This is a genomic window from Luteimonas viscosa (assembly GCF_008244685.1).
In the GTDB taxonomy this organism is placed as follows: Bacteria; Pseudomonadota; Gammaproteobacteria; order Xanthomonadales; family Xanthomonadaceae; genus Luteimonas; species Luteimonas viscosa.
Window position 1 is genome coordinate 1 of the sequence record NZ_VTFT01000003.1, and the last position, 56,797, is coordinate 56,797.

The 56,797-nt window shown below is 70.7% G+C and carries 50 protein-coding genes, 1 other RNA gene, 1 pseudogene and 1 riboswitch (1 of these 53 cut by a window edge); of the genes and pseudogenes, 44 read left to right on the top strand and 8 right to left on the bottom strand.

Features of this window, described 5'->3' with window-relative positions; translation table 11 throughout:
- The 15 genes from FZO89_RS17095 to FZO89_RS17165 form a co-directional block, all read left to right on the top strand.
- Positions 1-2,224, top strand: a 2,224-nt coding sequence (locus FZO89_RS17095) for a YadA family autotransporter adhesin (RefSeq protein ID WP_187471241.1), incomplete at its 5' end; no start/stop codon positions are given.
- A 201-nt stretch (positions 2,225-2,425) separates the two neighbouring features.
- Positions 2,426-4,366 (top strand): S8 family serine peptidase, encoded by a 1,941-nt coding sequence (locus FZO89_RS17100; RefSeq protein WP_149104674.1) that lies wholly within the window; start codon positions 2,426-2,428, stop codon positions 4,364-4,366.
- Between the two features lie 164 nt (positions 4,367-4,530).
- The gene (gene gspE / locus FZO89_RS17105; RefSeq protein WP_425480492.1) at positions 4,531-6,261 is read left to right on the top strand and encodes a type II secretion system ATPase GspE; all 1,731 of its coding nucleotides are present in this window, start codon (positions 4,531-4,533) and stop codon (positions 6,259-6,261) included.
- A gap of 68 nt (positions 6,262-6,329) precedes the next feature.
- Entirely contained in the window at positions 6,330-7,547 is a 1,218-nt protein-coding gene (gene xpsF / locus FZO89_RS17110) for a type II secretion system protein XpsF (RefSeq protein ID WP_149104676.1), read from the top strand.
- A 326-nt stretch (positions 7,548-7,873) separates the two neighbouring features.
- Positions 7,874-8,284, top strand: coding sequence for a type II secretion system major pseudopilin GspG (gene gspG, locus FZO89_RS17115; protein ID WP_149104677.1), 411 nt, complete (start codon positions 7,874-7,876; stop codon positions 8,282-8,284).
- A gap of 29 nt (positions 8,285-8,313) precedes the next feature.
- Complete coding sequence (gene xpsH, locus FZO89_RS17120) at positions 8,314-8,838, top strand: type II secretion system protein XpsH (protein WP_149104678.1); 525 nt, start codon at positions 8,314-8,316, stop codon at positions 8,836-8,838.
- Positions 8,839-9,068: 230 nt separating this feature from the next.
- A complete protein-coding gene (xpsI, locus tag FZO89_RS17125) occupies positions 9,069-9,485 on the top strand; it encodes a type II secretion system protein XpsI (RefSeq protein ID WP_149104886.1) in 417 nt (138 codons plus the stop codon).
- A gap of 134 nt (positions 9,486-9,619) precedes the next feature.
- Entirely contained in the window at positions 9,620-10,258 is a 639-nt protein-coding gene (locus FZO89_RS17130; protein ID WP_262378769.1) for a prepilin-type N-terminal cleavage/methylation domain-containing protein, read from the top strand.
- A 5-nt stretch (positions 10,259-10,263) separates the two neighbouring features.
- Positions 10,264-11,118: a type II secretion system minor pseudopilin gene (locus FZO89_RS17135; RefSeq protein WP_262378790.1), complete on the top strand. Its 855-nt coding sequence runs from the start codon at positions 10,264-10,266 to the stop codon at positions 11,116-11,118.
- Positions 11,115-12,317, top strand: a complete 1,203-nt coding sequence (locus tag FZO89_RS17140) for a PilN domain-containing protein (protein ID WP_149104680.1) — start codon at positions 11,115-11,117, stop codon at positions 12,315-12,317. The genes FZO89_RS17135 and FZO89_RS17140 overlap by 4 nt, the downstream gene beginning before the upstream one ends.
- Positions 12,298-12,912 (top strand): type II secretion system protein GspM, encoded by a 615-nt coding sequence (gspM, locus tag FZO89_RS17145; RefSeq protein ID WP_149104681.1) that lies wholly within the window; start codon positions 12,298-12,300, stop codon positions 12,910-12,912. The genes FZO89_RS17140 and gspM overlap by 20 nt, the downstream gene beginning before the upstream one ends.
- Positions 12,902-13,717, top strand: coding sequence for a general secretion pathway protein GspN (locus FZO89_RS17150; RefSeq protein WP_149104682.1), 816 nt, complete (start codon positions 12,902-12,904; stop codon positions 13,715-13,717). Before gspM ends, FZO89_RS17150 begins: the two co-directional genes overlap by 11 nt.
- Positions 13,718-13,726: 9 nt before the next feature.
- Positions 13,727-15,943: a type II secretion system secretin GspD gene (gene gspD, locus FZO89_RS17155; protein ID WP_149104683.1), complete on the top strand. Its 2,217-nt coding sequence runs from the start codon at positions 13,727-13,729 to the stop codon at positions 15,941-15,943.
- 31 nt (positions 15,944-15,974) lie between these two features.
- The gene (locus FZO89_RS17160; protein ID WP_262378770.1) at positions 15,975-16,892 is read left to right on the top strand and encodes a glycosyltransferase family 2 protein; all 918 of its coding nucleotides are present in this window, start codon (positions 15,975-15,977) and stop codon (positions 16,890-16,892) included.
- Positions 16,892-17,734 (top strand): glycosyltransferase family 2 protein, encoded by an 843-nt coding sequence (locus FZO89_RS17165; RefSeq protein WP_149104685.1) that lies wholly within the window; start codon positions 16,892-16,894, stop codon positions 17,732-17,734. Before FZO89_RS17160 ends, FZO89_RS17165 begins: the two co-directional genes overlap by 1 nt.
- Before the next feature lie 187 nt (positions 17,735-17,921).
- Here the strand turns inward: FZO89_RS17165 and pyrF are convergent, their stop codons facing one another.
- The 3 genes from pyrF to ettA all read right to left on the bottom strand — a co-directional run bounded on the left by pyrF (position 17,922) and on the right by ettA (position 21,376).
- Positions 17,922-18,752, bottom strand: a complete 831-nt coding sequence (pyrF, locus tag FZO89_RS17170) for an orotidine-5'-phosphate decarboxylase (RefSeq protein ID WP_149104686.1) — start codon at positions 18,750-18,752, stop codon at positions 17,922-17,924.
- Between the two features lie 21 nt (positions 18,753-18,773).
- Entirely contained in the window at positions 18,774-19,511 is a 738-nt protein-coding gene (gene map, locus FZO89_RS17175) for a type I methionyl aminopeptidase (RefSeq protein WP_149104688.1), read from the bottom strand.
- A gap of 200 nt (positions 19,512-19,711) precedes the next feature.
- Entirely contained in the window at positions 19,712-21,376 is a 1,665-nt protein-coding gene (gene ettA, locus FZO89_RS17180) for an energy-dependent translational throttle protein EttA (RefSeq protein ID WP_149104690.1), read from the bottom strand.
- 239 nt (positions 21,377-21,615) lie between these two features.
- Here ettA and FZO89_RS17185 point away from each other — a divergent pair, with 239 nt between their 5' ends.
- The 11 genes from FZO89_RS17185 (at position 21,616) to thiL (ending at position 31,118) form a co-directional block, all read left to right on the top strand.
- On the top strand, positions 21,616-22,113 hold the full coding sequence (locus FZO89_RS17185; RefSeq protein WP_149104691.1) for an RcnB family protein: 498 nt from the start codon (positions 21,616-21,618) through the stop codon (positions 22,111-22,113).
- Between the two features lie 135 nt (positions 22,114-22,248).
- Positions 22,249-23,517 carry a serine hydroxymethyltransferase gene (gene glyA / locus FZO89_RS17190; protein ID WP_149104692.1) on the top strand — a complete coding sequence of 423 codons (1,269 nt, stop codon included), beginning with the start codon at positions 22,249-22,251 and terminating at the stop codon, positions 23,515-23,517.
- 99 nt (positions 23,518-23,616) lie between these two features.
- On the top strand, positions 23,617-24,150 hold the full coding sequence (gene nrdR / locus FZO89_RS17195; RefSeq protein WP_149104693.1) for a transcriptional regulator NrdR: 534 nt from the start codon (positions 23,617-23,619) through the stop codon (positions 24,148-24,150).
- 40 nt (positions 24,151-24,190) lie between these two features.
- Entirely contained in the window at positions 24,191-25,252 is a 1,062-nt protein-coding gene (gene ribD, locus FZO89_RS17200) for a bifunctional diaminohydroxyphosphoribosylaminopyrimidine deaminase/5-amino-6-(5-phosphoribosylamino)uracil reductase RibD (RefSeq protein ID WP_149104888.1), read from the top strand.
- A 13-nt stretch (positions 25,253-25,265) separates the two neighbouring features.
- Positions 25,266-26,015 (top strand): class I SAM-dependent methyltransferase, encoded by a 750-nt coding sequence (locus FZO89_RS18925; RefSeq protein ID WP_149104695.1) that lies wholly within the window; start codon positions 25,266-25,268, stop codon positions 26,013-26,015.
- Complete coding sequence (locus FZO89_RS17210) at positions 26,012-27,031, top strand: Gfo/Idh/MocA family protein (protein WP_262378771.1); 1,020 nt, start codon at positions 26,012-26,014, stop codon at positions 27,029-27,031. The genes FZO89_RS18925 and FZO89_RS17210 overlap by 4 nt, the downstream gene beginning before the upstream one ends.
- A gap of 36 nt (positions 27,032-27,067) precedes the next feature.
- A riboswitch (FMN riboswitch) is annotated at positions 27,068-27,236 on the top strand.
- A gap of 66 nt (positions 27,237-27,302) precedes the next feature.
- The gene (locus FZO89_RS17215) at positions 27,303-27,911 is read left to right on the top strand and encodes a riboflavin synthase (protein WP_149104697.1); all 609 of its coding nucleotides are present in this window, start codon (positions 27,303-27,305) and stop codon (positions 27,909-27,911) included.
- Positions 27,908-29,011, top strand: coding sequence for a 3,4-dihydroxy-2-butanone-4-phosphate synthase (ribB, locus tag FZO89_RS17220; protein WP_149104698.1), 1,104 nt, complete (start codon positions 27,908-27,910; stop codon positions 29,009-29,011). The genes FZO89_RS17215 and ribB overlap by 4 nt, the downstream gene beginning before the upstream one ends.
- A gap of 156 nt (positions 29,012-29,167) precedes the next feature.
- Positions 29,168-29,635 carry a 6,7-dimethyl-8-ribityllumazine synthase gene (ribH, locus tag FZO89_RS17225; RefSeq protein ID WP_149104699.1) on the top strand — a complete coding sequence of 156 codons (468 nt, stop codon included), beginning with the start codon at positions 29,168-29,170 and terminating at the stop codon, positions 29,633-29,635.
- Positions 29,632-30,093: a transcription antitermination factor NusB gene (nusB, locus tag FZO89_RS17230; RefSeq protein ID WP_149104700.1), complete on the top strand. Its 462-nt coding sequence runs from the start codon at positions 29,632-29,634 to the stop codon at positions 30,091-30,093. Before ribH ends, nusB begins: the two co-directional genes overlap by 4 nt.
- An 83-nt stretch (positions 30,094-30,176) precedes the next feature.
- Positions 30,177-31,118 carry a thiamine-phosphate kinase gene (thiL, locus tag FZO89_RS17235; RefSeq protein ID WP_149104701.1) on the top strand — a complete coding sequence of 314 codons (942 nt, stop codon included), beginning with the start codon at positions 30,177-30,179 and terminating at the stop codon, positions 31,116-31,118.
- A 97-nt stretch (positions 31,119-31,215) separates the two neighbouring features.
- On the opposite strand, the gene FZO89_RS17240 is transcribed toward thiL, so the two are convergent.
- The 3 genes from FZO89_RS17240 to FZO89_RS17250 are packed head-to-tail and all read right to left on the bottom strand — an operon-like array spanning position 31,216 to position 33,947.
- A complete protein-coding gene (locus FZO89_RS17240; RefSeq protein WP_149104702.1) occupies positions 31,216-32,394 on the bottom strand; it encodes a MalY/PatB family protein in 1,179 nt (392 codons plus the stop codon).
- A 21-nt stretch (positions 32,395-32,415) separates the two neighbouring features.
- Positions 32,416-32,778, bottom strand: coding sequence for a YraN family protein (locus tag FZO89_RS17245; protein ID WP_149104703.1), 363 nt, complete (start codon positions 32,776-32,778; stop codon positions 32,416-32,418).
- Positions 32,779-32,780: 2 nt separating this feature from the next.
- Positions 32,781-33,947 carry a penicillin-binding protein activator gene (locus FZO89_RS17250; protein WP_262378772.1) on the bottom strand — a complete coding sequence of 389 codons (1,167 nt, stop codon included), beginning with the start codon at positions 33,945-33,947 and terminating at the stop codon, positions 32,781-32,783.
- 66 nt (positions 33,948-34,013) lie between these two features.
- On the opposite strand from FZO89_RS17250, the gene rsmI reads away from it, so the two are divergent.
- Together rsmI and rnpB are read left to right on the top strand one after the other, a co-directional pair.
- The gene (gene rsmI, locus FZO89_RS17255; RefSeq protein ID WP_149104705.1) at positions 34,014-34,856 is read left to right on the top strand and encodes a 16S rRNA (cytidine(1402)-2'-O)-methyltransferase; all 843 of its coding nucleotides are present in this window, start codon (positions 34,014-34,016) and stop codon (positions 34,854-34,856) included.
- Positions 34,857-34,961: 105 nt separating this feature from the next.
- Positions 34,962-35,344, top strand: an RNA gene (rnpB, locus tag FZO89_RS17260) — RNase P RNA component class A.
- Positions 35,345-35,508: 164 nt separating this feature from the next.
- Here rnpB and FZO89_RS17265 read toward each other — a convergent pair.
- Positions 35,509-35,739: pseudogene (locus FZO89_RS17265) on the bottom strand (ArsR/SmtB family transcription factor); the annotation flags it as partial.
- Positions 35,740-36,086: 347 nt separating this feature from the next.
- Here FZO89_RS17265 and mraZ point away from each other — a divergent pair.
- The 14 genes from mraZ (at position 36,087) to lpxC (ending at position 52,287) form a co-directional block, all read left to right on the top strand.
- Entirely contained in the window at positions 36,087-36,533 is a 447-nt protein-coding gene (gene mraZ / locus FZO89_RS17270) for a division/cell wall cluster transcriptional repressor MraZ (protein ID WP_149104706.1), read from the top strand.
- On the top strand, positions 36,530-37,564 hold the full coding sequence (gene rsmH / locus FZO89_RS17275) for a 16S rRNA (cytosine(1402)-N(4))-methyltransferase RsmH (protein WP_262378773.1): 1,035 nt from the start codon (positions 36,530-36,532) through the stop codon (positions 37,562-37,564). Before mraZ ends, rsmH begins: the two co-directional genes overlap by 4 nt.
- Positions 37,561-37,827, top strand: coding sequence for a cell division protein FtsL (ftsL, locus tag FZO89_RS17280; RefSeq protein WP_149104708.1), 267 nt, complete (start codon positions 37,561-37,563; stop codon positions 37,825-37,827). The genes rsmH and ftsL overlap by 4 nt, the downstream gene beginning before the upstream one ends.
- Before the next feature lie 74 nt (positions 37,828-37,901).
- On the top strand, positions 37,902-39,656 hold the full coding sequence (locus FZO89_RS17285; RefSeq protein WP_149104889.1) for a peptidoglycan D,D-transpeptidase FtsI family protein: 1,755 nt from the start codon (positions 37,902-37,904) through the stop codon (positions 39,654-39,656).
- Complete coding sequence (locus tag FZO89_RS17290) at positions 39,653-41,134, top strand: UDP-N-acetylmuramoyl-L-alanyl-D-glutamate--2,6-diaminopimelate ligase (protein WP_149104709.1); 1,482 nt, start codon at positions 39,653-39,655, stop codon at positions 41,132-41,134. The genes FZO89_RS17285 and FZO89_RS17290 overlap by 4 nt, the downstream gene beginning before the upstream one ends.
- The gene (locus FZO89_RS17295; protein WP_149104710.1) at positions 41,131-42,519 is read left to right on the top strand and encodes a UDP-N-acetylmuramoyl-tripeptide--D-alanyl-D-alanine ligase; all 1,389 of its coding nucleotides are present in this window, start codon (positions 41,131-41,133) and stop codon (positions 42,517-42,519) included. The genes FZO89_RS17290 and FZO89_RS17295 overlap by 4 nt, the downstream gene beginning before the upstream one ends.
- Positions 42,509-43,594 carry a phospho-N-acetylmuramoyl-pentapeptide-transferase gene (gene mraY / locus FZO89_RS17300; RefSeq protein ID WP_149104711.1) on the top strand — a complete coding sequence of 362 codons (1,086 nt, stop codon included), beginning with the start codon at positions 42,509-42,511 and terminating at the stop codon, positions 43,592-43,594. Before FZO89_RS17295 ends, mraY begins: the two co-directional genes overlap by 11 nt.
- Positions 43,594-44,946, top strand: coding sequence for a putative lipid II flippase FtsW (ftsW, locus tag FZO89_RS17305; RefSeq protein ID WP_149104712.1), 1,353 nt, complete (start codon positions 43,594-43,596; stop codon positions 44,944-44,946). Before mraY ends, ftsW begins: the two co-directional genes overlap by 1 nt.
- Positions 44,943-46,391 carry a UDP-N-acetylmuramate--L-alanine ligase gene (gene murC / locus FZO89_RS17310; protein ID WP_149104713.1) on the top strand — a complete coding sequence of 483 codons (1,449 nt, stop codon included), beginning with the start codon at positions 44,943-44,945 and terminating at the stop codon, positions 46,389-46,391. The genes ftsW and murC overlap by 4 nt, the downstream gene beginning before the upstream one ends.
- Positions 46,388-47,332 carry a D-alanine--D-alanine ligase gene (locus FZO89_RS17315; protein ID WP_149104714.1) on the top strand — a complete coding sequence of 315 codons (945 nt, stop codon included), beginning with the start codon at positions 46,388-46,390 and terminating at the stop codon, positions 47,330-47,332. Before murC ends, FZO89_RS17315 begins: the two co-directional genes overlap by 4 nt.
- Positions 47,333-47,462: 130 nt before the next feature.
- Positions 47,463-48,278, top strand: coding sequence for a cell division protein FtsQ/DivIB (locus FZO89_RS17320; RefSeq protein ID WP_149104890.1), 816 nt, complete (start codon positions 47,463-47,465; stop codon positions 48,276-48,278).
- Positions 48,275-49,510, top strand: coding sequence for a cell division protein FtsA (ftsA, locus tag FZO89_RS17325; RefSeq protein ID WP_149104715.1), 1,236 nt, complete (start codon positions 48,275-48,277; stop codon positions 49,508-49,510). Before FZO89_RS17320 ends, ftsA begins: the two co-directional genes overlap by 4 nt.
- Before the next feature lie 252 nt (positions 49,511-49,762).
- Entirely contained in the window at positions 49,763-51,004 is a 1,242-nt protein-coding gene (gene ftsZ, locus FZO89_RS17330; protein WP_149104716.1) for a cell division protein FtsZ, read from the top strand.
- A gap of 374 nt (positions 51,005-51,378) precedes the next feature.
- Complete coding sequence (lpxC, locus tag FZO89_RS17335) at positions 51,379-52,287, top strand: UDP-3-O-acyl-N-acetylglucosamine deacetylase (protein WP_149104717.1); 909 nt, start codon at positions 51,379-51,381, stop codon at positions 52,285-52,287.
- Between the two features lie 190 nt (positions 52,288-52,477).
- Here lpxC and FZO89_RS17340 read toward each other — a convergent pair whose 3' ends face one another.
- Positions 52,478-52,969, bottom strand: coding sequence for a DciA family protein (locus FZO89_RS17340; protein ID WP_187471242.1), 492 nt, complete (start codon positions 52,967-52,969; stop codon positions 52,478-52,480).
- Between the two features lie 36 nt (positions 52,970-53,005).
- Between FZO89_RS17340 and FZO89_RS17345 the strand changes: the two genes are divergently transcribed.
- Positions 53,006-53,881 (top strand): M23 family metallopeptidase, encoded by an 876-nt coding sequence (locus FZO89_RS17345; RefSeq protein WP_316247558.1) that lies wholly within the window; start codon positions 53,006-53,008, stop codon positions 53,879-53,881.
- A gap of 787 nt (positions 53,882-54,668) precedes the next feature.
- A protein-coding gene (secA, locus tag FZO89_RS17350) for a preprotein translocase subunit SecA (protein WP_149104720.1) crosses the window boundary here: on the top strand, positions 54,669-56,797 show its 5' portion. It continues 601 nt past the right edge of the window; 2,129 of the gene's 2,730 nt are visible here — the first part of the coding sequence; its start codon is at positions 54,669-54,671; its stop codon lies off the right edge, out of view.

A 56,797-nucleotide genomic window follows, 5' to 3' on the forward strand; every position in this document is an offset into this window, starting at 1 on the left:
CGAGGTGCTGCTGGACCAGACCACGACGGCATCGGAAGTGGGCGCGAGCGCGTATGGCGCCGGCGCGCAGGCCAACGGTGCGTTCAGTACCGCCAGCGGCGCGGCGGCCACGGCCGACGGGTTGCAGGCCACCGCGATCGGCTACAGCAGCATCTCTTCCGGACTGGCGTCGACCAGCCTGGGCGGGTTCGCCGAAGCCACCGGCGATTTCTCGACAGCGCTCGGCTACGGCGCGGCGGCGAGCAATACCCGCACCACCGCGGTCGGAATCTCCTCGACCGCGAGCGGGTTGAACGCAACCGCAGTCGGGAACACGTCGACCGCAAGCGGCGACAACAGCGCCGCCTTCGGCACCGGCGCCAACGCGACCGGCCTCAACGCAACCGCCATCGGCGGCTCGACCCGGGCGACGGCCGACAATGCCACCTCCGTGGGCCAGTTCGCCTGGGCAACGGCGGCCGGCGGCACCGCGATCGGGCGCGACTCCTACGTCTACGGTGACGGCGTCAACGCCACGGCTGTCGGCCTGAGCGCGTGGGCCAACGGTGAGAGCAGCGTGGCCCTGGGCGCGGGTTCGCGTGCGACGGAAGCGAACGTGGTCTCGGTGGGCAACGGCACGGGCGGTACGCATCCGGCGACAAGGCGGATCGTCAACGTCGGCGACGGCATCGCAGCCAGCGACGCGGCGACCGTCGGCCAGCTGGAGCAGGCGACCGAGCACACGCGCTACTTCGCCGCATCCGGTGGCGCGGACAGCGACAACGGCGCGTATGTCGAGGGCGAGTACGCGACGGCCTCGGGCGAGTCGGCCACGGCGGTGGGCGAAGGCGCTTCGGCCTACGGCAGTGGCGCATTCGCACTGGCACCGCAGTCGACCGCCATGGGCTTCAACGCCTCCGCAAGCGGTGACTATGCGGTGGCACTGGGCACTTCCGCGACTGCAGTCGGCGATGGTGCCGTCGTGGTCGGCCGCGGCGGTGCGGCCTGGGGTTCCGCGGCCGTGGCCGTGGGCTCGGGCACCGCCGCCAACGGGGTCTTCTCGACTGCGATCGGTGCATTCGCGAACGCGGCAGGGACCACCGCCGTTGCGATCGGCCGCAACTCGACCGCGCTCGCGGACTTCTCGTCCGCGTTCGGGGCCGGGGCCTACGCCGAGGCCGAAAACAGTGTCGCGCTGGGACAGGACTCGCTGGCCGACCGCGAGAATACGGTGTCGGTGGGAAGCGAAGGCAACGAACGCCAGATCACCAATGTCGCCGATGGCCAGGTCGCGCTCGGCAGCACCGACGCGGTCACCGGTGGCCAGATGTACGACGCGCTCGACAGCGCCGCGCAGATCATCGGGGGCGGATCGGAGGTGACTGCGTTCGGCACGTTGTCCGCGCCGGCTTTCATGATCCAGGGCAGCACGTACTTCAGCGTCGGCGATGCGTTCGGCGCGGTGGATGCGCAGATCAGCCTGATCGACGGTCGCCTGACCGCGCTGGAGGGCTCGTCGTCGGCGACCGCGTCCAGCGCCAATGCCACCTCGGCGGGCAGTCGCCGCCTTGGCGACAGCGGCGGTGCGGAAACGGGCGCGCAGACCGGAACCGGTGGCGGACTCGCGTCCGGCGACGGTGGCGGACAGGCGGCCGGTGCAGGATCGACCGCGGTCGCCGTCGGCCAGGGCGCAACCGCGACCCAGGCGACCGCCACCGCGATCGGCGACGGTGCCAGCGCGACGGCGGCGGGTTCGGTCGCACTGGGCCAGGGCTCGGTGGCCGATCGTGCCAACACCGTCTCCGTGGGCAGCGCCGGCAACGAACGCCAGGTCACCAACGTCGCGGCCGGTACCCAGGCCACCGATGCGGTGAACGTCGCCCAGCTCGAGTCGACCGCCACCCAGGCCGTGGCCGACGCCAATGCCTACACCGACCAGCGCTTCAACGCCTGGAGCGACAGCTTCTCCGCGTACCAGACGCAGTTGGAGCAGCGTTTCACCGACCAGGATCGTCGCATCGACCGCCAGGGCGCGATGGGCGCGGCGATGCTCAACATGGCCACCAGCGCCGCGGGCATCCGCACCCAGAACCGGGTGGGCGTCGGCGTCGGGTTCCAGGGCGGGCAGAGCGCGCTGTCGCTCGGCTACCAGCGCGCGATCAGCGACCGCGCGACGATCACCGTCGGCGGCGCGTTCAGTGGCGACGAGAACTCGGTGGGCGTCGGCGCCGGCTTCGGTTGGTGACGTGCCACGCGGACGGCAGGCGCCTGGCTGCCGTCCGCATCGGAAAAGGGTCCCCGCGGCGCGCGAAACTGCGCATCCGTCGGTCGCGGGGATCGTGTTCAAACCGCTTGTGATTGCAGCAGACGGTAATTGCGGCGCGCTCGATGTTCCGGTCGCGCCGTCCATGTGCGAGTCGACCCACGTTCCCAGAGAGGGCATTCCATGAAGAAGCGAAACATCCTCCCCTGCACCCTTGCCATCGCCGTGATCGCCGCGATCGGCGCCACCGGCGCCACCGCGGGCAAGAAGGCGAAGTTCGCCGCGGACACTTCCACCCTGTCGGCGAGCCTCGGCGACCAGCAGCTGTTCCACCGCTTCGTCGTGGAATACCGCGACGGCACGCGCGAAAAGACCGACCGCAGCGCCGCCGCGGCGAACGTGACCCGTGCGCTGTCGCGCTCCGGTCTGGCCAAGGGGCGCGCCGCGAGCGCCACCCACCTGCGCAAGCTGGCCACCGGGCAGCACCTGATCAAGGTCTCGCGCAGCCTCGACCGGGTCGAGGCCGATGCCCTGCTGCGCTCGCTCAAGGCCGATAGGAACGTGGTTTCGGTGCGCCCGGACCGCCTGCGCCAGATCGCGCGCGATGCGGTGCGTGCGCCGCGGGTGCAGCCGGCCTACATCCCGAACGATCCGGATTTCCTCGAGTACCAGTGGCACATGCTTGCGCCGGACGGCACCGAGACCTTCGACGGCGGCCCCAACCGCGGCGGCGCGAACGTCCCGGAGGCGTGGGACCTGGCCGACGGCAACGGCGTCACCATCGCCGTGCTCGACACCGGCATCACCGCGCATCCGGACGTCGACACCTCGATGGCCGATGCCGGCTACGACTTCATCACCGATGCATTCGTCTCCGGACGCGACACCGACGACCGCGTGCCCGGCGGCTGGGACCTCGGCGACTGGACGATCGGCTACCCCGGCGCGGAAACCTGCCAGCAGCGCTACAGCTCCTGGCACGGCACCCATGTGGCCGGCACCGCCGGCGCGCAGGCCACCGACAACGGCGTCGGCATGACCGGCGTCGCCTACAACGCCAATGTCCTGCCGATCCGCGTACTCGGCCATTGCGGCGGCTACGACACCGACATCTCGGACGCCATCGTCTGGGCCGCCGGTGGCGAGGTGGAAGGCATGCCGATGAACGAGAACCCGGCGCACGTGATCAACCTCAGCCTCGGCGGTGCGGGCGAATGCACCGCCTACGAGGCCGACGCCATCGCACAGGCCAATGCGCTGGGCGCGGTGGTGGTGGTGGCGGCCGGCAACCAGGGCGCGAACACCTCGGGCTACTCGCCCGGCAACTGCCCGGGTGTGGTCACGGTCGCTTCGAACGGCGTGACCAGCCGCCGTGCGTACTACTCCAACTACGGCGATGGGATCGAGATCTCCGCGCCGGGTGGCGGCGTGTATGCCAATGACGGCAGCGGTGGCACCCAGATCTACGACGGCTTCATCTGGCAGGCGGTCAACCCCAGCGACACCACCCCGATGCCGGCCGACGAGATCTCGCCGGACGGCTCCAACGGTGGCTACGGCGGCTCGGCGGGCACCTCGCAGGCCGCGCCACACGTGGCCGGCGTGGTGGCGCTGATGCAGGGCGCGCGGCTGGACGCCGGGATGCCGCTGCTGACCCCCGCCGAAGTGCTCGACATCCTGCAGGACACGGCGACGCCGTTCACCGTCGCGCCGTCGGCTTCGCAACCGATCGGCCCGGGCATCGTCAACGCCGCCGCCGCGGTGGCCAAGGCGATCGAGCCGCCGTGCGAGGTGGATTGCGAGCCCGACGCCACGCCGATCGTCAATCGCGTGCCGATGTCCGGCCTGTCGGGTACGGCCGGCAGCGAGACGCTGTACAGCCTCGAGGTGCCGGCCGGTGCATCGGGTCCGCTCAGCATCACCACCACCGGCGGCAGCGGCAACGTGACCCTGCTTGTGAGCCTGGACGAGGAACCGACCGAAGAGGACGCCCAGTACCGCTCCGCGCGTCCGGGCAACAACGAGACGGTGCGCATCAACGCCCCGCAGGCCGGCGTCTACTACATCAAGCTGGTCGGCACCCGCGCGTACAGCAACGTGAGGCTGGTCGCCCGCCACAACTGACGCGTCTTCCCGAGTGAACCTGAAGCCCCGGCCATGTCCGGGGCTTTTTTTCGGCCGGGCCCGACGCAGGCCGCGGCCCGCGCCGATGGCGCCGCGGGATGGGCGGTGCTCCCGGCCAAGCTGGTAAAGTCGGGGCCCCCGACGGATGTCCCCCCGTGAACGCGATTCCCGACCCGGTCGCCAGCGAATCCGAGGCCCTGCCGGCCGAAGACCGCATCCTGGCCGAGCTGCTCGCCCGACAGCAGCTCAAGGACGTGGACCTCGCGCGCGCGCGGCGCCTGCAGGACGAAACCGGGGGCGAGATCCTGCAGTTGCTGTCGCGGCTGGGCCTGGTGTCCGAACGCGACCATGCCGAAGCCTGTTCGCGGGCGCTCGGGCTGCGACTGGTCGGCGCCAAGGACCTGCCGCCGGAACCGCCGGAACTGCTGCCCGACGCGCAGCCCCTGAGCGTGCGCTTCCTCAAGCAGTTCCACCTGTGCCCGATCGGCGAGAGCCGCGGGCGGCTGGCGCTGCTGATGGCGGATCCGCACGACGGCTACGCGCTCGATGCGGTGCGCCTGGCGACCGGATGCGAGGTGCAGCCGGTGGTCGGGCTGCGCTCGGAAATCGGCGACCTGATCGAACGCTGGCACGGGCAGGGCCGCAGCGCGATGGGCGCGATCGTCGAGACCGCCGACGGCGAGGGCGGCGGCGACATGGACGACGTCGAGCACCTGCGCGACCTGGCTTCCGAAGCGCCGGTGATCCGGCTGGTGAACCTGGTCATCCAGCGTGCGGTCGAGCTTCGCGCCTCGGATATCCACATCGAGCCGTTCGAGAACCGGCTCAAGGTGCGCTACCGGATCGACGGCGTGCTCGAGGACGGAGAATCCCCGCCGTCGAACCTCACCGCGGCGGTGATCAGCCGGGTCAAGATCATGGCCAAGCTCAACATCGCCGAGCGCCGCCTGCCGCAGGACGGCCGCATCATGCTGCGCGTCCAGGGCAAGGAGCTCGACCTGCGCGTGAGCACGGTGCCGACCGCGCACGGCGAGAGCGTGGTCATGCGCCTGCTCGACCGCGAGACGGTGGTGTTCGATTTCGAGCGGCTGGGCTTCACCGGCGATTTCCTCCCCGCATTCCAGCGCGTGCTGGAGCAGCCGCACGGCATCCTGCTGGTTACCGGGCCCACCGGGTCGGGCAAGACCACCACCCTGTACACCGCGCTGAGCAAGCTCAACACGCCCGACGTCAAGATCATCACCGTCGAGGACCCGGTCGAATACCAGATCGAGGGCATCAACCAGATCCAGGCCAAGCCGCAGATCGGGCTCGACTTCGCCCACGCGCTGCGCAGCATCGTGCGCCAGGACCCGGACATCATCATGATCGGCGAGATGCGCGACCTGGAGACCGCGAAGATCGCGATCCAGTCCGCGCTCACCGGACACCTCGTGCTCAGCACGCTGCATACGAACAACGCCGCCGGCGGCATCACCCGCATGCTCGACATGGGCGTCGAGGACTACCTGCTGACCTCCACGGTCAACGGCATCCTCGCCCAGCGCCTGGTGCGCCGGCTGGAGCCGACCCACGCCGAGCGGTACCCGGCCTCGCCCGAGGAGATCGAGAAGTTCGGCCTGCGCCGGCTGCAGCCGCAGGGCGAGATCTTCCTGTACCGCGCGCGCGGTTCGGCGGTCGCGCCGACCGGTTACCTCGGGCGCACCACGATCATGGAATTCCTGGTCATGAACGACGAACTGCGCCGCGCGGTGATGCGACACGCCGGGATGGGCGAACTCGAACAGCTCGCGCGCAAGCACGGCATGCGCACCATGTACGAGGACGGCATCGCCAAGGCGCTGGCCGGCGTGACCACGATCGAGGAAGTGCTGCGGGTGACGGAAGATGCGTGACGAGTCCGCGCTGGGCGACCCGCGGCCGGTCGCCGACGGCAAGGTGCGCTGCGAGTAGGCCGCCGTCGATGCCCCTGTACCGCTACAAGGCACTGAACACGCGCGGCGAAATGCTCGACGGGCAGATGGAAGCGGCGAGCGACAGCGAGGTGGTGCTGCGCCTGCAGGAGCTCGGGCACCTGCCGGTGGAGGCGATGCTCGCCAGCGAAGGCGGGGGCGTGGCCTCGTGGAAAGCGATGTTCAAGCCCAAGCCGTTCGCCGGACAGCGCCTGGTGCAGTTCACCCAGCAACTGGCCACCCTGCTCGGCGCCGGGCAGCCGCTCGACCGGGCATTGACGATCCTGCTGGAGCTGCCCGAGGAGCCCGCCGCCAGGCGGACCATCCTCGAGATCCGCGATGCGGTGCGCGGAGGCACCGCGCTTTCGAGCGCGCTCGAGCGCCAGCACGGCACGTTCTCGCGGCTGTACATCAACATGGTGCGCGCCGGCGAGGCCGGCGGCAGCCTCGAGGACACCCTGCAGAGGCTGGCGGACTACCTCGAGCGCAGTCGTGCGCTGCGCGGCCGCGTGGTGAACGCGCTGATCTACCCGGCCATCCTGGTGGTGATGGTGGCGCTGTCGCTGATGTTCCTGCTCGGCTACGTCGTGCCGCAGTTCGCAGCGATGTACGAAAGCCTCGACGCGCCGCTGCCGCTGTTCACGAAGATCGTGCTCGCGCTCGGCCTGTTCGTGCGCGACTGGTGGATCCTGCTGCTGGTGGTGCCGGCGCTGGCGCTGTGGTGGCTGGACCGGCGCCTGCGCGACCCGGTGTTCCGCACCCGCTTCGACGGCTGGCTGCTGCGGCAGAAGCTGGTGGGGCCGATGGCGGCGCGGCTGGAGACGGCGCGGCTCGCACGTACCCTGGGCACCCTGCTGAAGAACGGCGTGCCGCTGATGGCGGCGCTGGGCATCGGCAAGACCGTGGTCGGGAACCGGGTCCTGTCCGCCGATGTCGAAGCCGCGGCGGAGGAGGTCAAGAACGGCGTCGGGCTGTCGGCAGCGCTGGGCAAGGGCAGGCGTTTTCCGCGGCTGGCGCTGCAGATGGTGCAGGTGGGCGAGGAATCCGGCGCGCTCGATGCGATGCTGCTCAAGACCGCCGACACGTTCGAACAGGAGACCGGCCAGGCGCTCGACCGCATGCTCGCGGCGCTGGTGCCGGCGATCACGATGCTGCTGGCACTGGTGGTGATGGTGGTGATCCTGGCGGTGCTGGTGCCGATCTACGACCTGACGAACGTGATCGGGTGAAGGATTCATGCGCTGCGCGCGATGATGCGATGCACGACACAGGACTGGAGGCGGAGACGATGCGGAATCGACGGTGGCAGGTGCGGGGCGGGAGTGGTCGGACGCCGAGGGGAGGGGCAGCTGGCGGGCATGGGTGGCGGGATCGTTTTTCGCGCGGGCGATTCGCTGGTATCAGCCGTGGCGACGGCCTCATTGATGACACGGCGGTTGGATCTGCGCGGCGCGGCGGCGGCCTTACTGGCAGGAACGCGGTGGGTGCACGGCAGCCGGAGGGCGTTAGCGGCAGGCGATTCACTTGTGTCAGCCGTGGCGACGGCATCACCGGTATGAAGGCGGTAAGCGCATGGCAGCGCGGATTCAGTCTGATCGAGATCATCCTGGTGGTGGTCCTGATCGGCGGGATCGTGGCGTTCGCGGCCACGCGCATCCTCGGCGGCGGCGATCGCGCCAGGGTTCGACTGGCCGAGGCGCAGGTGCAGACGCTGGCCGAGAAGGTCCACCAGTTCGAGATGGACACCGGCACCCTGCCGGCGACCCTGGACCAGCTGGTGGTGCAGCCCGGCGGCGCCGTCGGCTGGCTGGGTCCGTACGCCAAGGAATCCGAGCTCAGGGATCCGTGGAACACGGTCTACGAGTACCGGGCGCCGGGCGACGGCCAGCCGTTCGACATCGTCAGTTACGGCGCCGACCGCAAGCCCGGTGGCGACAGCGTCGACGCCGACATCCGCAACGATTGAGCGACGATCCTGCCGGGGCGGGCAGCAGCATGCACAGCATTCGCCGCCCGCGGGGATGGCCGTGGCTTCGCTGCACGCCGCGCGCAGCGCGCGCCCGGATCGCCGCGCGGCAAGCTGGCTTCTCGCTGCTCGAGATGCTGCTGGTGATGGCCCTGATCGCCGCCACCGGCCTGCTGGCGGCCGGTGTGCTCACCGGCGGCTTCGATCGCATGGCGCTGCGTTCCAGTGCCAAGGAACTGACCGCCCAGCTGCGCTTCGCACGCGCGCATGCGATCGCGACGGGAGTGCCCCAGCGGTTCACCGTGGATCCCGCGGCGCATGCCTGGCAGGGCGCGAACGGACGCGGCGGCGACTTCCCGGAACAGCTGATCGTGCATTTCACCGGTGCGCGCGAGGTGCAACCGGCCGAAGGCGTCGGCGCCATCGTGTTCTTCGGCGACGGTGCCTCGACCGGAGGTCGCCTGCAGCTGAGCCTGCGCGACGCCGCCTGGAACATCGATGTCGCGTGGTTGACGGGCGAGGTCACGCTGCGTCGGGGCGAGGTGGCGCGGTGAAGATTCCGCCGCTTCCATGCCGATGCCGTGTGCGTCCGCTGCCGCCCGGTGCACCGCGCGGAACGGTCGTCGCCGGACATGCGCCCGGCGTGCGCCGTGTCGACGGCCGGATACCGCCGGTGCCGGGGCTGCGATTGCGGGTGGAGCAGCTTGCGCCCGGAGGCGGCTTCGACAGGGGACGAATCGGTGTGCGTCCTGCCGCCCGTTTCGACGGCCGGCGGCCGGCGGGCATGCGCCAGCGGGGCTATACCCTGCTCGAGATCATCGTGGCGTTCGCCGTGCTCGGTCTGGCGCTGACACTGCTGCTGGGGACGCTTTCGGGCGGCGTGCGCCAGGTGCGCTGGTCCGCGGACGTTGCGCGCGCGGCGCTGCATGCGCAGTCGCTGCTCGACGAGGTGGGCGTCGGCGAGGTGCTGGTGCCGGGGAGACGCGACGGCGAGTTCGAGGGCGGCCGCTACCGCTGGGTCCTCGACGTGGCGCCATACGTCGATCGCGCGCGGCCTCCCGGGCAGCCGGTCGATCCGTTCGCGCCGCAGTTGCTGCAGTTGCAACTGGTGGTGACCTGGGGAGAGGGCGGTCCGCGCGAAACGCTGCAGCTGCAGTCGCTGCGGCTGGTGCAGCCGGATCCGTCGGGGGTGGCGGGGTGAGGCGGTGTAGATCGATGAGTGCACGGGTGCCGAAAGGTGGTGTTGGCGGGCGATTCGTTGGGATCAGCCGTGGCGACGGCATCATTGGCGTGCAGCCGGTTGGTGCACGGCAGCGCGGCGACGGCCTCACTGGCGTGAAATCGGTCAGTGCACGGCAGCGCGGATTCACTCTGATCGAGATCCTGCTGGCGACGACGCTGCTTGCGGCGGGCCTCGCGCTGGGGTTCGCCACCCTGCGCGCGGCAACGGCCACGGTCGATCGCGGAGAGGCGCTCGCCGACCGCACCGAGCGCATGCGTGCGGTCGAGGGCTTCCTGCGGCGGCGGCTGTCGTCGGCCACGCCGATCGCGTTCGCGATCGAGGAGGACAGCGGCCGCATGGTCCGTTTCATCGGAGAACCGGACCGGATCCGCTTCGTCGCCGATCTGCCCGATTACCTCGGGCGCGGCGGCCCGCACCTGCACGACGTCGCGGTGATCGACGGCGACGCAGGCCCCCTGCTCGCGGTCTCGTTCTCGATGGCCATCGCCGGCGGCACGATCGAGGACCGCAATGCGCGCCCGCCCGAACCGCTGGTGCCGGACCTGGTCGAGGCGCGCTTCCGCTATCGCGGCATCGGCGAGGATGGCCTCCTGGGCGAGTGGGACGATCGCTGGGAACAGGTCGACACCCTGCCGCTGCAGGTCTCGGTGGAGCTGTCCAGCCGCAGCGGCGGCGCCTGGCCGCCGCTGGTGGTGATGCTGCCGCAGCGCATGGGCGGGATGGTGCCTTGAGCGGCCTGCGCACCCGTACGCGCGGCGCGGCGCTGATCCTGGTGCTGTGGCTGACCGCGCTGCTGGCGGCGCTGATCGGCGCATTCGCGATGACCGCGCAGATCGAATACCTGCAGACGCGCACGCTCGGCAGCGGTCTGGCCGCCGCGCAGGCCGCGCGCGCCGGACTCGAGTACGCGACGACGCGGGTGTCGCATCCGGATCCGCTGCGGCAGTGGTTGCCCGATGGCCGCCCCTACACGTGGCGCTTCGCGGATGCCGAAGTGGAGGTGCGCATCGTCGACGAGTCGGGCAAGCTCGATCTCAATGCCGCCGACGCGGCGAGCCTCGCGTCGCTGATGCGCGCGGTCGGGATCGAGCCGGACCCGGCCGATGCGGTGGCGGCCGCGATCGTCGACTGGCGCGACTCCGACGATCTGACCCAGCCCCAGGGAGGCGCCGAGGATCCGCAGTACGCGGCCGCCGGACTGCCCTGGGGGGCCAAGGACGCGCCGTTCGAGACCGTCGCCGAAGTCGAGCAGGTGCTGGGAATGACCCCGGACATCTATGCGCGCCTGGTCGAGCACCTGACCATCCACAGTGGCCTGCCGATCCCCGATCCGCGCTTCGCGACCTCGGCGGTGCTGGCATCGATGGGGATCGACGCCGAGCCGGTGCTGGCCGATCGTGAACGTCCCCCGCAGCCGGGCGATCCCTCGTTCGTGGGCGCAGGCAGCGGCACGTATAGTATCGACAGCCGTGCACGGCTCCGGGACGGGCGCGAATCCGTCCTGCGTGCCGTGGTCCGGCTCGGGCCCAGTGGCGTGCCCGGGTCGGCGTTCACCGTCATGAGATGGGAGGAAGGCGCGTCGCCGCGATGATGGCCGTCGTCGAACAATCCGGAACGGCGTCGTCGGGCCTGCGCGGTGGTTTCCGCCGTGTCGAGGGTTCGCTGCGCCCGCGCCTGCGCGACTTCCGCGCCTGGTGGACGCGCTCGCTCGCGAGCTGGCTGCCGGCGCGCCTGCGCGACCTGTTCGGCTTGTCGCCGCAGCGGCTGCTGCTGCGCCGCTCCGGATCCGGCCTGGAACTGTCGTTGTGGCGCGGCGAGGGCGTGCGCCTGCTGGCCGACGTGCCGATGCCGGAACCCGCGTCCGGCGAGGGCGATCCCCTGGCCGCGTTGTTGTCCCCGCGCATGGCCGAGGTGCCGCGCTGGCTGGTGCTGCCGGCGTCGGCGGTGCTGCGCCGCCGGCTGACCCTGCCTGCGGCGGCTGGCGAGCGGCTGCGCGAGGTGCTCGGCTTCGAGATCGACCGGCAGACGCCCTTCACCACCGCCGAAGTGAGCTACGACGCGCGCGTGCTCGGCCACCGCGGCGACGACCAGCTCGAAGCGGAACTGGTGGTGGTGCCGAAGGCGAGGCTGGATGCGGCGCTCGAGGGGCTCGGGCCGCTGGCGCCGACGCTCGTGGGCGTGGACGCCGCCGACGCGACCGGCGAACCGCTCGGCGTCAACCTGATGGGCGGCGCGCAGCGGCGCCGGCGCGACGATCCCTGGCGTCGCCGCAATGCGGTGATGCTGCTGGTCGCGGCGGCGGCGCTGTCCGCCGGGATGTGGCAGATGCTGGCCAACCGCGAGGCGGCCGCGGAGGTGTTCGCGCAACAGGTCGACGAGGCGGTCCGCCAGGCGCGGGCCGCGTCGCTGCAGAAGCGGCAACTGGTCGACCTGGTCGAGGGCGGCGCGTTCCTGCAGGCCACGCGCGCGGGCAGGCCGACCATGGTCGAGGTGATGGACGAACTGGCGCGGCGACTGCCGGACGGCACCTACCTCGAGAAGCTTTCGGTCGAGGGCGATCGCGTCCTGCTGATCGGGCTCAGCAACGAGGCGTCCGCGCTGGTCGGCCGGTTGCAGGGGTCGCCGCTGTGGACCTCGCCGGCCCTGGCCGGCGCGTTGCAACCCGATCCGCGCACGCGCATGGACCGTTTCACCCTGACCGCGACGCTGACGACGGCGTCGACCGCGGTGACGGATGCGCGGGGCGGAACCGCGACAGCGGAGGCGGCGGATGCAGCCGGAGCCCGCTAGCCGCGACCGCTGGCTGGCGCTGGCGATCCTCGCCGGCTTGCTGGCGCTCGCCTACCTGCTGCTGGTGCATCCATGGTGGACGGTGCCGCTGCTCGAGACCAACGCCCGCATCGAGGCCTTGCGCGAACGCGACCTGCGCGCGCGCATGGAGCTGGCGCAGGCGCCGGAGGTGCGCAAGCGCCTGGACGCCGCCCGCGCCGCAGCGGGCAGCGCGCCGGGCTTCATGGCCGAGGCCAACGTGCAGCTGGCGACGTCCGCCCTGGTGCAGCGCCTTGAGCAGGCGGTCTTGCAGGCCAGCCCCGGCAACCGCAGCTGTGCGATCAGCAATCGCCAGCCGATGAACGACACCCGCGCCGAGCGCTTCCCGCGCGCCACCGTGCAGGTGCGCCTGACCTGCGGCAACCCGGAGCTCGCCGCGGTGCTGCACTCGCTGGAGAGCGGTTCGCCGCGCCTGTTCGTCGACAACCTCAACGTCCTCGCCCAGCGCTACCAGTTCAGCGGCAACCAGGGCAGCGGGGGCGGGGTAGACGCGAGCTTCGACCTGTCCGGCTACCTGCAGCCGGTGGCGGGGACGGGAACGACCGATGCGCGCTGAGGATGCCGGCGCGCGCACCTGGCTGTACGCCGCGCTCGCCGGCTGGGCGCTCTGCGTCTGGGTGCTGGCGATGTTCGGCATGGGCGGCAGCATCGACCGGCTCGACGACGACCCGTCGCTGCGCCAGACGCTGCCTGCGCCGGGCTCGCCAGGTGCCGAGCGGCTGGGCCCGCTCCCGCAATACGGCGACATCGCCGCTCGCCCGCTGTTCACCGACAACCGTCGCCCGCAGCCGTTCGTGATCGACCCGATGGGCGAGACCGGCGAGGCGGGCAACGATTTCGACTACATGCTCACCAGCGTGCTGCGGACGCCGGATCTGCAGATGGTGATCCTGCAGCCGGGCGACGGCGGCGACCCGGTGCGGGTCAAGCAGGGTGGCGCCCCGGACTCCGCGCCCGGGTGGGTGCTGCAGTCGGTGGAGGCGCGCCGGGCCGTGTTCGCCGGGCCGGAAGGCGAGCGGACGCTGGAGCTGCGGGTATTCGACGGCGTCGGCGGACAGCCGCCGACCGCGCTCGCGACGCCGGCGGCCGAGGCTTCCGGCATGCCGGGTCCGGCGGCGCCCGCGGTCGCCGACGCCGACATGACGGGTCCGGCGCGCGCCACCGGCGGCGCCCAGGCGCCCGAGCAGAGCGGCCCGCAGGGGCCGGGCGCGTCCGCGGAGGGCGCCGCCGATGCCGCAGCCCAGCAGCAGGCTGCGCAGGAGCAGGTGGAAATGATCCGGCGCCGCATCGAGGAGCGCCGCGCGCGGCTGCGCCAGGAAGAATCGGCGCGTTCGAACCAGCCAGCCAACGAGACCAAATAGACTGTGCCGATGACTTCCCGAACCCGCTGCCGATCCGCCATCGCGGCCTGCCTGGCCATCCTGCTCGCGGCCTGCGCCTCGATGCCGCCGCCGACGATGTCCCGGGGCCAGCAACGTCCGCCGGTGCAGGCCGGCAACGCCGGACCTGACGGCGTCCAGACGGAAACCCTGGAGGACGAGGAGGGCCCGCGCGCGCAGATCCGACGCGGCACCGGCCAGGTGCTCAACCAGGGTGCCGCCGCGGCCGCGCCGCCCAACCTCGGCGGCAGCAGCGGCGAGGCCTCGTTCAACTTCGAGGGCGAGCCGCTGCACGCCGTGGTCAAGGCGATCCTCGGCGACATGCTCGGCCAGAACTACACCATCGCGCCCGGGGTGCAGGGCACGGTCACCCTGGCCACGCCGCGCACGGTGAGCCCGGCCCAGGCCTACGTGCTGCTCGAGCGTGCGCTGGCCGACAACAACGCGCGCATGGTCTACAGCGGCGGCATGTACCAGATCGTGCCGGCCGACGCGGCCCTGCCCTCGGGTACCGTCGCGCCGCGCACCGGCGGCGCGGCCGCCGCGCGCGGATTCGAGGTGCGGGTGGTGCCGCTGCGCTACATCTCCGCGACCGAGATGGAGAAGGTGCTCAAGCCCTACGCGCGGCCCAACGCCATCGTCGCGGTCGACAACGGCCGCAACACGATCACCGTCTCCGGCTCGCGGGTGGAGCTGGAGAACTACCTGCGCACCATCGAGATCTTCGACGTCGACTGGCTGTCGGGCATGTCGGTGGGCGTGTTCCCGCTGCAGACCGGCAAGGCCACGCGTGTGGTCGCGGACCTGGAGAAGGTGTTCGGCGAGCAGAGCAAGTCGCCGGTCGCCGGCATGTTCCGCTTCATGCCGCTGGAAGGCGCCAACGCGGTGCTGGTGATCACCTCGCAACCCGACTACCTCGACGACATCGGCGACTGGCTCGAGCGGATCGACAGCGCCGGCGCCGGCATGCGCCTGTATTCGTACGAACTCAAGTACATCAAGGCGCGCGACCTCGCCGAAAGACTGGCCGAGGTCTTCGGCGGCAGCAGCGGGCGCGGCGGCAACGACACCGGCGGCTCGCTGATGCCGGGCCTGACGCCGGCTTCGATCGGCAGCGGCGCAGGCGAGTTCGGCAGCGACGGCAAGGTCGACGGCGATACCATGGATTCGACGGGTTCGATGGGCGGTGGTTCCGGCAACAGCGACGGGTTCGGCGGCGGCTCGCTGTCGCTGAGCCAGGACCGTGGCGGCGCCAGAGGCGTCACCCTGGAGGTCGAGGGCGACCGGGTGGGCGTGTCCGCGCTCGACGAAACCAATGCGTTGCTGGTGCGCAGCACGCCCTCGGCCTGGAAATCGATCCGCGAAGTGGTCGAGCGGCTCGACGTGATGCCGCTGCAGGTGCACATCGAGGCGCAGATCGCGGAGGTGGTGCTGGAAGGGGACCTGCGCTACGGCGTGAACTGGTTCTTCGAGCGTGCCGTGACCGACGCCGGCCTGCCGTCCGCGGAAGGGCGCACGACCTGGAGTGCGATCGCGGGCAACGTGACGGGTTCGACCACCGGCGGCGTCGGGCCCGGCCTGTCGTGGACGTTCCTGGGGCGCAACGCGGCCGCGATCATCAGCGCGCTGGACGAGGTGACCGACCTGCGCGTGCTGCAGTCGCCTTCGATCATGACCCGCAACAACGCCGAGGCCACGTTGAACGTCGGCAGCCGGATTCCGATTTCGACCGTCAGCGTCAATCCGGTCCTGGGCAGCGACAACAGCTTCACCTCGGTGCAGTACCTCGAAACCGGCACCATCCTGAACGTGCGGCCCCGCGTCACCAGCGACGGCATGGTGTTCCTCGACATCGTCCAGGAAGTGAGTACACCGGGCGACCAGGCGACCGCGGACGAGAACGGCAACGTGCGCATCGACACCCGGAAGATGAAGACCGAGGCCGCCGTGCGCAGCGGCGACACGGTGATGCTGGCCGGGCTGATCCGGGACCAGGTGGGCCGCGGCTCCGCGGGGTTCCCGGGATTGAGCCGCATCCCCGTGCTGGGCGGGTTGTTCGGGCGGCAGACTTCGAGCACCGCCCGAACGGAAGTCATCATCCTGCTGACGCCGACCATCATCCGCAACGTCGAAGAGACGCGCACGCTGACCGACGAGTACAGCCGCCGCTTCCGCGCCATGGAGCCGCTGCACCGGGCGAGGGACTGAGGCCCGCCCATGGCTGCGCCCGGGGACCTGCGTGGCTGAGTTGCCGGTCGTGCTGCTGCCTGTCGGCGTCGACGACGACGCACTCGATGCCTGCCTCGCCGCGCTCGATGCGGGTACCCCCGCCGGCACGCGCGTCTGGCTGGCGGACGACGGCCAGGCCGGACCGCGCGGGCTGGCCGTGATCGAACGCTGGCTCGCCAGCACGCGGTTGCAGGCCGACTACACGCGCCGGCAGCGTCGCCTGGGCGAGGTCGAACACGTCGACCAGATGCTGGCCGCCTGCGGCGATGCCGACGTCATCGTGCTCGCGCCCGACGCGGTGCCCACCGCCGGCTGGGCGACGCAGCTCGCCGCCTGCTTCGCGCGGGATGCGGCCATCGCCAGCGCCACGCCCTGGTGCAACGCCGGCGAGGTCGCGGCCTGGCCGCGGATCGGCGAGATCGCGCCGATGCCGGACGACCCGGCGCGGCTCGCGCGCGCCTGCGCGGCAATGCCGCCGATCCATCCCGAACTGCCGGCCGCGGTCGCGCACGCGGTCATGCTGCGCGGCAGCGCCCGGCGCAAGGCGGGCGGGCTGGACGCGGCCAGCTATGGATCCTGGTATGCCGCGCTGATCGACCTCTCGCTGCGGCTGTCCGGCCTGGGCTGGCGCAATGCGCTGTGCGAGACCGCATTCGTGGCGCGCGGCGGCGAAGGCGGCGCGGCGGAAGGCGACATGGAGGCCCTGGCCGCGCGCTGGCCGACCTGGCACGCGCGGCTGGCGACGGTGCTGATGCACGATCCCCTGCGCGAAGCGCGCGAGCGGCTCGCGCGACTGTACGCGCAGGTCGACGGCCCCGAGCGCCAGCAGGACCTGTTCGCATCGCCGCGGCGTTCCGCAGGCACCGATGCCGAAGCCGGCATCGGCGATGGCGACGGCGACGCAGGCGCGCGCGGGGAGGACGCATGATGCCCGCGGCCTCCGGCATCGCAGCCATCGTCGTCAGCCACCAGAGCATCGAAACCATCGACGACTGTCTCGTACGCCTGCGCGCGGCGCAGGGCGTGACCCAGGTGCGGATCGTGGACAACGCTTCGCGCGACGGCACGCTCGAGGCGGTCCAGCGCCACGCATCGGCCGATCCGCGCCTGCACTTCATCGGCAATCCCGACAATCCCGGCTTCTCGTTCGCCTGCAACCAGGGGGCGCGAGACAGCGACGCGCGCTGGCTGGCCTTCGTCAATCCCGACTGCCTGCTCGAGGCCGACGCCCTGGCGCGGCTGCTGGCGCATGCCGAACGGATCGACGGCGACTGCCTGCTCGGCGCCGACCTGGTCGACGAACACGGTCGCCGCGATGCCGCCGCGCGCCGCCGCGCGCCGTCCTTCGTCGCGATGCTGCACGATCCGTCGGCGCGCGAGCTGGCGCAGGCGCCCGACGACCTGCGGCCGCTGCAGGCGGTGGACGCGGTGTCCGGCGCGTTGATGCTGATGCCGCGGCGGCTGTTCGAGCGCATCGGCGGCTTCGACGACGGTTATCGCCTGCACGCCGAGGACCTCGACCTGTGCCGCCGCGCACGCGAGGCGGGCGCGCTGGTCGCGGTCGCCAACGACGTGCGCGTGCTGCACCTGCGCGGGGTGTCGAGCCGCGCGCGACCGTTGTTCGTGGAATGGCACAAGCATCGCGGCCTGTGGCGCTACTTCCGCAAGTTCGAGGCGGACGCGGTGTCGTGGCAGATGCGCGCGGCGGTGTGGTGCGCGATCTGGCTGCGTTTTCCGCTCGTCGCGCTGCGGCAATGGACGCGCGCCTGAACCATGCGCTCCAGCGGTGATGGACGCCAGGACCGCGACGGATCGCGGGCCGGCATCCGCTTGCGTGGAAACGATGCGGCGCGCAGCGCCCCTCCCGGCTGGCCGACCCGGCGCAATGCCGCCTCCGCCGCTGCAGTTCGCGATGATGCGAACCGCCGCCCGGTGACGCCGGGCAGGGCGGCTTGTTTCAGCGGAACCGGTTGATCGCGTCGCGCAGCGATCTCGCCGCATCCGCGGCCGCCTCGGCGTAGCCGGCGCCGGGAGAGGCGTAGAGGATCCCGCGCGAGGAGTTGATCATCAGCCCGGCGCCGTCCGCGGCCGCGCCGTTGCGCACCACCGCTTCAACGTCGCCGCCCTGGGCGCCGACGCCCGGGATCAGCAGCGGCATGTCGCCGACGATGCCGCGGATCACCTTCAGCTCGCCGGGGTAGGTGGCGCCGACGACCAGCGCGCAGTTGCCATCGGTGTTCCAGTCGGCCGCGATGGTGCGCGCGATGCGCTGGTAGAGCGGCACGCCGTCGACCTGCAGCTCCTGGAAATCGCGTGCGCCCGGATTGGAGGTGTGGCACAGGAAGATGCAGCCGCGATCGTTGCGCTGCAGGAACGGCTCGGCCGAGTCCCGTCCCATGTAGGGATTGAGCGTGACCGCGTCGGCACCGTAGCGGTCGAAGGCCTCGATCGCGTACTGGCTCGCGGTGCTGCCGATGTCTCCGCGCTTCGCGTCGAGGATCACCGGCACGTCCGGATGCGCACCGTTGATGTGCGCGATCAGCCGCTGCAGCGCGGCCTCGCCGCCGTTGTGCGCGGAAAAATAGGCGATCTGCGGCTTGAAGGCGCAGGCGTAAGCGGCGGTCGCATCGACGATGTCGCGGCAAAAGGCGAACAGCGCGTCGGCGGTGTCGTCGGGCTCGCTGGCGGCGAAGGCTTCGGGGAATTTCGCCGGATCCGGGTCGAGTCCGACGCAGAGCAGGGTGTCGGCCTCGTCCCAGCGGGCACGGAGCTTGTCGGCGAAACGCATGGGCAGTTCTCCGCGTCGGATTCAGGTCACCACGATGGGCGTGCCGGACGTGACCACGACGGTGTGCTCGAACTGCGCGCCGAAACCGCGCCTGCAGTACAGCGACCAGCCATCGTCGGCCTCGTCGGCCCGGCTGCAGTGTGTTGCCAGGAAGGGCTCGACCGTGATCACCATGCCATCGTGCAGCCGGCGGGTGTCGCGTCCGTCGTAGTGCCCGGGGATGGAGCCGGGCGCCTCGTGCAGCGCGCGGCCGACGCCATGGCTCTGCAGGTTGCGGATGACCCGCAGGCCGCGCCGGGTGGCGATGGTTTCCACGGTGCGGCCGATGCCGTTGATCAGGTCGCCGGCGCGCAGCTGCGCGATCGCCGCATCGCGTGCCTCGCGCGTGGCGTCGAGCAGGCGTCGCTGTCGGGCGGAGGATTCGCCGACCACGAAGCTCGCGCCGGTGTCGGCGAAGTAGCCGTCGAGTTCGGCCGACACGTCGATGTTCACCAGGTCGCCGTCGCGCAGCGCCGTGTCGTCGGGGATTCCGTGGGCGACGATGGCGTTGACGCTGATGCAGGTCGCGCCGGGGAAGCCGTAGGTCAGTTGCGGTGCCGAGCGGGCGCCGGCCTCGCGCATCATCCCGGCACCGAGTACATCCAGGTCACGCGTGCGCACGCCGGGAACGGCCGCCGCACGCATCGCGGCCAGGGTCGATGCCACCAGCGCCCCTGCGCGCTGCAGGCCTTCGAGTTCGGATGCGTGTTCGATGGTCATCGTGCTGGCTCGGTGCGGGAGACGCGTAATCCGGGTCGCGGCGGCAGGTGTCGGGAACCGGCTGGACAGGACCTCTGGACAGTCAGTGGATGCCGCGCCGGGGCGTGGCGCGACCTGGTTGCGTGGGCTTGGCCGGCGTGCGATCCATCACGGGATCCCTCGCTGTGCTCGGGATGACCATCCGGCCCAAGCCCGGATGGTCACTTCAGCGCCTTGAAGCGCAGCCGCTTCGGGCCGGCGTCGTCGCCCATGCGCCGCTTCTTGTCCTCTTCGTACTCGCGGTAGTTGCCCTGGAAGAACTCCACGTGCGAGTCGCCCTCGAACGAGAGGATGTGGGTGGCGATGCGGTCCAGGAACCAGCGGTCGTGCGAGATCACGAAGGTGTTGCCCGGGAATTCGAGCAGCGCGTCTTCGAGCGCGCGCAGGGTTTCGATGTCGAGGTCGTTGGACGGTTCGTCGAGCAGCAGCACGTTGCCACCCTGCAGCAGGGTCTTGGCCATGTGCAGGCGCCCGCGCTCGCCGCCCGACAGCGCGCCCACGCGCTTCTGCTGGTCCTGGCCCTTGAAGTTGAAGCGGCCGATGTAGGCGCGCGACTGGATCTCGATGCCGTTGATGTTGAGGATGTCTAGGCCGCCGGAGACCTCCTCGAACACGGTCTTGTCGCCTTCCAGCGCCTCGCGGCTCTGGTCGACGTAGGCCAGCTTCACCGTCGGGCCCATCAGGATCTGGCCCGAGTCGGGCTTCTCCTGCCCGGTGATCATCTTGAACAGGGTCGACTTGCCGGCGCCGTTGGGGCCGATGATGCCGACGATCGCGCCGGGCGGCACGATCATCGACAGGTCGTCGATCAGCAGCCGGTCGCCGAAGCGCTTGCTGACGTTCCTGAACTCGATCACCGAATTGCCCAGGCGCTCGCCCGGCGGGATGAAGATCTCGTTGGTCTCGTTGCGCTTCTGGTAGTCGACCGACTGCAGCTCCTCCAGCCGCCCCAGTCGCGCCTTGCCCTTGGAGCGGCCGCCCTTGGCGTTCTGCCGCGACCATTCCAGTTCCTTCTGGATCGCCTTCTGGCGCGCCTTTTCCTGATTGTCTTCCTGCTTGAGGCGCTCGTCCTTCTGGGTCAGCCACTGGGTGTAGTTGCCCTTCCACGGGATGCCGCGGCCGCGGTCGAGCTCGAGGATCCACTCGGCGGCGTTGTCGAGGAAATAGCGGTCGTGGGTCACCGCGACCACGGTGCCGGTGTAGCGGGCGAGGAACTGCTCGAGCCATTCCACCGATTCGGCGTCGAGATGGTTGGTCGGCTCGTCGAGCAGCAGCATGTCCGGCTTCTGCAGGAGCAGGCGGCACAGGGCGACGCGGCGTTTCTCGCCGCCCGACAGCTTGCCGATCACCGCGTCCCACGGCGGCAGGCGCAGCGCATCGGCGGCGACTTCCAGCTGGTTCTCGAGCGTGTGCGCGTCGCCGGCGGCGAGGATCGCCTCGAGCCGCTCCTGCTCCTTGGCCAGGGCGTCGAAATCGGCGCCTTCCTCGGCATAGGCGGCGTAGACCCGGTCCAGTTCCGCCTGCGCGCGCAGCACCTCGCCCACGCCTTCCTCGACCGCCTCGCGGACGGTCATCGCGGGGTCGAGCTGCGGCTCCTGTTCCAGATAGCCGACCTTGGTGCCCGGCTGCGGCCGCGCTTCGCCCTCGAAGTCCTGGTCGACGCCGGCCATGATCCTGAGCACGGTGGACTTGCCGGCGCCGTTCAGGCCCAGCAGGCCGATCTTGGCGCCGGGGAAGAAGCTCAGCGAGATGTCCTTGATGATCTGCCGCTTGGGCGGCACGACCTTGGACACGCGGTTCATGGTGTAGATGTATTGCGACGACATGGGGAACTCCGGATTGCACGCGGCCATGACCCGCGCGAAGCGCGGACCGGCGGGGATGACGCGGGATCGGGGGATTATAGCCGTTCGCCCCCCGCCCCCCGGCGGCTGAGCGGGCGTTAAACATTCGTGGAAGGCATGCTTGTGCAAACGGTTGCAGGAAGCGGCGATTCAGGCTGGCCCGCCGATAGTCCTATCCACGCCACCGGGGTGCGGATGGCGCGGATGCCCGGAGAAACGACATGAACCAGAAACTCACGTGGGGTGCCGTCCTGATGCTGGCACTGGCGACGGCTGCCATGCCCGCGCTCGCCGACAATGATCGTCGCGGTTACGGCCATCGCGACCACGACCGGCGCGAGCACCGCCGCGACCACCGGGAGGCCCGCCGCGACTACCGTCACGATCGCCGCGACTACCGCCACGACCGGCGCGACGATCGTTACGACCGCCGCAATCACCGTCGCGATTACGCCTACCACCGGCCTCCGGTGCGGGTGATCCACCACCGTCCCGTGGTCCGCCACTACCACCCGCCGGTGCGTTACGTGGGGCCGCCGCGCTGGGCCCGGGGCGGCTACGTGCACCACTACCAGCGCCCGATCTACGTGGTCCACGACTACCGCGGCTACGGGCTGCGCCACCCGCCGCGCGGCTACCACTGGATGCGCGACGATTACGGCGATTACCTGCTGGTGGCCATCGCCACCGGCCTGATCGCCGATCTGATCCTGCGCTGAGTCCCCGGGGCCGCCGCGAGGCGGCGATCCCGGGACCCGAGAGGCGCGCCCCAGGCGCGCCTTTTCCATGTCCGCGGTCCCGCGGCGCCCGGGCAGGACGGTACAATCGTCCGGTCCCCGCACCCCGGAGCCCCGATGTTCGCGCGCGATGCCCGTATCGAAACCTACGATCCCGAACTGGCCTGGGCGATCGCCGACGAGGCGCGCCGCCAGGAGGATCACGTCGAGCTGATCGCGTCGGAGAACTACTGCAGCCCGCGGGTGATGGAGGCGCAGGGCAGCCAGCTCACCAACAAGTACGCCGAGGGTTACCCGGGCAAGCGCTACTACGGCGGCTGCGAGTACGTCGACGTGGCCGAACAGCTGGCCATCGACCGCCTCAAGCAGCTGTTCGGCGCCGACTACGCGAACGTGCAGCCGCATTCGGGCTCGCAGGCCAACCAGGCGGTCTACCTCGCGCTGCTGCAGCCGGGCGACACCATCCTCGGCATGTCGCTGGCGCATGGCGGCCACCTCACCCACGGCGCCAAGGTCAACGCCTCGGGCAAGCTGTTCAATGCCGTCCAGTACGGCGTCGACGACCAGGGCCTGATCGACTACGACGTGGTCGAGCAGCTGGCGCTCGAGCACAAGCCGAAGATGGTCGTCGCCGGCTTTTCCGCCTATTCGCGCCGGATCGACTGGGCGCGCTTCCGCGCGATCGCCGACAAGGTCGGCGCGTACCTGTTCGTGGACATGGCGCACGTCGCCGGCCTGGTCGCCGCGGATGCGTACCCGACGCCGCTGCCGCACGCGCACGTGGCCACCTCGACCACGCACAAGACCCTGCGCGGGCCGCGCGGCGGGATCATCGTCGCCAGCCGCGAGGGCGCGGGCGAGAAGTTCGACGAGATCGCCAAGAAGATGCAGAGCATCGTCTTCCCCGGCATCCAGGGCGGGCCGCTGATGCACGTGATCGCCGCCAAGGCGGTCGCGTTCAGGGAGGCGCTGGAGCCGGAGTTCAAGGGTTACCAGGAACAGGTGGTGCGCAACGCGCAGGCGATGGCGAAGACGATCGTCGAGCGCGGCTATCGCATCGTCTCCGGCGGCACCGACAACCACCTGATGCTGGTCGACATGATCGGCAAGCCGATCACCGGCAAGGCCGCCGAGGAGGCGCTGGGCAGGGCGCACATCACCGTCAACAAGAATGCGGTGCCCAATGATCCGCAGAAGCCCTTCGTCACCTCCGGCCTGCGCATCGGCACCCCCGCGGTGACCACGCGCGGCTACAAGGAAGACGATTGCGTGGCGCTGGCCGGCTGGATCTGCGACGTGCTCGACGCGCCCGAGGACGAGGCCGTGCTGTCGCGCGTGCGCGAGGCCGTGACGAAGCAGTGCCGGCAGTTCCCGGTGTATGGCTGAGAGGCCGGGATTCGGAATTGGGGATTCGGGATTCGCGAAAGCAGTCCTGGTTCCCGCTGTTCCGAATCCCGAATCCCGAATCCCGAATCCCCACGCCTGATGCACTGCCCCTTCTGCCAGCACCAGGACACCAAGGTGATCGACTCGCGGGCGTCGGAAGACGGCGCGACGATCCGGCGTCGGCGCGAGTGCGAGGCCTGCGGCGAGCGCTTCAGCACGCTCGAGACCATCGAGCTCAAGCTGCCGGTGATCATCAAGGGCGACGGCCGGCGCGAGCCGTTCGACGCCCGCAAGCTGCGCATCAGCATGGACCGCGCGCTGCACAAGCGCCCGGTGTCGGAGGAGCAGATCGAGACCGCGGTGCGCGCGGTGGTGCACCAGTTGCGCATGACCACCGAGCGCGAGGTTTCGTCGCGCCGCATCGGCGAGTTCGTGATCGCCGAGCTGCGCAAGCTCGACCACGTCGGCTTCGTCCGCTTCGCCTCGGTGTACCGCTCGTTCGAGGACATCACCGATTTCCGCGAGGAGCTCGACCGGCTCGAGCGCGACCTTCCGGGCGAAGGCCAGTTGCCGTTGCTCGGCGGCGAAGTGGTGCCGTTCGGCAAGCCGTCCGGGAAGGAAAAGAAGCGCTGATGGGTGGATCGTGAGCGGGTTTTCGGCGATCGACCACGTGATGATGGCCCGCGCGCTGCGCCTGGCCGGGCAGGCCGCGTACACCACCAGGCCCAACCCGATGGTGGGCTGCGTGATCGCGCATGGCGAGGAGATCGTCGGCGAGGGCTGGCACCAGCGCCAGGGCGAACCGCACGCGGAGGTCCTCGCGCTACAGGCCGCAGGATCGCGTGCGCGCGGCGCCACGGTCTACGCGACGCTCGAGCCCTGCGCGCATACCGGGCGTACCGGGCCGTGCGCGGAGGCGCTGGTCGCGTCCGGGGTCGCGCGCGTGGTCGCGGCGATGCGCGATCCGTTCCCGCAGGTCGACGGGGCCGGTTTCGAACGGCTGCGCGGCGCCGGCATCGCGGTCGAGTCCGGACTGATGGAAGCGCAGGCGCGCGCGCTCAACGTCGGCTTCCTGTCGCGGATCGAACGCGGGCGTCCGTGGGTGCGGGTGAAGCTGGCCTGCAGCCTCGACGGGCGCACCGCGATGGCCAACGGCGATTCGAAGTGGATCAGCGGCGAGGCCGCGCGTGCGGACGTGATGCACTGGCGCGCACGCGCCGGCGCGATCCTCACCGGCGCCGGCACGGTACTGGCCGACGACCCGTCGCTGACCGTGCGGTTCGACCAGCCGCGCGAATTCGTGCCGCCGCTGCGGGTGGTGCTGGATCCGGGCCTGGCCACGGTGGCGCGCGGCAAGGTCCGCGAAGGCGACGCACCGACCCTGTACCTGCACGCACCCGACGCCAAGCCGCCGCGCGATCTGGTGGCCGACCGCGCGGCCGTACCGGTGAAGGGCGGCATGTTCGACCTCGCGGCGGTGCTGGCCCTGCTCGCGCAACGCGAGATCAACGAGGTCCACGTCGAGACCGGTGCCACGCTGGCCGGGGCCCTGCTCAAGGCCGGGCTGGTCGACGAAGTGCTGCTCTATATCGCCCCGGTGCTGCTCGGCGACACGGCGCGCCCGCTGTTCGGCGGACTGGGCTTCACCGAGATGGCGCAGCGCCTGCGGATGACGATCGTCGAGACGCGCCACGTCGGCGACGACCTGCGGCTGTTGCTGCGCCCGCAGGCATAGCGGGGCTTGCGCCATGGCGGCGACGTTCAAGGATCACTTTTCCGCGGTCGCGGATGCGTACGCCGGCGCGCGGCCGGAGTACCCGGCCGCGCTGTTCGAGTGGATCGCCTCAGTCGCTCCTGCGCGCGGCCTGGCGTGGGAAGCCGGTTGCGGCAGCGGACAGGCCACGCGCGGGCTGGCACAGCGGTTCGCGGCCGTGCATGCCACCGACCCGAGCGCCGAACAGATCGGTCGCGCGCAGGGCCCGGTCAACGTCGCGTTCGCGGTCGAACCTGCCGAGCGTTGCAGCCTCGCCGATGCCAGCGCGGATGCGGCCTGCGTGGCGCAGGCGCTGCACTGGTTCGATCGCGATGCGTTCTTTGCCGAATGCGCGCGAGTGCTGCGCCCGGGCGGCGTGCTGGTCGCCTGGGGCTACCAGGACATCGTGGTGCCGGACACGCTGCGCGAGGCGGTGGACGCATTCTCGGCCAGGATCCGGCCGCACTGGCCGCCCGAGCGAGCGCAGGTCGACGCAGCGTACGCCGGATATGCATGGCCTTTCCCCGCGATCGACACGCCGTCCTGGACCCTGAGCGCGGAATGGTCGCTGTCTCGCCTGCTGGGGTACTTCTCCAGCTACTCGGCGAGCCGGCGCTACCGCGAGACGACCGGGGTCGACCCGGTCGCCACACACGCGGATGCGATCGCGCGGGCCTGGGGCGATCCCGACACCACCCGCACCGTGCAGTGGCCGATGTTCGTGCATGCGCGGAGGAAGCCGTGAGCCTGCGCTGGGGCATCGTCGGTTGCGGCGACGTGACCGAGGTCAAGAGCGGGCCGGCGCTGCAGCAGGCGACCGGCTCGGCGCTGGTGGCGGTGATGCGCCGCGATGCCGCGAAAGCGGAGGATTACGCGCGGCGCCACGGGGTGCCGCGCTGGTACGACGATGCGGATGCGCTGATCGCGGATCCGCAGGTCGACGCGGTGTATGTCGCGACGCCCCCATCGACCCACGCGCGCTACGCGATCCAGGCGATGCGCGCCGGCAAGCCGGCCTACGTCGAGAAACCGATGGCGCTCGATGCGACCGAGTGCGAGGCGATGCTCGAGGCCAGCCGCGCCACCGGCATGCCGCTGTTCGTCGCCTACTACAGGCGCGCCCTGCCGCGGTTCCTGAAGGTGCGCGAGCTGTTGCAGGCCGGCGCCATCGGCACGCCCCGGCATGTGCGCATTGCCCTTCACCGCACGCTCGACACCCGTTACGCCGATGGCGCGTCGCTGCCGTGGCGCGTGCGTCCGGAGATCGCCGGCGGCGGCCTGTTCGTCGACCTCGGCAGCCACACGCTCGACCTGCTCGACTTCCTGTTCGGCCCGATGGTCGAGGTGGGGGGACAGGCGCGCTCGGTCTCGGGTGCGTACCCGGCCGAGGACACGGTGGCGATGTCGTTCGAATTCGCCAACGGCGTGCGCGGCGAGGGCGACTGGTGCTTCTGCAGCGATGCGCGCCGCGACGTGGTGGAGATCACCGGCGAGCGCGGGCGGCTTGCGTTCGCCACCTTCGACGAGGTGCCGATCGTGCTCGAGGCCGACGGCCGCGAACAGCGCTTCGAGATCCCGAATCCACGCCACATCCAGTTGCCACTGGTCGAAACCCTGGTGGCACAGCTGCGCGGCGAGGGCAGGTGCCCGTCCACGGGCGAGTCGGCGGCGCGGACCACCCGGGTCATCGATGCGGTGCTGCGCGATTTCCGCAACGCAGCGTCCGCCGGCGCCCGCGGAGCCGGGGACGCGCTGCGCTAGAATGGCGCACCGGCCGCCAGCGGCCACCACCACCAGAAACGTCTTCGGGGCGGGGTGCGATTCCCCACCGGCGGTAGGCGGATACGGTCCTCCGGGACCTGCCCGCGAGCCCGCGAGCGCCTGCACGGCACACCGCCGCGCAGGGTCAGCAGATCCGGTCGAATGCCGGAGCCGACGGTCACAGTCCGGATGAAAGAAGACGCGTCGCACGGCCTGCGCCGTGCGTTCGCTCGCGCCCTGCGGGCGTTTCCCGCCATGGGAAGCGCAAGCCATGTTCACCGGATTGATCGAAGGCCTGGGCCAGCTCGCTACGCGAGAGACGCGCGGTGGGGACGCGCGGCTGCGGATCGCGGTCGGCTCGCTGCCATTCGAGGGGGCGGCGGTGGGCGAGAGCATCGCGGTCAATGGCGTTTGTCTGACCGTGGTGAGCTTCGACACGACGCATTTCGCGGTGGACGCCTCGAACGAAACGCTGGCGCTGACCACCCTGGGTCGGCTCGCGCAGGGTCAGGTCGTGAACCTCGAACGCGCGATGCGTCCCGACGGCCGGCTCGGCGGGCATCTGGTCAGCGGACACGTCGACGGGGTCGGCGCGGTCGCGGCGATCGAGGACGACGCGCGCGCGCAGCGCTGGCGCTTCGAAGCCCCGCCCGCGCTGATGAAATACGTCGCGCAGAAGGGATCGATCTGCGTCGACGGCGTCAGCCTCACGGTCAACGCGGTGGACGCGGACGGGTTCGAGGTGGCGCTGATTCCGCACACGCTGGCGCATACCGCGTTCGGCCGAACCGGTGTCGGCGATCCGGTGAACCTGGAGGTCGACCTGGTGGCGCGCTACGTCGAACGCCTGCTCGACGCCCGTGCGGGAGACGCGGCATGAACTTCGCGCCGGTCGCCGAACTGCTGCAGGAGATCCGCGACGGCCGCATGGTGGTGATCGTCGACGACGAGGACCGCGAGAACGAGGGCGACCTGATCATGGCCGCGGAGTGCGTGCGCCCGTCCGACATCAATTTCATGGTCACCCACGCGCGCGGCCTGGTGTGCCTGTCGCTGACCCGCGAACGCTGCGCGCAGCTCGGCCTGCCGCCGATGGTGCAGTCGAACACCTCGCGCCACCGTACCAACTTCACCGTCAGCATCGAGGCCGCCGAGGGCGTGACCACCGGCATCTCCGCGCACGATCGCGCCCACACCATCCGCACCGCCGTGCGCGCGGACGCGGTACCGACCGACCTGTCGCAGCCAGGGCACATCTTCCCGCTGATGGTGGAGCCCGGCGGCGTGCTCGCGCGCAGCGGCCACACCGAGGCCGCGGCCGACCTGGCGCGGCTCGCGGGCTTCGAAGCCGCCGGCGTGCTGGTGGAAATCCTGAATCCCGACGGCAGCATGGCGCGCCGCCCGCATCTGGAGGTGTTCGCGCGCGAGCATGGCCTGAAGATCGGCTCGATCGAGGACCTGATCCGGCACCGGCTGGAAACCGAGCACACGGTCGAGCGCCTCGACGAGCGCGAGATCGACACGCCCCACGGCGCGTTCCGGCTCGTGACCTACCGCGACCGGCTGGGCGACGCGCTGCATTTCGCGCTGGTACGGGGTACGCCCGACGCCGGGAGCGCCGCCCTGGTCCGGGTGCAGCCGATGAATCCGCTGGCCGACGCGCTGCACTGGCGGCGCGCGGACTTCGGCCCCGCCACCGGCGACGTGCTTGCGATGCTGGCCACGGAGGAGGCCGGCGCGCTGGTGCTGCTCGACGAACCGCACGATCCCGCGGCACTGCTGGCGCGTATCCGCGAGCCGCAGGCCGCCCCGCCGAAGGCCTCGAAAAGCGGCGCGGCCGGCGAGTGGCGCCGCAACGGCGCCGGCGCCCAGATCCTGCACGACCTGGGCTTCGGCCGGCTGCGGGTTCTGGGCACGCCGCGACGGCAGGTGGGCCTGGCGGGGTTCGGCCTGGAAATCGTGGAGTACGTGGCGCCGTAGGTGGCGTCGCCTCCCTGGCCTGCCGGATCCGCACTGCGTGCAGACGGACACCGCGTCACGCTCCGGTCCGTGTTCCGCCCTCGCGCGGCGCCCGCCGACCCTGGCGCATGCGCGCGGCGCGGTAGAATCCACAGCCCCCTTTCCCGCCGACTGCCCATGAGCCACTACGAAGGCGACCTGCGTGCCCCCGAGGGCGCGCGCTTCGCGATCATCGCCAGCCGCTGGAACCCGCGCATCACCGATTCGCTGGTGGCCGGCGCGCGCAAGGCCTTCGCCGACCATGGCGTGGCCGAGGCCGCGGTCGACGTGGTGCGGGTACCGGGTGCCTGGGAAATCCCGCTGGCCGCCGCGCGCATCGCACGCGGTGGCGCGCACGCCGCGATCGTCGCGCTGGGCTGCGTGGTGCGCGGCGACACCCGCCACTTCGAGCAGGTGGCGGACGGCTGCAGCGAGGGCCTGATGCGCGTCTCGCTCGAGCACGGCGTGCCCGTGGCCAACGGCGTGCTCGCGGTCGACGTGCACGAGGACGCCGAGCGCCGCGCCGGCGGCAGCCACGGCAACAAGGGCGAGGAATGCGCGCTGGTGGCGATCGAGATGGCGCACCTGCTGGAGACGCTGCGATGAGCCGCGGCCCGCGCCGCGACGGGATCGACCCGGTGGCGCGCACCCGTTCGCGCCGGCGTGCGCTGCAGGCGGTGTACGCGATGCAGCTCTCGGGCGTGGACGCGAAGAACGCGATCGCCCAGTTCGCGCACGAGCAGGCGAACGAAGTCGCCGACCTCGAGTACTTCGAGGACCTGGTGCGTGGCGTCGGCAGCCACGCCAAGGCGCTGGACGCGGCGTTGCAGCCGTTCCTCGACCGCACGGTGGAGGAGGTCGACCCGATCGAGCGCGCGATGCTGCGCATCGCCGCCTACGAGCTGCAGCACCGCCCGGACGTTCCGTACCGCGTGGTCATCGACGAGGCGCTCAAGGCGGTCAAGCGCTTCGGCTCCGAACACGGGCATACCTATGTCAACGGCGTGCTCGACCAGGCCGCGGCGCAGTGGCGCGCCGCGGAAGTCCAGGCCTCGCGTCCGTAGCAAGACGTCCGGGCGATGCCGTCCGCCCGCCCGCCGGGTTCGATGCAGGGCATTTCTCCCGGAGCCCGCATGGAGGTCGCGCCATGGAATTCGACCTGATCGCCCGCATCCGCGACCGCGCGCCCGGCCGCGCCGACGTGGTGCTGGGCATCGGCGACGATGCGGCGCTGCTGCAGGTGCCGCCCGGCATGCAGCTCGTGGTCGCGATGGACACCCTCAACGCGGGCGTGCATTTCCCGGTCGCTACCGCGCCGGCCGACATCGGCTGGAAGGCGCTGGCGGTGAACCTGTCCGATCTCGCGGCGATGGGCGCGCAGCCCGCGTGGTGCACGTTGTCGCTGTCCCTGCCCGAGGCGGGCGCCGCCTTCGTCGACGGCTTCCTCGACGGTTTCCTGGAGCTGGCGGCACGCCACGACGTTTCGCTGGTGGGCGGCGACACCACGCGCGGACCGCTGTCGGTCTGCGTGACCATGCACGGCCTGGTCGAGCCGGGCCGCGCGCTGCGTCGCGCCGGCGCCGGCGTGGGCGACGACGTCTGGGTCACCGGCACGCCCGGCGATGCGGCCGCCGCGCTCGCGGCGTTGCAGGCCGGCGCCGCCGTCGATCGGTCGCTGCGCGCGCGCCTCGACCGGCCGACGCCCCGCGTCGCGGCCGGACGCGCGCTGGCCGGCGTCGCCAGCGCCTGCATCGACGTGTCCGACGGCCTGCTGGCCGACCTCGGCCACATCTGCGCCGCCAGCGGCGTCGGCGCGTGCATCGAGCTGGATCGCTTGCCTGCCTCGCCCGCGCTGTCGCGGTTCAAGCCCGACCTGCGCTGGCCCTGGCAGGCGACGGGCGGCGACGATTACGAGTTGTGCTTCACCGCGCCAGCCGCGCAGCGCGAGACCGTGGTGGACGCGCTTGCCGCGACGGGAGAGATCGCGGCCACCCGCATCGGCCGGATCGACGCCTCGACCGGCGTGCGCGCCCAATGCCCCGACGGCACCGCCTGGACACCCGCGATGCCGGGCTACCGCCACTTCTGAACTTCGAACGTAGCCCGGATAAGCGCAGCGCATCCGGGTAGAAGGTCCGCTCCCACGCGCCCCGGATGCGCTGCGCCTATCCGGGCTACGCATGCGGCTACGGGTTCGGCAGTCGTCCGATCGCGTCGGCCATGCGCGACAGTGCCTCGCGCAGCAGGGGACGCGGCATCGCGAAGTTCAGCCGCACGAAGCCCTGGCCAGCGGCACCGCATTCGGCGCCGTCGGTCAGCGCGACGTGCGCATGCCGGCGGAAGAACGCGCCGGGCGTCGTGTCGGGCTGCAGCGCCAGGTCGCGGCAGTCGATCCACGCCAGGTAGGTGCCCTGCGGCGGAGCGAAGCGGGTGCCCGGCAGATGGGTCGACATCCATTCGGCGACCAGCGCGCGGTTGCCCCGCAGGTAATCGAGCACATGCGCGAGCCACGGCCCGCCGTCGCGCCAGGCGGCGACCGAAGCGATCATGCCCAGGCCCGCCACGCCATGGCCCGCGACCAGGGCCATGCGCCGCCAGCGGGCGAGGTCCTCGTCGTTGCCGAACACGAGCTGCGCGCACTTGAGCCCGGCCAGGTTCCAGCCCTTCGATGCGGAGACGGCGACCACGCCGTGCCGCGCCGCGGCTTCGGACACCGTGGCATAGGGGACGTGGTGTTCGCCGGCATACACCAGCGGCGCGTGGATCTCGTCGGAGAACACGCGCGCGCCGCGGCGTTCGACCACCTCGGACAGGGCGAGCAGCTCGTCCTGCCCGAACACGCGCCCGAGCGGATTCTGCGGATTGCACAGCAGCACCAGCCCGGCGCCGCCGCGCAGGGCGGCCTCGATCGCCTCCAGGTCCATGCGCCATGCGCCGTCGTGCAGGCGGTGCGGCACCTCGATCACGCGATGCCCGTGCAGTTCGAGCAGCGGCCGGAACGGCATGTAGGCCGGCGTCGGCAGCACCACCGGGGTCTTCGGCGGCGCGAAGTGCTGGAGCACGATCTCCAGCCCGCCGAGCACGTCGCCGACCGCGTGCACGCGCGCCGGATCCACCTGCCAGCCATGGCGCCGGGCCTGCCACTGCGCGCAGGCCAGTGCGAGTTCGCGCGACAGGGCAGGGGTCGGATAGCCGCAGCGACCCTTGGCGATCGCAGCGCGCAGCGCGTCGGCGATCGGATCGGCGATGCCGAAATCCATCTCCGCGACGAAGGCACCGATGCTGTCGGGGAACGCAGCCCATTTCAGCCCGCCGGCGGTGCGCAGCGAGGCTTCGTCGATCAGGTCGTAGTCGGGCAGGGTCATGCGCCGATTGTAGGCGCGGCATCAGCCGTCGTCGGCGCGGAAGGCATCGCGCAGCCAGTCGAACGAGGGCGCATCGGGATCGCCGCTGGCATCGACCACATCGAACCGGCACGGCGCGTCGCGATGTTCGCGGTGCGCCGCCAGGAACTGCCGTGCCGCCAGCACCAGTTTGCGGCGCTTGCGGGCGTCCACCGATCCGGCGCCGCCGCCGAAGCGCGTACTGCGGCGGTAGCGCACCTCCACGAACACCAGGGTGTCGCCGTCGCGCATCACCAGGTCGAGTTCGCCGAAGCGCGCGGTAGCGTTGGCGGCCACCGGGCGCAGGCCGGCGCCGACCAGGTACGCGCACGCCGCCGCTTCCACGCCGGCGCCGCGCGCGCGCATGCTCAGCCTCCGGCGCCCGCCAACGGCACGACCACGCCGTTGCTGAAGGTGGCCCAGGCCGGCGCCCGTACGACCCTGCCCTCAGCATCGAGCGACAGTCGGCCGGTGGCGCCATCGAGTCCGGCGTCGGGCTGTTCCGCCAGGTGCTGCAGGTAGGCGCTGAGCAGCCAGGCGTCGTGGCCGAAGGCGAACAACCGCGCCGCCGGGCCGCGCGCGGTCGGCAGGTCCGCGGCCAATGTCGCCGGCGATGGCAGGCCCGCCAGGCCGGCGTTGGTCCAGGTCTCGCTGGCGAAGGCGATTCCGTCCAGCGCCCGGTCCTCGTCGGCCTTGCCGGTACCGGAAGTGAGCTGCGAGGTGGCGATACGCAGCCTGTCGCCGAGCCCCGCCGCGAACAGTTGCGGCACCACCAGGCGCGCCTCGCTGCCGCGCAGGGCGATCAGGATGGCGTCGACCCCGCCTTCGCGCGTCGCCGCCGAGCGCAGCCCGACCGACTGGTCGCCGGGGGTTTCGCCGACGATCGCAAGCGTGCCGACGATGGCGCCGCCTTCGGCCTCCAGCTGCGTGCGGAACGCATCGACGCTGCGAAGGGCATGGTCGTCGCCGTTGCTGAGCACCAGCACCCGGCGGGCGTTGCGCGCGAGCGCGTAGGCCGCGGCGGCGCGTCCCTCGTCCTCGGGTGCGAGCGAGAAATCGGCGGCGTTGTCGGGCGCCGCCGCGTTGCCGCGATTGAGCGCGAGCAGCGGCACCGGCTGCGGCGCATTGAACAGCGCGGACACTTCGTCGCGGCCCAGCGGACCGAGGATCTGGTCGGCGCCTTCGGCGATCGCGCGGTCGCGCGCGGCGACCGCGCCCGAGGCCGTGCCGGCGGTGTCGTAGAAGGCCAGTTCCGGCTTTTCCCGGCGTTCGGCGTAGTAGCCGGCGAGCAGGCCGTCGCGCACCGGCCCGGCCGCGGTGGCGAGCTGCCCGGTCATCGGCAGCAGCACCGCCAGCTTGCGCGGCGGGCGGTAGCCGTCGCGCGCGGCCGGGGCGCGGGCGGGATCGAAGCGCCAGTGCGGGTTCAGCGTCGGCGGCGCGACGGCATCCGGGCCGGGCGTCGGCCTCTCGACCTGCACCGAAGCGCAGCCCGCCAGCGTGGCCAGCATGGCCGCACACACCATCCATTTCGACATTTGCCGCATCCGGGCGCCCCACGGTGGAGAATGGAACGATTCTACCGTCCCACCCGTGGAGAGACGATGCCAGCCGCTGAACCCGGAGCCCCTGCCGCGGGCGTGCTGCACGTGGTCGCGACCCCGATCGGCAACCTCGGCGACCTGTCGCCGCGCGCGCAGCAGGTGCTGCGCACGGTGGCGGCGATCTGCGCGGAGGACACGCGCCACACCCGGCAACTGCTCTCGCAGTTCGGCATCGCCACGCCGCTGCTGGCCCTGCACGAGCACAACGAGGAGGCGATCGCGCAGCGGCTGGTCGCGCGGCTGCAGGCGGGCGAATCGCTGGCCCTGGTCAGCGACGCCGGCACGCCGCTGGTCAGCGACCCGGGCTTCCGGCTTGTGCGCGCCGCGCGCGAGGCCGGGATCCGGGTGAGCCCGGTGCCCGGGCCGAGCGCGCTGGTAGCGGCCCTGAGCGTCGCCGGCCTGCCGAGCGACCGCTTCGCCTTCGAGGGCTTCCTGCCGGCGAAGGCGGCGGCGCGGCGCGAGCGGCTGGCGGCGCTCGCGGCCGAACCGCGCACGCTGATCTTCTACGAGTCCGCGCATCGCATCGACGGGATGCTCGCCGACGCAGCGGCGGCCTTCGGTGGGGAGCGTCGCGCGGTGCTGTCGCGCGAACTGACCAAGCTCTTCGAAACCGTGCTCGACGGCCCGCTGTCCGCGCTGCACGCGCGCGTGCTCGCCGATGCCGACCAGCGTCGCGGCGAATTCGTGGTGATCGTCGAAGGCGCGGGCGAGGAGGGCGATGCGCGCCTGGTGGAGGGCCGGCGCGTCTACGGCCTGCTCGTCGCCCACCTGCCGCCGTCCGCGGCGGCGAAACTGGCCGCGGAGATCACCGGCGCGCCGCGCAAGCTGCTGTACGGGAGTTGAGGCGCACGCGCTTCGCTGCGCACGTCGCCATCGCCATCGTCTCCAGCCCAGGGTGCGGCCCGGCATTCATCCGTGCCGTGTCGCGCATGCCACAATGGCGTCGGCGGAGTCGGCCGGACAGTCGCGTCATCGGCCCATTTCGGTGGGTGCGGATGCCGAGGAAAGTCCGGGCTCCACAGGGCACGGTGCCAGGTAACCCCTGGGCGGCGCGAGCCGACGGAAAGTGCAACAGAAAGATACCGCCGAACGCTCAGGCAGTTCCGCAAGGAGCGGCAGGAGGCGTGGCAAGGGTGAAATGGTGCGGTAAGAGCGCACCGCGAGCCTGGCAACAGGCCGGTACGGCAAACCCCACCGGGAGCAAGACCAAATAGGGAGACGATGCCGTGGCCCGCGGTGTCTCCGGGTAGGTTGCTCGAGCGTCGCGGTGACGCGGCGCCTAGAGGAATGACTGTCCACGACAGAACCCGGCTTACAGGCCGGCTCCGCCACCTTCTTCCTGTCCAGCCTGCGCGATGCCCGCGTCCGGTTCCTCCCCGGAGTGCGCCTTCGACGGGGGAACTCCGTCGTCCTTCGACAACGCGTCGAGCGCATCGGGCTGCGGGTTCCGCAGCTCCTCATAGCGCCGCAGCCAGGCCCCGGCCTGCGCCAGCGGCGCGGCCTGCAGCGAGCAGCGGTGCGTGCGTCCGCGCACGGTACGCCTGAGCAGGCCGGCCCGCTCCAGGGTGCGGATGTGCTTGGAGGCAGCCGCGAGGGAGATCTCGAAGGGCGCTGCCAGCGCGCCGACGCTGCGATCGCCTTCCGCCAGCGCCGCCAGCATGGCCCGGCGGGTGGGGTCGGCGAGGGCGTGGAACACCCCGTCCAGCGAGGAAGGAAATTCATCCATGCGGTTGAATATGGGTCAGGCGGCGCACATCTGTCAACCGAGTGGTTGAATATCGCCCGGCGTGCAGCGCATCATGCCGGTGGTGTGGCGGCGTCAGCCGCGCCCGGAACCAGGCCTCCGAGTGCGCAATCTCAAAATTTGAGACTAATCAGCAGCTTGTGGATAAGGCTTGAACAAGTCTGTGAACTATCACGCAAGTCATTGAGTCGATTAATGAAATTTGCACGCGAAAGCTGTTGACATCATTCTGGACGGGTCATAAGGTGGCGCTTCGTGGGGAAACCGGGTTTTTCGTGGTTTCCGCATACTGAAGCCCGCCGAAGACGGGCACCTCCGGGCAGGCTGTGGTGTTCCAGGGCGAGACCGCCATCACGATCGACGACAAGGGCCGGCTGGCGATTCCGACCAGCTACCGGGATCTGGTCGCGGGCGCGGGCGGCAACCGGCTGGTGGTCACCTACAACCCGTTCGAGTCGGGAAGCCTGTACCTCTATCCCCAGGCGGTCTGGGAGCGCGTGCGCGACCAGGTCAACGCGCTGCCGCGCACGCGTTCGGTCAACCGCCAGTTGCAGCTGAAGCTGGTCGGCGCGGCCACCTTCGTCGAGCCCGACGCGAACGGGCGCATCGGCATCCCCGCCAGCCACCGCAATGCGGTTGGCATCGAGAAGAAGGCCGTGCTGGTGGGCATGGGCGAGAAATTCGAACTCTGGAGCGAACAGGCGCATCTCGCGCAGATCAGGCAGACGCTGGGCGATGCCGATCTGGGCGACGACCTGGTCGACCTGCAGCTGTGACGGAGGGTGGCGCGGAAGTCCGGTCCGCGCACCTTCCGGTGATGTTCGAGCAGGTCATGGAAGGGCTGCGCGTGGTCGAGGACGGGACGTATCTGGATGGCACGTTCGGCCGCGGCGGTCATGCGCGCGGCGTGCTGCAACGGTTGGGCGCAGGAGGTCGGCTGCTGCTGATGGACAAGGATCCCGAAGCGATCGCGGTGGCGGAACGCGAGTTCCGTGGCGACGCGCGCGTCGCGATCCGGCGCGGCAGCTTCGCCGACATGGGCGGCTGGGACGCGGTGGCGAAGGGCCTCGACGGCGTGCTGCTCGACCTCGGCGTGTCGTCGCCGCAACTCGACGTCGCCGCGCGCGGCTTCAGCTTCGGCAAGGACGGCCCGCTCGACATGCGCATGGATCCCGACGGTGGCGAGAGCGCCGCGCAGTGGCTGGCCGGCGCCGACGAGCGCGAGATCGCAGACGTGCTGTGGACCTTCGGCGACGAACGCATGAGCCGCCGCATCGCCCGTGCGATCGTCGCCCGCCGCGCCACGGCACCGTTGACCCGCACCGGCGAGCTGGCCGAGCTGATCGCCTCGGTGGTGCCTCGAGGCCGCCACGACATCCATCCCGCCACGCGTTCGTTCCAGGCGATCCGGATCCACGTCAACCGCGAGCTGGCCGACCTGGAGCAGGGCCTGGCCGCCGCGCACGATGCGCTGCGTCCGGGCGGGCGGCTGGCGGTGATCAGCTTCCATTCGCTCGAGGACCGCATCGTCAAGCGCTTCATCACCGCGCACGCCAAGGCGCCACCGGGCAACCGCCGCCTGCCCGAAGCCACCGGCTTCGAGCCCACGCTGCGCGCGGTCGGCGACGCCGGCAAGGCCCGCGCCGACGAACTGGCCGCAAACCCGCGCGCCCGCAGCGCGGTGCTGCGGGTGGCTGAGAAGCGGGGATTCGGAATTGGGGATTCGGGATTCGGAAAGGCGGAAAAATCGCCCCAAATCCCGAATCCCCAATTCCCAATCCCGGGCGTGGCGGAGCCACGCCCATGACCCTGCGCCTGATCGTCGCCGTGCTGGTCGTCGCCAACGTCATCTCCGCGATCGGCGTCGTCCATGCGCGCCACCAGCACCGCGAGCTGTACGTGCAGCTGACCCGGCTCGAACGCGCGCGCGACGAACTCAACATCGAGTTCGGCCGGCTGCAGCTCGAGCAGGCGACCTGGGCCGAGAGCAACCGCATCGACCAGGTCGCGCGCAACCGCCTGGGCATGAAATTCCCCGCCGCCGGCGAGATCGTGGTGGTGCGGCCGTGAGGTTCGTCAAGACCGCAGGCGGTTCGGCCAAGAAGCCGCGTCCGCGCGCGCAGTTCAACCTGCGCGGGCGGTTGATGCTGGTCGGCGGCGCGCTCGCGCTGTGCGCGGTGGCGCTGGTGGTGCGCGCGGTCGACCTGCAACTGGTCGACAACGCCTTCTACCAGCGCAAGGCCGACGCGCGCTTCCTGCGCGAAGTGCCGATCCCGACCTCGCGCGGCATGATCACCGACCGCAACGGCGAGCCGCTGGCGGTGTCCTCGCCGGTGGAATCGCTGTGGGCCAACCCGCAGGAACTGGCGAACAACCCGGCCGCGGTGGCGCGCCTGGCCGAGGCGACGGACCTGCCCGTGGACTACCTCACGCGCTACATCTCGCAGCGCAGGGAAAAGGAGTTCATGTACGTGCCGCGCCATCGCCGGATCAACCCGGCAGTCGCGCAGAAGATCCTGGCCCTGCGCATCCCCGGCGTGTTCTCGCAGCGCGAGTTCCGCCGCTTCTATCCGCAGGGCGAGGCGGTTTCGCACGTGCTCGGTTTCACCAACGTCGACGATCGCGGGCAGGAAGGCGTCGAGCTGGCGTTCGACGAATGGCTCAGCGGCACCCCCGGCGCACAGAAGGTGATCCGCGACCGCCACGGCCGCATCGTCGAACATGTCGACCTGGTCCGCCCCGCGGAGCCGGGCCGCGACCTGGTGCTGAGCATCGACCGCCGCATCCAGTTCCTGGCCTACCGCGAACTCAAGCGCACGCTGCTGGAGACCGGCGCGGGCAGCGGCTCGGTGGTGATCCTCGACGTCGCCACCGGCGAGGTCCTGGCCATGGCCAACCTGCCTTCGTACAACAACAACAAGGTCAGCGGGCTCAACCGCGACGCCTACCGCAACCGCGCGGTGACCGACCTGCTGGAACCCGGCTCGACGATGAAGCCGCTCACGGTCGCGGCCGCGCTCGAGGCGGGTGTGATCACCCCGGCGACGAGGTTCGACACCAACCCCGGCTGGATCGCGAACGGCAGGTACAGGACCAGCGACTTCAAGAACTACGGCGTGCTCGACACCACAGGCATCATCACCAAGAGCTCGAACGTGGGCGTGTCGAAGATCGTCAAGCTGCTGCCGGACCGGGACTTCGATGCGTTCCTGCGTCGCTTCGGATACGGCGCGAGCACCGGAAGCGGCTTCCCGGGCGAGGCGGCCGGCATCTTCCCGACGCCCGAGAGCTGGTACGGCACCACCAAGCAGACGCTGTCCTACGGCTACGGCATCTCGGTCACGCCGCTGCAGATCGCGCGCGCCTACGCCACCTTGGGCAACCATGGTCGTGCGGTGACGCCGACGTTCGTCAAGGGCGGGCACAGCGGGGAGTCGCAACAGGTGCTCGATCCGCGGGTGGCCGCCGAGGTCATGCGGATGATGCAGACCGTGACCGAGCCCGGCGGTACCGCGACGCGCGCGGCGATCCTGGGCTACCACGTGGCCGGCAAGACCGGCACCGCGCGCAAGTCCGCGGGTGGCGGCTACTCGCGCCGCTACATCGCCTACTTCGCCGGCCTGGTGCCGGTCGAACGGCCGCGCTTCGCGGTGACGGTGGTGATCAACGATCCGGATCCTTCCGGTGGCGGATCGACCTACGGCGGCGGCTGGGTCTCCGCTCCGCTGTTCGCGCGGGTGATGGAAGGCGCGCTGCGGCTGATGGACGTGCCGCCCGACGATATCGAGACCTGGCTGGCCGCGCAGGCGGTCGAGGAAGCGAAGCGCGCGAAGGCGCACGCGGCCGCGACGCCCCGGACGACGGCGAGCGCAGGCTCGCTGGCGGAGGCGGCGCAATGAGCCGGGCGATGCCGCTCTCGCAACTGCTGCCGGACGTGGCCGCCGTGCCCGCGTCGCTGTCGATCTCCGGACTGGTGCTTGACAGCCGCGACGTGCGCGAGGGCGATGCCTTCGTCGCGATCGGCGGATTCGGCACCCACGGCCTGCATTTCACGCAGCAGGCCAGGCGTGCCGGCGCGCGCGCGATCCTGTTCGAGCCGCCGGTGCCCGACGACGTCCCCCGGCCACCCGCCGATGCGATCGCGGTGCCCGGGCTGCGCGCACGCATGGGTGCGATGGCCGATGTTTTCCACGATCATCCGTCGGCGAAGATGACCACGATCGGGGTCACCGGTACCAGCGGCAAGACCTCCACCGTGCAACTGCTGGCGCAGGCGCTGGAATTGTGCGGCGTGCGCAGCGGCACCATCGGCACCCTCGGCGCGGGCCTGTACGGACAGGCGCAGGCGACCGGCTTCACCACGCCGCTGGTGCTGCAGACCCACGCGCTGCTCGCCCGGCTGCGCGAGGCCGGCGCCGACGCGGTGGCGATGGAGGTCAGCTCGCATGCGCTCGACCAGGGCCGCGTGGACGCGGTGCATTTCGCCGTCGGGGTGTTCACCAACCTCAGCCGCGACCACCTCGACTACCACGGCGACATGGACAGCTACGGCGCGGCCAAGGCGAAGCTGTTCGCCACCCCCGGCCTGCGCGCGGCGGTGCTGAACCTCGACGACCCCTGGGGCCGGCGGCTGTACGACGCGTTGCCGGCGTCGCTGCAGGCCATCGGCGCCAGTGCACGCGGCGCCGTCGATGCGAAGGTGCGCGCCGGCAACATTTCGCTCGATGCCGACGGCATCGCCTTCGATCTGCACCTGGACGGCCGCAGCCATCGCGTCGCCTCGCCGCTGCTGGGCCGCTTCAACGTCGACAACCTGCTGGTGGTGGCCGGCGTGCTGCACGCGCTCGGCCACGATGCGGCGGCGATCGCGGCCGCGCTTGGGCGGCTCGAGCCGATCCCCGGGCGCATGAACCGCCTCGGTGGCGGCGACCGGCCGCTGGTGGTGATCGACTACTCGCACAAGCCCGATCCGCTGGAACAGGCGCTGCAGTCGTTGCGCGGACACCTGCGCGGCCGCCTGGTGTGCGTATTCGGCTGCGGTGGCGAACGCGATACCGGCAAGCGGCCGCAGATGGCGGCGATCGCCGAGCGGCTCGCCGACGAGGTCGTGGTCACCGACGACAATCCGCGTGGCGAAGACGGCGACGCGATCGTCGCCGGGATCATGGCCGGCTTCGCGCATCCCGGGCGCGTGCTGGTGCAGCGCGACCGCCGCGCCGCGATCCTCGGCGCGATCGGCCGCGCGCAGGCCGGCGACATCGTGCTGGTCGCCGGCAAGGGTCACGAAACCTACCAGGAGCTCGCAGGCGTGAAGCATCCCTTCGACGACAGCGTGGTGGCGCGCGAGGCATTGCGCGACGCGGAGGAACGGCGATGAACCCGTTGCCGCTGTCGCGCATCGCGCAATGGACCAACGGCCGCCTGTACGCAGCCGGGCCAGAGGACATGCTGATCGACGCGGTCGAGACCGATACCCGCACGCTCGACGCGCGTGACGGCCGCGCGGCGCTGTTCATCGCACTCAAGGGCGCCAACTTCGACGGCCACGACCACGTCGCGGCGGCGGCGGAGCTGGGAGCGCGCGCGGCGCTGGTCTCGCGGATCTGCGACGTGTCGCTGCCGCAGGTGCTGGTGGCCGACACCGAGCGCGCGCTGGCGGCGCTCGCCGCCTCGCTCCAGCACGCGCGCCGCGGCAAGGTGGTGGGCATCACCGGCAGCAACGGCAAGACCAGCGTCAAGCAACTGACCCTGGCGATCGCCTCGCGCGCGATGCCCGCCTACGCCAACCCGGGCAACCGCAACAACGAGATCGGGCTGCCGCTCGCGGTGATCGACGCCCCGGATGGCGCCGATGTCGCGATCTACGAGATGGGCGCCGGCAAGCACAACGACATCGCCTACCTGACGGCGATCGCACGCCCGGACGTGGCCCTGGTGAACAACATCGCGCCGGCGCACCTGGAGCGGATGCAGAGCCTGCTCGGCATCGCCGACACCAAGGCCGCCATCTACGACGCGCTGCCGCACGACGGGGTCGCGGTGATCAATGCCGACGATGCGTTCGCGCCCTATTTCGCCGAGCGCGCGCACGGACGCCGCCTGCTGCGCTTCGGCCTGGAGGCCAGCGCCGACGTGTCCGCGCGCGACATCCGGCTCGACGACGACGCCTCGCGCTTCACCCTGGTCACCCCGGCCGGCGAGGCGGAGGTTTCGCTGCCGCTGCCCGGCCGGCACAACATCGCCAACGCCCTGGCGGCCTGTTCGATCGCGCTGGCGCTGGACATCCCGCTGGGGATCATCGTCGCGGCCCTCGCCGCCGCGCAGCCGGTGAAGGGCAGGCTGGTGCGCCACCGCCTGGCCAACGGTGCGGTGCTGATCGACGACAGCTACAACGCCAACCCGGGCTCGCTCAATGCCGCGATCGACACCCTGGCCGCCACCAGCAGCGAGGGTTGGCTGGTGATCGGCGACATGCGCGAGCTGGGCGAGGACGCGGTCGCGCTGCACGCCGAGGCCGGGCGCCGCGCCCGGCGCGCGGGAATCGCGCGGCTCTATGCGGTGGGAACGCTGAGCGCCGCGGCGGTAGAGGGCTTCGGCGAGGGCGCCCGACATTTCGACAGCCATGAAGCGCTGATCGACGCGCTGCGGGTCGACCTGCACTCGGGCGTGCGCGTGCTGGTGAAGGGTTCCCGAGGCAGCGCGATGGACCGCGTCGTCGACGCCCTGCTGCCGGATGAAACGGGGGAACAGGATGCTGCTTGAACTGACACGCTGGCTGCAGCAGCTCGAGGGCCTGTTCGGGCTGTTCGGCTACCTGACCTTCCGCGGCATCCTCGCCGCGCTCACCGCGCTGTTGCTGTCGCTGTGGTGGGGGCCGGCGGTGATCCGCAAGCTCGCCCAGTACAAGGGCGGGCAGCCGATCCGCCAGGACGGGCCGCAGTCGCATTTCTCCAAGGCCGGCACTCCGACCATGGGCGGCGCGCTGATCCTGTTCACGGTCACCGCCTCGGTGCTGCTGTGGGGCGACCTGCGCAACAGGTACGTGTGGGTGGTGTTGCTGGTGATGCTGTGCTTCGGCGCGATCGGCTGGTACGACGACTGGATCAAGATCGTGCGCCGCGACCCGAACGGGCTGAAGTCGCGCTGGAAGTACCTGTTGCAGTCGATCTTCGGCCTGGCGGCCGGCCTGTACCTGTACCTGTACGCCGACGTGCCGGCGGCGACCAACTTCTACGTGCCGCTGTTCAAGTCGATCGCGCTGCCGCTGGGCGGGATCGCGTTCGTCGCGATCGCGTACTTCTGGATCGTCGGCTTCTCCAACGCGGTCAACCTCACCGACGGCCTCGACGGCCTGGCGATCATGCCGACCGTGCTGGTGGCCGGCGGCATCGCCGTGTTCGCCTACGCCTCGGGCCATGCCGAATTCTCGCGCTACCTGCAGATCCCGCCGGTGCCGGGCGCGGGCGAGCTGATCATCATCTGCGCGGCGATCGCCGGCGCGGGCCTGGGCTTCCTGTGGTTCAACACCTATCCGGCGATGGTGTTCATGGGCGACATCGGCGCGCTCGCGCTCGGCGCGGTACTCGGCACGATGGCGGTGATCGTGCGCCAGGAACTGGTGCTGGTGATCATGGGCGGCATCTTCGTCATCGAGACGCTGTCGGTGATGATCCAGGTGGCCTCGTTCAAGCTCACCGGGAAACGCGTGTTCCGGATGGCGCCGATCCACCACCACTTCGAACTCAAGGGCTGGCCCGAGCCGCGCGTGATCGTGCGCTTCTGGATCATCTCGGTGATCCTGGTGCTGGTCGGCCTCGCCACGTTGAAGGTGCGCTGATGGGCACGACCTTCGACGCCCGCGCATTCGACTCCGCCGGCCGCCAGGCGACCCGCCTGGACGCGATCGGCGGGCGCTACGACGGCTGGCTGCTGGCGATCGCCGCGACCATCGCCGCGTTCGGCGTGGTGATGGTGGCCTCGAGTTCGATCGCGGTCGCCGAGGACCTCGGCCAGGGGCCGTTCTACTTCCTGATCCGGCACGTGGTGTTCCTGGCCGTGGGCATCGCACTGGCCGTGGCGGTGATGCGCACCGACCTGAAGCTGGTCGAGAAGTACCCGCAGGCCCTGCTGGGCGCCTGTTTTCTGCTGCTGATGCTGGTGTTCGTTCCCGGCCTCGGGCACACGGTCAACGGCGCGAGCCGCTGGATCAACCTCGGCATCTCCAAGTTCCAGGTGGTGGAGGCGGTGAAGATCCTCTATCTGGTCTGGCTGGCGAGCTACCTGGTGCGCTTCCGCGACGAGGTCAACGCCGCCTGGGGCGCGATGCTCAAGCCGATCGGTGTGGCCGTGGTGCTGGTCGGCCTGCTGCTGCTGCAGCCCGACTTCGGCTCGGCGACGATGCTGCTCGCGGTGACCGCCGGCATGCTGGTGCTCGGCGGCGGCCACCTGAAGCGGATGATGGTGCCGGTCCTGCTCCTGTTGCCGGCGCTGGTGGCGGTCGCGGTGATCGAGCCCTACCGCCTGCGTCGCATCACCTCGTTCTGGAACCCGTGGGAAGACCAGCTCGGGGCCGGCTACCAGCTCAGCAACGCACTGATGGCGATCGGGCGCGGCGAGCTCACCGGCGTGGGCCTGGGCGCGTCGATCCAGAAGCTGTCCTACCTGCCCGAGGCGCACACCGACTTCATCTTCTCGGTGATCGGCGAGGAACTCGGCTTCATCGGCGTGTTCTGCGTGATCGCGTTGTTCGCGGCGCTGGTCGGCCGTGCGCTGTGGATCGGCTACCGCTGCGTCGAGATGCGGCGGCACTTCGCCGGCTACGTGGCGTTCGGGGTGGCGTTGATGATCGGCCTGCAGGCACTGGTCTCGATCGGCGTCAACCTCGGCCTGCTGCCGACCAAGGGCCTGACCCTGCCGCTGATTTCCTCCGGCGGTTCGAGCGTGATGATGACGTGCGCCGCGATCGGCCTGCTGCTGCGCGTGTCGTTCGAACTCGACCGCGCGCAGCGCCAGGTCGCGCGCCTGCGGGGCGAGGTCGCGAAGCCGGGGCCGGACGCGCCGATGCCTTCGTCGTCCCCTCCGCCACCGACCACGCAGCCGCCGCCCGGCGCGGTGGCCGGCGCGCGCGGCACCAGCCGCCTGCGCCCGCGTGTCGAGCCGACCCTGGGCGGATTCGGGAGGAACGCATGATCCGGCGCCTGCTCGCCGCGCGCGAGATGAGCAAGGAGGGCATCGCCCGATCCTTCTCGCGCGTGCATTTCGTCGGCATCGGCGGCGCCGGCATGAGCGGCATCGCCGAGGTGCTGTGCACGCTCGGCTACCAGGTCTCGGGTTCGGATACCGCCGACAACGCGACCACGCAGCGCCTGGCGCGCCTGGGCGCGACCGTGCACCGCGGCCATTCCGCCGCGAACGTCCTGGGCACCGACTGCGTGGTGGTGTCGAGCGCGATCCGCGCCGACAACCCGGAACTGATGGAAGCGCGTTCGCAGCGCATCCCGATCGTGCCACGCGCGGAGATGCTGGCCGAACTGATGCGCTTCCGCCGCGGCATCGCGGTGGCCGGCACCCATGGCAAGACCACCACCACCTCGCTGACCGCGAGCGTGCTGGGCGAGGGCGGGCTCGACCCGACCTTCGTGATCGGCGGCCAGTTGCTGGCGGCAGGCGCCAACGCACGCCTGGGCGGCGGCGACTGGCTGGTGGCGGAGGCCGACGAGAGCGACGGCAGCTTCCTGCGCCTGAATCCGCTGATCGCGGTGGTCACCAACATCGACGCCGACCACCTGGAGAACTACGGCGGCGATTTCGCGCGCGTGCAGGCGGCATTCTCCGAATTCCTGCACCGGCTGCCGTTCTACGGCCTGGCGGTGCTGTGCATCGACGATCCGGAAGTCGCGCTGCTGGCGCAGGACATGCCGCGCCATGCGATGACCTATGGCCTGTCCGAAAGCGCCGACGTGCGCGCCGAGGACGTGTCGCAGCAGGGCGCGGCGATGCGGTTCACCCTGTGCCTGCCCGACGCCTCGCGCACGCCGGTGGTGCTGGCGCTGCCCGGCCGCCACAACGTGCTCAACGCGCTCGCGGCCGCGGCGATCGGCTGGCAGCTGGGGGTCGAGCCCGCGGCGATCGCCAGTGCGCTGCAGAAGTTCGAGGGCATCGGCCGCCGCTTCAACCTGCTCGCGCAGCTGCGCACCTCCCAGGGCGCGAACGTGCAGCTGGTCGACGATTACGGCCACCACCCGAAGGAGCTGGCCGCGGTGTTCGACGCCGCGCGCGGCGGCTGGCCCGACCGCCGCCTGGTGGTCGCGTTCCAGCCGCATCGCTACACCCGCACCCGCGACCAGTTCGACGACTTCGCCGCGGTGCTCTCCGATGTCGATGCGCTGGTGCTGACCGAGGTCTACCCGGCAGGCGAAGCGCCGATCGCGGGCGCCGACGCCAAGGCGCTCGCACGTGCGATCCGCGCCCGCGGCCGCATCGACCCGGTCGTGGTCAACGGCGCGCAGGAACTGGCCGGCGTCCTGCCCGACGTGCTGCAGGACGGCGACCTGCTGCTGATGATGGGCGCCGGCGACATCGGCCATGCCGCGCAGCAGCTGGCGCAGGACGGTTTTCCGGAGGCGCCGCGATGAGCCAGGTCGTGCCCGCGGTGCGCGTCAGCGATCCGGCCATGTTCGGACGGGTCGCCGTGCTGATGGGCGGCACCAGCGCCGAGCGCGAGGTGTCGCTGGATTCGGGCAACGGCGTGCTCGCCGCGCTGCGCCTGCGCGGCGTCGATGCGCATGCGGTCGACGGCATCCCGGCGCTGGTCGACGGCATCCGCGCCGGCAGCATCGACCGCGTCTTCAACATCCTGCACGGCAACCACGGCGGCGGCGAGGACGGCGTGGTGCAGGGCCTGCTCGAGGCGCTCGGCGTGCCGTACACCGGCCCGGGCGTGCTCGGATCCGCGCTGACCATGGACAAGATCCGCACCAAGCAGGTATGGATCGCGGAGGGCCTGCCGACGCCGCGCTTCGTGCGCATCGCGCCGGGTGGCGACCTGCGTGCGGCCGTGCGCGAGCTCGGCTACCCGGTGTTCGTCAAGCCGTCGAACGAAGGTTCGAGCGTGGGCGTGTTCCGGATCCTCTCCGAGGGCGATCTGGCGCCGGCGATCGCGTTCGCCGCCGGGTATGCCGGCGAACTGCTGGCCGAGCAGATGGTCCAGGGCCAGGAGTACACCGTGGCGATCCTCGGCGAGATCGCGCTGCCATCGATCCGCATCGTGCCGGCCGGCGAGTGGTACGACTACCACGCCAAGTACATCGCCGACGATACCCAGTACCTGTGCCCGGGCATGGAAGGCGAGGAAGAGGAAGCGGTGCGGGCGCTGTCGCTTGCCGCGTTCCGCGCCGTGGGCTGCAGCGGCTGGGGCCGGGTCGACGTGATGCGCGACCGTGTCCGCGGCCTGCAGCTGATCGAAGTCAACACCGCCCCGGGCATGACCAGCCACTCGCTGGTTCCCAAGGCGGCGGCGCAGCTCGGCATCGACTACGCCGAACTGTGCTGGCGGGTGCTGGAGCAGACGCTGTGAGGGCCGTGATTCGTGATTCGTCATTCGTGATTCGAGAGAGCGACCACGCCGGCGCGCGAGTTGCTCCTGCATTTCCGAATCACCAATCACCAATCACCAATCACCTCGCCTCCGCAGGAGGCGAACCATGATCCGCCGCATCCTGCAGGTCTCGACCTGGGCGCTGGCGGTGGCGCTGGTGGTGCTGCCGGTGGTCGCGCTGGTCAACGGCTGGATCGGCAGCGAGCGCTGGCCGTTGCGCACGCTGCGCGTCACCGACGGCCTGGAACGGGTCGACACCGCGCGCCTGCGCGAGGCATTGCTGCCGCACGCGGGGTCGGGCTTCTTCGCCGTCAGGCTGGACCAGGCGCAGGCGGCGGTGGCGAAGCTGCCCTGGGTGGAGCACGCCGAAGTGCGCAAGCGCTGGCCCGACGTGCTCGAGGTGCGCATCGTCGAACACCGCCCGTTCGCGCGCTGGGGCGAGGAGCGGCTGCTGTCGGAGCAGGGTCGCCTGTTCCCGGTCGCGGGCATCGAGGTGCCCGCGGGGCTGCCGCGGCTGCACGGCCCGGATGCGCGCGTGCCGGACGTGGTGGCGCTCTACAACGAATCGCGCGAGGTGTTCGCCCCCGGCGGCTTCGTGGTGGCGCAACTCTCGCTCGACCGTCGCGAAAGCTGGTCGCTCACGCTCGGCAACGGCGTCGAGGTCACCGTCGGCAGCCAGGAGCCGCGCCTGCGCCTGGCACGCTTCGCGCGCGTGCTGCCGCAACTGCTCGCGCGCAACCCGCAGCCGCTGCAACGCGCCGACCTGCGCTACACCAATGGGTTCGCCCTGACCTGGGGCGAAGAACAGGAAGCCGCACAGAGCGTGCCGGCGGGGGCGGGCCGGGCTCCGTCCGGGCAAAACGATCTCGCTCGCGCTGTCACCAATCACCAATCACGAATCACGAATCACGGCTCCTCCACATGAACCGCAAAGGCGACAAGGCCCTCATCGTCGGCCTCGACATCGGCACCTCCAAGGTGGTCGCGCTGGTCGGCGAGTATTCGCCCGGCAACCCGATCGAGGTGATCGGCATCGGCAGCCACGAATCGCGCGGGCTCAAGCGCGGCGTGGTGGTCGACATCGAGTCGACCGTGCAGTCGATCCAGCGCGCGGTCGAGGAGGCCGAGCTCATGGCCGGCTGCGAGATCCGCTCGGTCTACGCCTCGATCTCCGGCAACCACGTGCAGTGCCGCAACTCCAACGGCATCGTGCCGATCCGCGACGGCGAGGTGACCTGGGCCGACCTCGACCGCGTGCTCGACGCCGCCAAGGCGGTGGCGATCCCGGCCGACCAGCGCATCCTGCACGCGATCCCGCGCGAGTACGTGCTCGACGATTCGCAGGAAGGCATCCGCAACCCGGTCGGCATGACCGGCGTGCGCCTGGAGGTGCACGCGCACCTGGTGGTCTGCGCGCAGTCGGCCGCGGCCAACATCAGCAAGTGCGTGCAGCGCTGCGGGCTGTCGATCGACGACCTGGTGCTGTCGTCGCTGGCCTCGAGCACCGCGGTGCTGACCGGCGACGAGCGCGAGCTGGGCGTGGTGCTGGTCGACATGGGCGCCGGCACCACCGACCTGGCGGTCTTCGTGCAGGGCGCGATCTGCCACACCGCCTCGCTGCCGATCGCCGGCGACAAGGTCACCGAGGACATCGCGCACATGCTGCGCACGCCGACGCCCGAGGCCGAGCAGATCAAGGTGCGCTACGCCTGCGCGCTGGCGCAGCTGGCCACCAGCGAGGAGTCGATCCAGGTGCCGAGCGTCGGCGACCGTCCGCCGCGGAGGCTGCCACGGCAGTCGCTGGCGCAGGCGGTGCAGGCGCGCTACGAGGAGATCTTCGAGATGGTGCAGGCCGAACTGCGGCGCTCGGGCTTCGAGCAGCACGTGCGCGCCGGCATGGTGCTCACCGGTGGCGCCGCGAAGATGGAAGGCGTGGTCGAGCTGGCCGAGGAAATGCTGCAGATGCCGGTACGCGTGGGCATCCCGCAGCACGTCACCGGCCTGGGCGAAGTGGTCAACAACCCGGTGCACGCCACCGGCGTGGGCCTGCTGCTGATGGGCAGCCAGATCGAGAACCCGCGGCGCCCGTCGATCCCGACCGGGCGTGCGGGAAGTCTGCTGAAGAAGGTCAGTACCTGGTTCCGAGGCGAGTTCTGACGAACTCACCTCGAAACGGGATTGGGGATTCGGGATTGGGGATTCGCAGCAGCAACGGCAACAACACAGCAACGGCAACGGCAAGAGCGGAAAGAACGGGCGGAAGGCGAGACGAAGGCGGCAAGGCGACAGCGGTACGGCGCGAACTTCATAAGAACGCCGGTGATGAGCGGAGTGGCGGAGGGAGCGGAGCTTTTCCGAATCCCCAATCCCCACTCCCCAATCCCGGCTCCAACTAGAGAGGACAAGGACATGGCACATTTCGAACTCGTGGAAAAGATGGCTCCGAACGCCGTCATCAAGGTGATCGGCGTGGGCGGCGGCGGTGGCAACGCGGTCGCGCACATGGTCGGCAGCAGCGTGGACGGCGTGGAGTTCATCACCGCCAACACCGACTCGCAGGCGATCAAGAACTGCGGCGCGAAGCTGCAGCTGCAGCTCGGCACCAACGTGACCAAGGGGCTGGGCGCCGGCGCCAACCCGGAAGTCGGCCGCCAGGCCGCGCTGGAGGATCGCGAGATCATCATGGACGCGCTGCAGGGCGCCGACATGGTGTTCATCACCGCCGGCATGGGCGGCGGCACCGGTACCGGCGCGGCGCCCGTCGTCGCGCAGCTGGCCAAGGAGATGGGCATCCTCACCGTGGCCGTGGTCACCAAGCCGTTCCCGTTCGAGGGCCGCCGCCGCATGCAGGTCGCGCTCAAGGGCATCGAGGACCTGTCGGCACATTGCGACTCGCTGATCACCATCCCCAACGAGAAGCTGATCACCGTGCTCGGCCGCAACGCGACCATGATCCAGGCGTTCCGCGCCGCCAACGACGTGCTGCTCGGCGCGGTGCAGGGCATCGCCGACCTGATCGTGCGCCCGGGCCTGATCAACGTCGACTTCGCCGACGTGCGCACCGTGATGAGCGAGATGGGCCTGGCGATGATGGGCACCGGCCACGCCCGCGGCGACGACCGCGCCCAGGCCGCGGCCGAGGCGGCGATCCAGAACCCGCTGCTCGACGATGTGAACCTGGCCGGCGCCAACGGCATCCTGGTCAACATCACCGCCGGCCCGGACTTCACGATGAGCGAGTTCGACGAAGTCGGCCGCACCGTGGAGAACTTCGCCAGCGAGGACGCGACCATCGTCATCGGCACCGTGCTCGACCCGGACATGGCCGACGACGTGCGCGTGACCGTGGTGGCCACCGGCCTCAACCGCGCCGCGGTGCGCCACAGCGGTCGCCATTCCGACCTCGGCCAGACCGACGCCGTGGCCCGGCGCCCGCAGGTGCAGCTGATCAACACCGGCAAGCGCGACGGCACCACCGGCATGTTCGTCGAGGACGCGAGCGACGCCTTCAGCCCCGGCAGCAGCATCGCCGCGGGGCTGCGCGGGCGCACCGCGAGCGAACCGGCGTCCTCGTCGCCGCCGGTCGCGGACTTCGGCAGCGACAGCAGCTACCTGGACATTCCGGCGTTCCTGCGCCGACAGGCGGACTGAGCAAGTCGCGGGGCTCCGCCTCGTGGTTCGCGAGGCAGGGCGTCGTGCCGCGCTTGCGGAGCAGGGTGGGGGCGGCTGCTTCGTCCCCGCCACCGCTGGCCGGAGAAGGCAGGCGTCTGCCCTCCTGCACCCGCAGGCAGAGCAGGCGGTCCGGTTCCGCATGCGAAGGTGGCGCCCGGCGCTTTCCGCGGCGGAATGGTTGCACCACGAACAAGTCCGTGTCCGATTCCAGCCGCCGGGGCCAGTGCCGGCCCCGGCGGATTTTCGGAGCGGTCGGGGCTCGTCCCGCTTTCGTTCAGTTCAGCGCGCAGGGTGATAATCTGCGCCGTTGTGCACCCCTGCGGGGGTGACCCCGCCCCCCACAGGCGCCCCAGATGCCGCAGCAACGCACCATCAAGAACGTGATCCGCGCCACCGGCGTCGGCCTGCACAGTGGCGAGAAGGTGTTCCTCACCCTGCGCCCGGCCGCGCCCGACGCGGGCATCGTGTTCCGGCGCGTCGACCTGGACCCGGTGGTCGAGATCCCCGCCTCCGGCGAGCTGGTCAGCGAGACCACTTTGTGCACCGGGCTGACCCGCGACGGCGCCAAGGTGCAGACGGTCGAACACCTGATGTCGGCCCTGGCCGGCCTCGGGATCGACAACCTCTACGTGGAGCTGTCCGCGGCCGAGGTGCCGATCATGGACGGCTCCTCGGGCCCGTTCGTGTTCCTGCTGCAATCGGCGGGCATCGTCGAACAGGACGCGCCCAAGCGCTTCATCCGCATCAAGCGCCCGGTCGAGGTGCGCGAGGGCGACAAGATCGCCCGTTTCGAGCCCTACGACGGCTTCCGCCTCGGCTTCACCGTGCAGTTCGACCACCCGGCGATCCCGCAGTCGCGCTCGCGCGCCGAGATCGAGTTTTCCACCGAGAGCTACATCCGCGAAGTCAGCCGCGCGCGCACCTTCGGTTTCATGCGCGACCTCGAATACATGCGCGAACGCAACCTCGGCCTCGGCGGCTCAATGGACAATGCGATCGTGCTCGACGAGTTCCGCGTGCTCAACGACGACGGCCTGCGCTACGCCGACGAGTTCGTGCGGCACAAGATCCTCGACGCGGTCGGCGACCTCTATCTCGCCGGCCACCCCATCCTCGGCGCGTTCGAGGGCTACAAGTCCGGCCACGCGCTGAACAACACGCTGGTGCGCGCGCTGCTCGCCGACCTTTCGACCTGGGAAGAGGTCTCCTATCCCGACACCGCCACCGCGCCGGTGGCCTATGGCGCGCCGCTACCCGCCTGACGCCGCTCCGGTGATCCGGAATCCGGTCACGTTTCACGCCGCGAATGCGGCGGAATAACGTTTCTTTAACGCAAAATGAGCTTTTGCCGAGCGCCGGGTTAACGCTTTGTGCAGGCCCGGCCGTTAGCATGCCGTGTCCGCGTGGGCCGGCAGGACGCCGGGGAACGCCTCCGTGGATGCCGGTTCCGGCTCAGCCTTCGTCCTTCCCGCCCGGTGCGGGTTCGGCCAGGGCGGCCAGCGCCGAGCGGAACGCCTCTTCCGTGGCCACCGAGCGGCCCGCATTCGATCCGGATGCCGGCACCCGTACGGCGGGTTGCGTGGGAGGCGGCAGGGGTCGTGTCGTCGCCCGGATGGCGACGTCCTGTACTTCAAGTCCGAGGGAACGGGCGGCGTCGAGCAGTTCGCTGGCGGCCAGGCGCAACCTGGCGTGCCAGACGGGGGAATCGACGAGGAACACCAGCCTGCCTTCAGTCACGTTGGCCAGCCGCACATGCGCGGCCAGTCCCGGCGGCAGGAGAGGACGCAGTTGGCGGTCCAGTGCATCGAGCCCCAGGGCGTGACGCACCGGATCGCGGGCGGTACCGGACAGCAGTGCATCGAGCGCCGTTTGCATGGTCGCGGACCGTTCCGCACCGGCCGGCACCTTTGGCGAACTGGACCGCCGTGGCAAGGAATCAGACATATACCTATGACTCTACACAGTATCTCCGTGCACGCGTTGTCGACGCTGCACTCGCTCGGCCAGCGCCTCCACGTGCGCCTGGCGCAGAAGCCGATCTCCGCCTCCATCGTCCTCATCGGCACCGGACTCGTCCTCGGAGGCGCCCTGAACGCCACCTCGGTCGACCGCCTGCAGCAGCAGGTCGCCGGCCAGGAACTGGCCCTCGAATCCACCCGCCGCGAGGCCCAGCGCGAAGTCAACGCATTGGCCGCACGCATGGGCGAGCTGCAGGCGCAGGCCAACCGCCTCAATGCGCTCGGCGACCGTCTCACCCGGATCGCCAAGCTCGGCGACGGCGAATTCGATTTCGACAAGCCGATCGGCCTCGGCGGCGCCGAACCGAGCCAGGACATGCCGGCGCGCCAGCTGGTCGACGGGCTCGATGGCGTCGACACGCAGTTCGCCAGCGCCGGCCGCCAGCTCTCGGTGCTCGAGGCGCTGCTGTTCGACCGCGAGCTGGAGCGCAACTCGGTGCCGTCGCGCTCGCCGGTGGCCAGCAGCTTCGTGACCTCGGGCTACGGCGGTCGCGCCGACCCGTTCGGCGGTGGCCGCCAGTTCCACAAGGGCATCGATTTCGATGCCAACACCGGCGACAAGGTCATGACCGTCGCCGATGGCGTGGTCAGCTTCTCCGGCGTGCGCAGCGGCTACGGCAACGTGGTCGAGGTGGACCACGGCAACGGCTTCGTCACCCGCTACGCGCACAACTCGCGCAACGTCGTGAAGGTCGGCGACCTGGTGCGCGTCGGCCAGGAGATCGCCAAGGCCGGATCGACCGGCCGTTCCACCGGCGCGCACGTGCATTTCGAGGTGTGGGAGAACGGGCGCGTGCACAATCCGCGCAAGTTCCTGGGCGAGATCGGGCGGCAGTAGGGGCGGCGCGGCTGCGTCGGCCCCAGGGCATCCGGGCGGGGCGACCCGGCCTGGAGACTTTCTGTCGACGGAAACCCGGGTCTGTCGTTTCGACCAAACCCGGGTTCGTCGTTTCGTCCGGCCCCGGGTTGCTGTTTCGTCCGCGTCCAGGCTTGTCGGTTCGGCCGGACCCAAGGTTGTCATTTCGACCGCAGGGAGAAATCTCCGGCGACGAGTCTCGAGATCTCTCCCTGCGGTCGAGATGACATTCCGGGCGGGCTCGAGGTCCTCCCTGCGGTCGGGATGACATTCCGGCTGGCTCGAGGTCGTCCCTGCGCTCGAGATGACATTCCGGCGGGCTGGAGGTCCTCCCTGCGGTCGGGATGATTCCGGGGGACGCCGTTCCGGGGATGTCGGGACCGGATGCCGCTCCGGGGGGATGACGCCAGACGGGCGGGACGACACCAGGCAGGCGCCCCGGTGGAAGCGGGAGAGGCGTTCGCGGCGGAGGCGGCCCTGCGGGCGGCGGCGCCGGGACGCTCGAAACGGGTGGTTCACCCGCTTCGCGCGCGGCGACGCGTTCGGCATCAGGCGGCGTGGGTTCCGCGCCTGCGGCGCGGCCCTCATCCGCCTTTCGGGCACCTCCTCCCGCAGGCGGGAGAAGGGGGCGGCGCCCTTGCAAACGCCCCCGGGCGCCACCACGGTACAATGCGCGTTGCCATCGAAAAGGGCGCCTCTCGCGCCCTTTTTCATTGCCGGCGCGCCTTTCCGGCGCCGCCCGGCCCCGTCACAGGATCCCGGTACATCCATGCTCAATCGCTTGCTCACCAGCGTCTTCGGCAGCCGCAACGACCGCCTCGTCAAGCAGCTCGGCGGCATCGTCAAGAAGATCAACGCCCTCGAGCCTGAGATGCAGGCATTGTCCGACGCCGAGCTGCAGGCCAAGACCCCCGAGTTCAGGCAGCGCGTCGCCGACGGCGAAGCGCTCGACAAGCTCCTCCCCGAGGCCTTCGCCGTGTGCCGCGAGGCCAGCGTCCGGGTGCTCGGCCTGCGCCACTACGACGTGCAGCTGGTCGGCGGCATGGTGCTGCACATGGGCAAGATCGCCGAGATGCGCACCGGCGAGGGCAAGACCCTGGTCGCGACCCTGCCGTGCTACCTCAACGCGATGGAAGGCAAGGGCGTCCACGTCGTCACCGTCAACGACTACCTCGCCCGCCGCGACGCCGCGCAGATGGGCAAGCTCTACAACTGGCTGGGCCTGAGCGTCGGCGTGGTCTATCCCGGCATGCCGCACTCGGACAAGCACGGCGCGTACGGCGCCGACATCACCTACGGCACCAACAACGAGTTCGGCTTCGACTACCTGCGCGACAACATGGCGATGTCGAAGCGCGACCGCTTCCAGCGCGGCCTGAACTACGCGATCGTCGACGAGGTCGACTCGATCCTGATCGACGAGGCGCGCACGCCGCTGATCATCTCCGGCCCGGCGGACGATTCGCCCGAGCTGTACATCAAGGTCAACCGGATCGTGCCTTCGCTGACCCGGCAGCTCGTCGAGGACGGGGTCGGCGACTACTGGGTCGACGAGAAGGGCAAGCAGGTGCACCTGTCCGAGGCCGGCCAGGAACACGCCGAGGAACTGCTGCACCGCGCCGGCATCCTCGAGGCCGGCGACGACCTCTACGCGCCGCACAACATCCACGTGGTCCACCACCTCAACGCCGCGATGCGCGCGCACGCGATCTACCAGCGCGACGTGGACTACATCGTGCGCGACGGCGAGGTGGTGATCGTCGACGAATTCACCGGCCGCACCCTGGTCGGCCGGCGCTGGTCCGACGGCCTGCACCAGGCGGTGGAGGCCAAGGAAGGCGTGCCGGTGCAGCGCGAGAACCAGACGCTGGCCAGCATCACCTTCCAGAACCTGTTCCGCATGTACGGCAAGCTCTCGGGCATGACCGGCACCGCCGATACCGAGGCCTTCGAGTTCAACAGCATCTACGGCCTGGAAGTGGTGGTGATCCCCACCCACCGGCCGATGATCCGCATCGACCATCCCGACGCGGTGTTCCTCAACAAGACAGGCAAGTACCGCGCGGTCGCGGCCGAGATCAAGGACTGCCACGGGCGCGGCCAGCCGGTGCTGGTCGGCACCACCTCGATCGAGGTCTCGGAACTGCTGTCGAAGTTCCTGACCGAGGACAACATCCCGCACGAGGTGCTCAACGCCAAGCAGCACGAACGCGAAGCGCAGATCGTCGCCAACGCCGGCCGGCCCGGGGCGGTCACCATCGCCACCAACATGGCCGGCCGCGGCACCGACATCGTGCTCGGCGGTTCGCTCGACACCGAACTCGCCGCGCTGGGCGAAGAGGCGGGCGAGGCGGAGAAGGCGCGCGTGCGCGAGGAATGGCAGAAGCGCCACGATGCCGTGGTCGCCGCCGGCGGCCTGCACATCGTCGGCACCGAACGCCACGAATCGCGCCGCATCGACAACCAGCTGCGCGGCCGTTCGGGACGCCAGGGCGACCCGGGATCGAGCCGCTTCTACCTCTCGCTCGAAGACAACCTGATGCGCATCTTCGCCGCCGACTGGGTGCAGCGGGTGATGGCGCGGATGGGCCTGAAGGAAGACGACATCATCGAGTCGCCGCTGGTGTCCAAGCAGATCGCCAACGCGCAGCGCAAGGTCGAGGCCCACAACTTCGACATCCGCAAGAACCTGCTCGACTTCGACGACGTCAACAACGACCAGCGCAAGGTCATCTACGGCCAGCGCGACGAGCTGCTCGAGGCCGAGAGCGTGCAGGAGAACATCGACGGCATCCGCGGCGACGTGGTGGCCGAGGTGGTCGAACGCTTCGTGCCGCCGGAATCGATCGACGACCAGTGGGACCTGCCCGGCCTGGAGTCCACGCTGGACCAGGAATT

Bases quoted from the DNA above. Each gene is read 5' to 3' on its own strand.
- FZO89_RS17100 (WP_149104674.1), top strand. From the start codon at position 2,426: ATGAAGAAGCGAAACATCCTCCCCTGCACCCTTGCCATCGCCGTGATC.
- xpsF (WP_149104676.1), top strand. From the start codon at position 6,330: ATGCCCCTGTACCGCTACAAGGCACTGAACACGCGCGGCGAAATGCTC.
- gspG (WP_149104677.1), top strand. From the start codon at position 7,874: ATGAAGGCGGTAAGCGCATGGCAGCGCGGATTCAGTCTGATCGAGATC.
- xpsH (WP_149104678.1), top strand. From the start codon at position 8,314: ATGCACAGCATTCGCCGCCCGCGGGGATGGCCGTGGCTTCGCTGCACG.
- xpsI (WP_149104886.1), top strand. From the start codon at position 9,069: ATGCGCCAGCGGGGCTATACCCTGCTCGAGATCATCGTGGCGTTCGCC.
- FZO89_RS17140 (WP_149104680.1), top strand. From the start codon at position 11,115: ATGATGGCCGTCGTCGAACAATCCGGAACGGCGTCGTCGGGCCTGCGC.
- gspM (WP_149104681.1), top strand. From the start codon at position 12,298: ATGCAGCCGGAGCCCGCTAGCCGCGACCGCTGGCTGGCGCTGGCGATC.
- FZO89_RS17150 (WP_149104682.1), top strand. From the start codon at position 12,902: ATGCGCGCTGAGGATGCCGGCGCGCGCACCTGGCTGTACGCCGCGCTC.
- gspD (WP_149104683.1), top strand. From the start codon at position 13,727: ATGACTTCCCGAACCCGCTGCCGATCCGCCATCGCGGCCTGCCTGGCC.
- FZO89_RS17165 (WP_149104685.1), top strand. From the start codon at position 16,892: ATGCCCGCGGCCTCCGGCATCGCAGCCATCGTCGTCAGCCACCAGAGC.
- pyrF (WP_149104686.1), bottom strand. From the start codon at position 18,752: ATGCGTTTCGCCGACAAGCTCCGTGCCCGCTGGGACGAGGCCGACACC.
- map (WP_149104688.1), bottom strand. From the start codon at position 19,511: ATGACCATCGAACACGCATCCGAACTCGAAGGCCTGCAGCGCGCAGGG.
- ettA (WP_149104690.1), bottom strand. From the start codon at position 21,376: ATGTCGTCGCAATACATCTACACCATGAACCGCGTGTCCAAGGTCGTG.
- FZO89_RS17185 (WP_149104691.1), top strand. From the start codon at position 21,616: ATGAACCAGAAACTCACGTGGGGTGCCGTCCTGATGCTGGCACTGGCG.
- glyA (WP_149104692.1), top strand. From the start codon at position 22,249: ATGTTCGCGCGCGATGCCCGTATCGAAACCTACGATCCCGAACTGGCC.
- nrdR (WP_149104693.1), top strand. From the start codon at position 23,617: ATGCACTGCCCCTTCTGCCAGCACCAGGACACCAAGGTGATCGACTCG.
- ribD (WP_149104888.1), top strand. From the start codon at position 24,191: ATGATGGCCCGCGCGCTGCGCCTGGCCGGGCAGGCCGCGTACACCACC.
- FZO89_RS18925 (WP_149104695.1), top strand. From the start codon at position 25,266: ATGGCGGCGACGTTCAAGGATCACTTTTCCGCGGTCGCGGATGCGTAC.
- FZO89_RS17215 (WP_149104697.1), top strand. From the start codon at position 27,303: ATGTTCACCGGATTGATCGAAGGCCTGGGCCAGCTCGCTACGCGAGAG.
- ribB (WP_149104698.1), top strand. From the start codon at position 27,908: ATGAACTTCGCGCCGGTCGCCGAACTGCTGCAGGAGATCCGCGACGGC.
- ribH (WP_149104699.1), top strand. From the start codon at position 29,168: ATGAGCCACTACGAAGGCGACCTGCGTGCCCCCGAGGGCGCGCGCTTC.
- nusB (WP_149104700.1), top strand. From the start codon at position 29,632: ATGAGCCGCGGCCCGCGCCGCGACGGGATCGACCCGGTGGCGCGCACC.
- thiL (WP_149104701.1), top strand. From the start codon at position 30,177: ATGGAATTCGACCTGATCGCCCGCATCCGCGACCGCGCGCCCGGCCGC.
- FZO89_RS17240 (WP_149104702.1), bottom strand. From the start codon at position 32,394: ATGACCCTGCCCGACTACGACCTGATCGACGAAGCCTCGCTGCGCACC.
- FZO89_RS17245 (WP_149104703.1), bottom strand. From the start codon at position 32,778: ATGCGCGCGCGCGGCGCCGGCGTGGAAGCGGCGGCGTGCGCGTACCTG.
- FZO89_RS17250 (WP_262378772.1), bottom strand. From the start codon at position 33,947: ATGTCGAAATGGATGGTGTGTGCGGCCATGCTGGCCACGCTGGCGGGC.
- rsmI (WP_149104705.1), top strand. From the start codon at position 34,014: ATGCCAGCCGCTGAACCCGGAGCCCCTGCCGCGGGCGTGCTGCACGTG.
- ftsL (WP_149104708.1), top strand. From the start codon at position 37,561: ATGACCCTGCGCCTGATCGTCGCCGTGCTGGTCGTCGCCAACGTCATC.
- FZO89_RS17285 (WP_149104889.1), top strand. From the start codon at position 37,902: ATGCTGGTCGGCGGCGCGCTCGCGCTGTGCGCGGTGGCGCTGGTGGTG.
- FZO89_RS17290 (WP_149104709.1), top strand. From the start codon at position 39,653: ATGAGCCGGGCGATGCCGCTCTCGCAACTGCTGCCGGACGTGGCCGCC.
- FZO89_RS17295 (WP_149104710.1), top strand. From the start codon at position 41,131: ATGAACCCGTTGCCGCTGTCGCGCATCGCGCAATGGACCAACGGCCGC.
- mraY (WP_149104711.1), top strand. From the start codon at position 42,509: ATGCTGCTTGAACTGACACGCTGGCTGCAGCAGCTCGAGGGCCTGTTC.
- ftsW (WP_149104712.1), top strand. From the start codon at position 43,594: ATGGGCACGACCTTCGACGCCCGCGCATTCGACTCCGCCGGCCGCCAG.
- murC (WP_149104713.1), top strand. From the start codon at position 44,943: ATGATCCGGCGCCTGCTCGCCGCGCGCGAGATGAGCAAGGAGGGCATC.
- FZO89_RS17315 (WP_149104714.1), top strand. From the start codon at position 46,388: ATGAGCCAGGTCGTGCCCGCGGTGCGCGTCAGCGATCCGGCCATGTTC.
- ftsA (WP_149104715.1), top strand. From the start codon at position 48,275: ATGAACCGCAAAGGCGACAAGGCCCTCATCGTCGGCCTCGACATCGGC.
- ftsZ (WP_149104716.1), top strand. From the start codon at position 49,763: ATGGCACATTTCGAACTCGTGGAAAAGATGGCTCCGAACGCCGTCATC.
- lpxC (WP_149104717.1), top strand. From the start codon at position 51,379: ATGCCGCAGCAACGCACCATCAAGAACGTGATCCGCGCCACCGGCGTC.
- FZO89_RS17340 (WP_187471242.1), bottom strand. From the start codon at position 52,969: ATGTCTGATTCCTTGCCACGGCGGTCCAGTTCGCCAAAGGTGCCGGCC.